Annotated in this window: 36 protein-coding genes, 2 tRNA genes and 1 pseudogene; 20 read left to right on the top strand and 19 right to left on the bottom strand. The window is 68.1% G+C overall.

The window, feature by feature from the left end; translation table 11 throughout:
- Positions 1 to 368 precede the first annotated feature (368 nt).
- Genes cas2 through cas7u form a run of 6 tightly spaced genes read right to left on the bottom strand, consistent with a single transcriptional unit; the run spans position 369 to position 9,129 of the window.
- The gene (gene cas2, locus Q0309_RS08955; protein WP_299439715.1) at positions 369 to 671 is read right to left on the bottom strand and encodes a CRISPR-associated endonuclease Cas2; all 303 of its coding nucleotides are present in this window, start codon (positions 669 to 671) and stop codon (positions 369 to 371) included.
- Between the two features lie 13 nt (positions 672 to 684).
- A complete protein-coding gene (cas1, locus tag Q0309_RS08950) occupies positions 685 to 2,430 on the bottom strand; it encodes a CRISPR-associated endonuclease Cas1 (RefSeq protein ID WP_299439713.1) in 1,746 nt (581 codons plus the stop codon).
- A 15-nt stretch (positions 2,431 to 2,445) separates the two neighbouring features.
- Positions 2,446 to 3,438, bottom strand: a complete 993-nt coding sequence (locus tag Q0309_RS08945) for a hypothetical protein (protein WP_299439710.1) — start codon at positions 3,436 to 3,438, stop codon at positions 2,446 to 2,448.
- Entirely contained in the window at positions 3,435 to 6,314 is a 2,880-nt protein-coding gene (gene cas3u, locus Q0309_RS08940) for a type I-U CRISPR-associated helicase/endonuclease Cas3 (RefSeq protein WP_299439708.1), read from the bottom strand. Before cas3u ends, Q0309_RS08945 begins: the two co-directional genes overlap by 4 nt.
- Complete coding sequence (csb2, locus tag Q0309_RS08935; protein WP_299439706.1) at positions 6,311 to 7,888, bottom strand: type I-U CRISPR-associated protein Csb2; 1,578 nt, start codon at positions 7,886 to 7,888, stop codon at positions 6,311 to 6,313. Before csb2 ends, cas3u begins: the two co-directional genes overlap by 4 nt.
- Before the next feature lie 2 nt (positions 7,889 to 7,890).
- Entirely contained in the window at positions 7,891 to 9,129 is a 1,239-nt protein-coding gene (cas7u, locus tag Q0309_RS08930) for a type I-U CRISPR-associated RAMP protein Csb1/Cas7u (RefSeq protein ID WP_299439704.1), read from the bottom strand.
- A gap of 311 nt (positions 9,130 to 9,440) precedes the next feature.
- Between cas7u and Q0309_RS08925 the strand changes: the two genes are divergently transcribed.
- The gene (locus Q0309_RS08925) at positions 9,441 to 9,620 is read left to right on the top strand and encodes a hypothetical protein (protein WP_299439716.1); all 180 of its coding nucleotides are present in this window, start codon (positions 9,441 to 9,443) and stop codon (positions 9,618 to 9,620) included.
- Here the strand turns inward: Q0309_RS08925 and Q0309_RS08920 are convergent.
- The 4 genes and pseudogenes from Q0309_RS08920 to thrC form a co-directional block, all read right to left on the bottom strand.
- Positions 9,589 to 10,427 (bottom strand): annotated as a pseudogene (locus Q0309_RS08920) (IS5 family transposase). The gene Q0309_RS08925 and the pseudogene Q0309_RS08920 sit on opposite strands and share 32 nt — an antisense overlap.
- 129 nt (positions 10,428 to 10,556) lie before the next feature.
- On the bottom strand, positions 10,557 to 11,483 hold the full coding sequence (locus Q0309_RS08915) for a hypothetical protein (RefSeq protein ID WP_299439702.1): 927 nt from the start codon (positions 11,481 to 11,483) through the stop codon (positions 10,557 to 10,559).
- Positions 11,484 to 11,861: 378 nt separating this feature from the next.
- Positions 11,862 to 12,122, bottom strand: coding sequence for a DUF2442 domain-containing protein (locus Q0309_RS08910; RefSeq protein WP_299439700.1), 261 nt, complete (start codon positions 12,120 to 12,122; stop codon positions 11,862 to 11,864).
- Positions 12,123 to 12,340: 218 nt separating this feature from the next.
- Positions 12,341 to 13,738 carry a threonine synthase gene (gene thrC, locus Q0309_RS08905; protein WP_299439698.1) on the bottom strand — a complete coding sequence of 466 codons (1,398 nt, stop codon included), beginning with the start codon at positions 13,736 to 13,738 and terminating at the stop codon, positions 12,341 to 12,343.
- A gap of 281 nt (positions 13,739 to 14,019) precedes the next feature.
- Here thrC and Q0309_RS08900 point away from each other — a divergent pair, with 281 nt between their 5' ends.
- From Q0309_RS08900 to Q0309_RS08890, 3 genes are all read left to right on the top strand, one after another.
- Positions 14,020 to 16,008 carry a cache domain-containing protein gene (locus tag Q0309_RS08900; RefSeq protein WP_299439696.1) on the top strand — a complete coding sequence of 663 codons (1,989 nt, stop codon included), beginning with the start codon at positions 14,020 to 14,022 and terminating at the stop codon, positions 16,006 to 16,008.
- A 169-nt stretch (positions 16,009 to 16,177) separates the two neighbouring features.
- On the top strand, positions 16,178 to 16,411 hold the full coding sequence (locus tag Q0309_RS08895; RefSeq protein WP_299439694.1) for a hypothetical protein: 234 nt from the start codon (positions 16,178 to 16,180) through the stop codon (positions 16,409 to 16,411).
- Positions 16,404 to 17,051, top strand: a complete 648-nt coding sequence (locus Q0309_RS08890; RefSeq protein WP_299439692.1) for a hypothetical protein — start codon at positions 16,404 to 16,406, stop codon at positions 17,049 to 17,051. The genes Q0309_RS08895 and Q0309_RS08890 overlap by 8 nt, the downstream gene beginning before the upstream one ends.
- Here the strand turns inward: Q0309_RS08890 and Q0309_RS08885 are convergent.
- On the bottom strand, positions 17,048 to 17,563 hold the full coding sequence (locus Q0309_RS08885) for a gamma-glutamylcyclotransferase family protein (protein WP_299439690.1): 516 nt from the start codon (positions 17,561 to 17,563) through the stop codon (positions 17,048 to 17,050). The genes Q0309_RS08890 and Q0309_RS08885 overlap by 4 nt on opposite strands.
- A 117-nt stretch (positions 17,564 to 17,680) precedes the next feature.
- On the opposite strand from Q0309_RS08885, the gene Q0309_RS08880 reads away from it, so the two are divergent.
- From Q0309_RS08880 to Q0309_RS08870, 3 genes are all read left to right on the top strand, one after another.
- On the top strand, positions 17,681 to 18,226 hold the full coding sequence (locus Q0309_RS08880; RefSeq protein WP_299439688.1) for a DUF192 domain-containing protein: 546 nt from the start codon (positions 17,681 to 17,683) through the stop codon (positions 18,224 to 18,226).
- 69 nt (positions 18,227 to 18,295) lie between these two features.
- A tRNA-Pro gene (locus Q0309_RS08875) sits at positions 18,296 to 18,372 on the top strand.
- Between the two features lie 53 nt (positions 18,373 to 18,425).
- Positions 18,426 to 18,725, top strand: a complete 300-nt coding sequence (locus Q0309_RS08870; protein ID WP_299439686.1) for an ETC complex I subunit — start codon at positions 18,426 to 18,428, stop codon at positions 18,723 to 18,725.
- Positions 18,726 to 18,741: 16 nt separating this feature from the next.
- Here the strand turns inward: Q0309_RS08870 and Q0309_RS08865 are convergent, their stop codons facing one another.
- Positions 18,742 to 19,824 (bottom strand): hypothetical protein, encoded by a 1,083-nt coding sequence (locus Q0309_RS08865; protein WP_299439684.1) that lies wholly within the window; start codon positions 19,822 to 19,824, stop codon positions 18,742 to 18,744.
- 255 nt (positions 19,825 to 20,079) lie between these two features.
- Between Q0309_RS08865 and Q0309_RS08860 the strand changes: the two genes are divergently transcribed.
- Positions 20,080 to 20,156, top strand: a tRNA-Met gene (locus tag Q0309_RS08860).
- Positions 20,157 to 20,311: 155 nt separating this feature from the next.
- Here the strand turns inward: Q0309_RS08860 and Q0309_RS08855 are convergent.
- The 5 genes from Q0309_RS08855 to Q0309_RS08835 all read right to left on the bottom strand — a co-directional run bounded on the left by Q0309_RS08855 (position 20,312) and on the right by Q0309_RS08835 (position 28,539).
- Positions 20,312 to 21,490 carry an NnrS family protein gene (locus Q0309_RS08855; protein WP_299439681.1) on the bottom strand — a complete coding sequence of 393 codons (1,179 nt, stop codon included), beginning with the start codon at positions 21,488 to 21,490 and terminating at the stop codon, positions 20,312 to 20,314.
- A 103-nt stretch (positions 21,491 to 21,593) separates the two neighbouring features.
- The gene (locus Q0309_RS08850) at positions 21,594 to 22,022 is read right to left on the bottom strand and encodes an OsmC family protein (protein WP_299439679.1); all 429 of its coding nucleotides are present in this window, start codon (positions 22,020 to 22,022) and stop codon (positions 21,594 to 21,596) included.
- 422 nt (positions 22,023 to 22,444) lie between these two features.
- Positions 22,445 to 25,186 (bottom strand): ATP-binding protein, encoded by a 2,742-nt coding sequence (locus Q0309_RS08845; RefSeq protein WP_299439677.1) that lies wholly within the window; start codon positions 25,184 to 25,186, stop codon positions 22,445 to 22,447.
- 241 nt (positions 25,187 to 25,427) lie between these two features.
- Entirely contained in the window at positions 25,428 to 26,414 is a 987-nt protein-coding gene (locus Q0309_RS08840; RefSeq protein WP_299439661.1) for a TerB family tellurite resistance protein, read from the bottom strand.
- 715 nt (positions 26,415 to 27,129) lie between these two features.
- Entirely contained in the window at positions 27,130 to 28,539 is a 1,410-nt protein-coding gene (locus Q0309_RS08835; RefSeq protein WP_299439659.1) for a PLP-dependent aminotransferase family protein, read from the bottom strand.
- A gap of 86 nt (positions 28,540 to 28,625) precedes the next feature.
- Here Q0309_RS08835 and Q0309_RS08830 point away from each other — a divergent pair, with 86 nt between their 5' ends.
- From Q0309_RS08830 to Q0309_RS08815, 5 genes are all read left to right on the top strand, one after another.
- Positions 28,626 to 29,603, top strand: a complete 978-nt coding sequence (locus tag Q0309_RS08830; RefSeq protein WP_299439657.1) for a DMT family transporter — start codon at positions 28,626 to 28,628, stop codon at positions 29,601 to 29,603.
- A complete protein-coding gene (locus tag Q0309_RS18615) occupies positions 29,597 to 29,854 on the top strand; it encodes a DUF1127 domain-containing protein (protein WP_366940581.1) in 258 nt (85 codons plus the stop codon). The genes Q0309_RS08830 and Q0309_RS18615 overlap by 7 nt, the downstream gene beginning before the upstream one ends.
- Before the next feature lie 310 nt (positions 29,855 to 30,164).
- Positions 30,165 to 30,701: a cytochrome b/b6 domain-containing protein gene (locus Q0309_RS08825; protein WP_299439655.1), complete on the top strand. Its 537-nt coding sequence runs from the start codon at positions 30,165 to 30,167 to the stop codon at positions 30,699 to 30,701.
- A 19-nt stretch (positions 30,702 to 30,720) separates the two neighbouring features.
- A complete protein-coding gene (locus Q0309_RS08820; RefSeq protein ID WP_299439653.1) occupies positions 30,721 to 31,299 on the top strand; it encodes a DUF2269 family protein in 579 nt (192 codons plus the stop codon).
- 249 nt (positions 31,300 to 31,548) lie between these two features.
- The gene (locus Q0309_RS08815; RefSeq protein ID WP_299439651.1) at positions 31,549 to 32,274 is read left to right on the top strand and encodes an SDR family oxidoreductase; all 726 of its coding nucleotides are present in this window, start codon (positions 31,549 to 31,551) and stop codon (positions 32,272 to 32,274) included.
- Positions 32,275 to 32,316: 42 nt separating this feature from the next.
- Here the strand turns inward: Q0309_RS08815 and Q0309_RS08810 are convergent, their stop codons facing one another.
- Positions 32,317 to 32,757, bottom strand: coding sequence for a MarR family winged helix-turn-helix transcriptional regulator (locus Q0309_RS08810; RefSeq protein WP_299439649.1), 441 nt, complete (start codon positions 32,755 to 32,757; stop codon positions 32,317 to 32,319).
- 180 nt (positions 32,758 to 32,937) lie between these two features.
- Between Q0309_RS08810 and Q0309_RS08805 the strand changes: the two genes are divergently transcribed.
- The 6 genes from Q0309_RS08805 to Q0309_RS08780 all read left to right on the top strand — a co-directional run bounded on the left by Q0309_RS08805 (position 32,938) and on the right by Q0309_RS08780 (position 39,544).
- The gene (locus tag Q0309_RS08805) at positions 32,938 to 34,101 is read left to right on the top strand and encodes an efflux RND transporter periplasmic adaptor subunit (RefSeq protein WP_299439647.1); all 1,164 of its coding nucleotides are present in this window, start codon (positions 32,938 to 32,940) and stop codon (positions 34,099 to 34,101) included.
- Between the two features lie 12 nt (positions 34,102 to 34,113).
- Positions 34,114 to 37,191, top strand: coding sequence for an efflux RND transporter permease subunit (locus Q0309_RS08800; protein WP_299439645.1), 3,078 nt, complete (start codon positions 34,114 to 34,116; stop codon positions 37,189 to 37,191).
- Between the two features lie 87 nt (positions 37,192 to 37,278).
- Positions 37,279 to 37,725 (top strand): hypothetical protein, encoded by a 447-nt coding sequence (locus Q0309_RS08795; RefSeq protein WP_299439643.1) that lies wholly within the window; start codon positions 37,279 to 37,281, stop codon positions 37,723 to 37,725.
- A gap of 27 nt (positions 37,726 to 37,752) precedes the next feature.
- Complete coding sequence (locus Q0309_RS08790) at positions 37,753 to 38,160, top strand: hypothetical protein (protein WP_299439641.1); 408 nt, start codon at positions 37,753 to 37,755, stop codon at positions 38,158 to 38,160.
- Positions 38,161 to 38,401: 241 nt separating this feature from the next.
- Complete coding sequence (locus tag Q0309_RS08785; protein WP_299439639.1) at positions 38,402 to 38,719, top strand: hypothetical protein; 318 nt, start codon at positions 38,402 to 38,404, stop codon at positions 38,717 to 38,719.
- Positions 38,720 to 38,845: 126 nt separating this feature from the next.
- Positions 38,846 to 39,544, top strand: coding sequence for a LysE family translocator (locus Q0309_RS08780; protein WP_299439637.1), 699 nt, complete (start codon positions 38,846 to 38,848; stop codon positions 39,542 to 39,544).
- A gap of 16 nt (positions 39,545 to 39,560) precedes the next feature.
- On the opposite strand, the gene Q0309_RS08775 is transcribed toward Q0309_RS08780, so the two are convergent.
- Positions 39,561 to 40,448 carry a DMT family transporter gene (locus tag Q0309_RS08775; protein WP_299439635.1) on the bottom strand — a complete coding sequence of 296 codons (888 nt, stop codon included), beginning with the start codon at positions 40,446 to 40,448 and terminating at the stop codon, positions 39,561 to 39,563.
- Between the two features lie 189 nt (positions 40,449 to 40,637).
- Between Q0309_RS08775 and Q0309_RS08770 the strand changes: the two genes are divergently transcribed.
- Complete coding sequence (locus Q0309_RS08770) at positions 40,638 to 41,477, top strand: AraC family transcriptional regulator (protein WP_299439633.1); 840 nt, start codon at positions 40,638 to 40,640, stop codon at positions 41,475 to 41,477.
- Positions 41,478 to 41,762: the final 285 nt, after the last annotated feature.

Here is a 41,762-nt window from a genome sequence, read left to right as displayed (position 1 = left end):
CCTCAAGTCTAAACGTGTGGGGGGCAGCTGTCTCATGATCGTTGGCACAGAGGGGCGCGCGGTCAGTGGTGCGTTGCCCGTCGCGCTCTTGCGAGGCGCGCCGGTCGAACGCACCCTACGGGACCGAGCCTGCACGCGACGTGCGTGGCCTTGGCGGACCGACCCGCGCGACCGCGCGCTCGGTTATACCGGGCGACGATAAGAAAGACTCGTCCGGCCAGGGTCACTTCGGCGCACCGATGGTGCTGAGTCTTTGTTTTTTTTGTCGCCGCAGCGCCCCTTCGGGGCGCGCGGCTCCGCGGCTTCGCCGCGCCGGCGCAGTCGCGCCGGCCGCCCGACGAAAAGGTCATCCTTTTCGTCGGGCGGTATTACACGATGATCGGCTTGCGCTCCACCACGGCCACGGTCTTGCCCAGGCTTTCCAGGCGCGGCTTGACCGTGTCGGCCGGTCCCAGGTCGAGGATCAGCACGTGGTCGGCGCCGTCGTGGATGGCCTCGGCCAGGGCGCCGCGCAACTGCACCAGCCGCTTGCGCGACAGCCGGCACTGAAAGACCGACAGTTGCAGCCATTCGCCGTAGCCATTCATCACCTTCCACACCCGGCGCCAGCGCTTCTGGTCGGCGATGTCGTAGGTGATGATGTACAGGTGTTCGTCTGTTGGTGCTGCCACGGGCACGACCTTTCTATCTTGGCGTGACCCAGGGGAAGGTCTCGATCTCCCCTTGCAGGTGGCGGCACAGCAGGCGGGCCTGCACCTCGATCAGGCGGCGATAGCTGATCTGGTAGCCGAACACGGGGTGGGTCATCTCCTGTTCCAGGCGGCGCTCGAACGCGGCGATCAGGGCCTTGCGCGCGGCCGGGGCCATGGCGCAGCCGCCGGCGGCGTGAACGAAGTCGCCGGGCGCGACCTCGCCGTTGTTGATGACCGTCAGCACGGCCGAATCGGCGATCAACGGGCGGTCGGGCTCCATCATGTCCAGGGCCAGCGCCGGGCGGCCATGGCGGATGGTGTGGTAGAAACCCCGGTACGGGTCCAGCCCCACCGCCGACAGGGCCACGTGCCAGGTGCGCACCAGCAGGGCATAGGCGAACGACAGCAGGGCATTGACCGGGTCGGCCGGCGGGCGGCGGTTGCGGGCGCGGAAATCGAAGCCGGCCGGGCCGCCGTCGGTGCCTATGTCCCTCAGCATCAGCGGAAAGGCGCCGAAATAGGCGGCGGCGGCCGCGCCCTCGATCCCCAGCAGGGTGGCGACGTCGGGGGCCTTCTCGGCCTCGGCGGTCATGCGTTTCAGGGCGCGCAAGGGCTCGGTGACCGCTTCCGGCGGGTGGGTGTCGCGGCGATTGCGGCGCAGAAGGGTGCGGGCGTTACGGGCCTTCGCCGCCACCAGCCCGCGCGCGAATCGCAACGACCAGCCGGCATCGAAAGCGCAACGGTACTGCGCCTCACGCGCCGCCACCGTGCGGTGGCCCAGCCCCACCGTGTGGCCCAGGAACCAGCCACCATGGCTGTGCCAGGAGACGGGGATCTCGCGGCGCATCAGCTCGTGCAGGACCGGCGCGGTGACGGAGACATTGCCGAACAGCACGAGCTGCGAGATCTCGGTCAGGCGGGCCTTGACCGGCGGGGCGTCGTCGATGGTGACCTGGAGTTGCTCGCCAGTCTTGCCCACCTTGCCGTGACCGGCCTGGACGACGAGCGGCAGGGCGTCGGGCCGGGCGGCGGCCAGGGGGCGCGGCGCCGGCATGGCGCCGTGGGCGTGGGTGATCTCGTCCGGCAGGCAGATGCCCACCAGGGAGCAGCGCGGGCACTTGGGGCTGTCGATCAGGGGCGGCGGCGGCCGGGACTGCGCGGCGGCGAGGCGCAGGCCGTGCACGGCGTGCAACGCGGCCTGACGCAGGGCGTCGTCCAACGGGATGCGCACGCGCTCGCGGCTGGCGCGGAAGTAGAGAAACCCCTCGTCGCAGCGGTAGCCGTGCTCCTCCAGCAGCAGGCCTTGCAGACAGACCTGGACGCGTTCGGGGTCATAGGCACCGGCGGCGGTGTGCGGGCGCTTGCCGCGCTTGGTGTCGACGGGGGAAACGCGGTCGCCGGCGCCGTCCACCAGATCGATGACGGCGGTGATGCCCAGGCGGGTCGAGGTCAGGGCGACGGAGCGGGCGTGGATGTCCTCGGTATCGTCCTCGCTGGGCGGGGATTCGGGCAGATGCCCGCCGCCGGCGTCGACGCGCTTGTGGACCTGTCGGCCCTCCTCGGTGTCGGCGCTGTCGGCCCAGGCGCCGTCCACCCACATCAGCCACGCCAGACGCGGGCAATAGACGAACTCGTTGACCATGCGCACGGGCACCAAAGCGGCGCCCTCCGGCGCCGGCGGGGCCGGCAGGGGTAATTCGGGCTCGGCGTCCGGATCGGGGGCGGGGTGGTTGGTCATGGCGTGTCGGGGCCGCTACAGCGCCTCGGCGCGGGTGAAGTTGAAGTACTTGCCCACGGCGATGCGACGGGCGCGGCGGAGACCGGTCACGCCCAGCCGTCGGAGGGTGTCCCTCCCCGGTGTCTCGGTGGCGAGCGCCGGATGCCCGAGCAGTGCCTGGACCGTCGCCAGAGAGGCCGGGCGCGCCCAGATCGGCCATGTGATGGCCCGGCCGCCGCGCCCCGGCGCCATCTCCGTCCCTAGGGTCAGGAAGTGGACCTGACCACGCCGTTCAACGGCCGCGCCCGTTAGCACGGCAAGCCCGATGGCCGCGAGCCGGTTGGCGCCGTGTTCTGTGCGCCCGGCGTCGGGCCCAGGATCTCGATACCTTAAGGCGTAACGCCGATCCTCAGCTGGATCCCAGCGGAAGCTATGGGTCTCGTCATCGCGTCGCCACGGAGCGAACAGTGCCGCAGCGATCCGATGCGGATGATTGAGATCGGGGGGGCGCTTCATTTTGGCCAGTTTCTTGGGCAACACTCCCTTCGGAACATCAGCCAAACGAGAAAGGAAGTGCTGATGGCCTTGGCCGAACATGGCGACCAGGGGCGCGGCGGCGACCTTGCCGTCGTCCTTGACGGCGCCGTCGCTGAACAGGGTACCGAGCAGGGTCGCTCGCCCCTGCGTCTGCGTGTTGGTGGCCTCGTCGAGGATCGCCCGTGCGCTCTGCTGGCCGAACGTGACGTCGGAGTGATCGCCGAAATCATAATCCGCCGCCAGCATCCCACACCCCTCCGCCGCCGCGCGGGCGATGTCGTCCTGTGTCGTCGGTTCGACCAGGGTCAGCGTGGGCCGGAGAGGCAACACGTCGGGGTCCCAGTGCGCGCGTGGGCGCCAGTCCGGGCGGGCCGTCTCCAGCGCCCGCAGCAGGCCGAGCAGGGCCAGAAAGGCCAGCAGGTTGTCCGGCTCCAGACCCTCCAAGCGGTGGGCGGCGGCGGCGCCGGGGATGTCGGGTTGCGGATCGGTCATCGCGTCTCCTCCGTCACGGCCACCGGGTCGGGCGCCTCCGACGCCCGGTGATCGGCCAGCCGGACGATGGCCTCCAGGCGCGCCAGCTCCCACGGGCCGAACCGGGCCTTCAGGTGCTCGAACAGCTGGGGCCAGTCGCGGCCCTCGTCCTGGAAATCAAGGCAGTGCGGGCCGGAGATCCCATCGGCCGCGCGGGCATCCTCGCGCGGGTCGGCGTGCGGGAACAGCGGCCGGCCGTGGCCATGGTGGGTGCCGATCAGCCACAGGATCAGTTCGCGGTGGTCCTTGAGCGCGTGCAGGCGCGGGTCATCCAGCGCGCGGCGCACCGACTGGGATTCGTGGCGCCACAGGTCGGGCAGGCCGGCGGCGCGGCGGGCGCGGCGCGACTGGGCCGGGGTCATGGGCCGGGGCGACTTGGCCAGGGGATCCTTTTCGTCGGCCAGGGCCGCCAGCCGGTCGCCACCGCGCAGCCAGACCTGAAAGCGGTCGTCGCGTTTGCCTTCGTCGTGCAGACGCGCGGCCAGGGCAACGGCCTCGACCAGCTCCGGTGCCAGCCCGGCGGCCTTGGCGAAGGCACGGGCCATGCGCTCGACCTGATTCGCGTGATCCGCCAGGGTAAGGCCCTGCCCGGTCAGCGAGCCGGTGGCGTCGTCCTCGGTCACGGCGGCGGGATCAGGCGCGGTCTTGCGGCGGCGCGCCCGCAGAATCAGGCCGGCGTACCCCTCCACCCGGATCACGTCGGCATCGCCCAGGGGCGGTGGTGGCCCGTCCGGATCGGGGAGCAGGACCCCGAGAGCCGCGCCCGCGAGCGCGTCGCGCACATCCCGGTCGTCAATGTCGTCCGCCGGCGCGACAAAAGGTGCGACGGCCCTCCACTCGGACTCCGTCAGCAACGTCGGATGCAACCGTCGCACTGACCGCCGGTGAGCCGGCTGGCGGTCGCCCAGATCCTTGACCGGGGCCGTGCTCTCCGGCGCCCAGCCGAAGGCGTCGCAGCCGCCATGGGTCGACGGCACCACGATCACGTCGCCGGGGCGGATCTGGTTGGGCCAGACCAGTCCGGTTCGCTCGGAATCCGCGCCGGCCCAGCGCAAGGCGGGGCGGTCTCGATGGCGCCCCCGGTCCTCGGGAGGAGGGCCCGGCGTGCCCTCAATGTCGGCGGTGTCCGCCGCGCCGGCCCGTTCGGCCATGTCCTCCCGCAGCCAGCGCCGCGCCGCCCAGACGGGCACGGCCAGGGTCTCTTGGGCGTGGGGCGGCGCGAGTGACAGGATCTCGGTCGCCAAGGTCTCGGCGTTCGGGTCGATGTCCGCGCGCCAGACGATCTGCACGTCCGCCGGGCCGCTGTTCGGGCCGTGCAGGAACAGCGAGACCGCCGGATCGACCGCCGGAATGGGCGCGGTCCACGACAGCAGCATCACGTCCGCCGGGCGCAGGATGGGGGCGTTGGGGGCGGTGGCGCACAGGGGGGCCGTATCCACACCCCTCAGGCGCTCCGCCATGGCCGACAGACCGAAATCGACCACGGGGGCCGCCTTGCCGGTCTTTGGGGCCTGTCCGTCGGTGAGCCAGTCCCAGGTCGCCTTGGCGCGGTCGCCATAGACCGGGTCATCGACCTTCCGCGCGGTTTCCTCCTCGGTCGCCACGATGATTGCCGGCGCCGGGATCGCCCGTCCCATCCGGTTCAAGCGCCCGAACCGCTGTCGCAGGGCGTCGAGGGGAGCAATTTGCGAGACCATGGCGTCAAAGTCGAGGTCGGCCCCGGCCTCGATGGTCTGGGTGGCGACGACGATCAGGGGCGGGGCATCCGGATCGTCTTTGGCCCCGGACAACAAGCGGGCCTGATGCGCCCTCAGCAGGGCATCGCGGTCCAGGTCGCGGGCGCGGCCGGTCAGAAGAATGACCGTCGCCGTTTCGGCCAGCGCCGACCGCAGATCTTCGAACACGGCGCGGGCCAGGGCCACCCGGTTGACCACCACGGCCAGGGTTCGGGGGCTGTCACCGTCCAGTAGGGTCGTCGCGGCCTCGGCCAGGGCCTTGGCGTGGGTCGTGCCGTGGGCCTCCGCCGAGACGAGGCGGAGGGTCACGGGCTTCCTCGCCGTCAGCCGCTTGGACAGGATCGCGTCCGCTCGGTCGTCGTCCTCCAGACCAAACCGGGTCCCATCCGTCCCGTCCCGAGGCGTGGCGGTCAGGGTGACCACCCGCCAGGGCGCCGGCTCGGCTTTGGTCCATGGCGGGCGTCGGTAACGCCCGACCCAGCCCAGCGTCTGGGCGAAGGGCGCGGCCAGATGGGCCTCGTCCAGCAGCAGCAGGCAGTCCGACCCCAGCAGTCCGGCGTGGACCGGCTTCATGCTGTCGGAAACCCCGTACCCCCGGAACAGCAGTCGCGAGCCCACCTGATCGACGGTAGAGCACAGAATGGTCGGCTGGGCCGGCGTGCGCGCCCAGTCGGCCTCGCGCGGCAACCCGCCGCGCAGGGCCTGGACCACCAGGGGCGGGCCGGCGTCGCCGGTCAGCGACCGCAGGGCGGCGGCCATGCGCCCGAGCGCGCCGTCCGTGGCGCTCTTCAGGGCCTCGGCGATCTTGTCCGCCCGCTCATACGCCGCGTCGACGATGATCCGTCGGTCCACGACGAAGGCGATGCGCACGGGCGCGGTGCGCGCGGCGCCCCTGTCGGCCTGAAGCGCCAGATGGAACAGCGCGATGTCCAAAGCGGCCGTCTTGCCGCTGCCGGTGGGCAGGTCGAGGGCGGACGGCCAGTCGCCGGTCTTGGCCACCTGTCGCGCCAACCGCTCCTGCCACGGGAACGGCGGCACGCCATGGATTGTCGTGAAGACCTCGGCGAAGTCGTCGGCCGTCAGGGCGGGCGCGTCACTCATGCGTCGTCCTCCCCCGGCAGGGGTCGGCACAGGCCGAGGCCAACGAACCGCCCCGCGCCCAGGATGACCGGGCCGGTCACGCTTTCGGGAAAGCGCAGCACGGCATGGGTCAGGCGGCGGTTGGCCACGGAGTCCGGTCGGCGCCAGCCGGTCCAGGGTGGCGCGTGGCCGCTGGCTCGGGCGGAGGGCGCGCCCCGGTGGGCCGAATGCTTGTGGACGACCACAGTCACCGGGCGGGGCAGGCCGATGCGCTCGCAGGCGTCGGCGATGATCTCGACGTCGTCGCCGTCCTTCTTGGGGTGGCGGTCGAGCGCGAGCGGCGTCACCGTGGCCCAGGTGTTGGCCGGCCCGGTGTAGAGACGGGCACGCAGGGATTGCTTCGTGCCTTCCGTGTCCCATGCCAGCGGCCAGACCAGCCCGCCGGGCAGGCGGAGGCGCAGGCGGTCTCGGTCGCGCTTGTCCTTGTCTGCGTCATTGTCCAGCGCCCGAACAAGGGCGCGTTCCAGGTTCGTGAACTGATCAAGGACAGCGACATCGGCGGGGGTCACTGTCTTCGCATCCGGGTCGCGGGCGCGCGCCACCGCCTCCGTCACTGTGCGCGGCGGGATGAGCGCCAGCCCCATCAGGCGGCCCTGAGAGTGGTCCCACCCGGCGTCGAGCAACGGGACGGCGGCCAGATGCGGGGTGGTCAGGGGTGTGCCGTCCGGGGCGTGGCCCGAGACCCAGTCGGGGATGGGGTTGCTGCCGTACCCGCTCAAAACGGTTCGCAGCAGCGCCTTGCCGGCGATGGCCCCGGCCACCGCGTCGGGGCGCGGCTCGCCCGCGTGGGCGAACACGATCCAGTCGGCGCCGAAGATACTGGCCGGCGCGGCGGGCGCCGGGTCGGCCGGTGGGCGCACATCGGCGCCGGGCGCGGGGCGGACCTGACGGTCGTGGCTCTCCACCAGTTCCACCAACCGGCCCGGATAGACTCGGCGGCGGGGCGGATGAAGCCCGTCGGGCGCCGTGTCCGTGTCCATCCGCAGCGCCCGGCAGCGCACCACCGAGGCCGAATGCCCCAGATAGCTGGTGTCGCGGGCGAGCGCGTCGAGCGCCGCCAGCGTCGCGGCGTCCGGGTCCTCGCTCCAGACGAACCGCACCGTCGGATCCGGCGGCAGGCTGGCGGGAAAGCGGCGTGGTTGTTTGGACCCGACCGCCCTGAACTCTGGGACAACCCCAAGGCTGTCCGCGCGATCCTTCTTGTGCGCGGACGACAGCCCTTTGCCTGCCTTAAGCGCGGCAAGCCAAGCGGGGTCCGCGAGATCGTGCGGTGACTTGGTCTCGAAGTCATTCGGCGGAACGAACACCGGCACCACCGCGCGTTCGGTCGCGTTGCAATAGCGCAGGCTTGGCGGCTCCCGCATCTCCAGCCATTCCAGGGCCTTGCGCTCTTCGGGGCGTTCCCCACGGGCCGCCCACGATGCCGTCAGGGCGGAGAACAGCCGGTCCGGCTGTGGCGGCCAGTCGGCCCCGTCGCCCCGGTCGTTGGCGGCCCGGACAACGCCAGTCAGGTACTCGATCTCCAGGACCAGCATGGTCACTCCCCATCGTCGGGATGGGCCTCGCCGGCCAGGGCGCGCGTCATGCTCTCGCGCACGATATGCACCAGCTTGTCCTGGGGCGTCAGCATCACCGGGGCGTCGGCGAAGGTGAACCCGGCGCGGCGGGCGCCAACCAAGGCCTCGCCGTACAGGGCCAGTGCCTCATCGCGGGTCAGGGTAATGGCTTCGACGGTGCCGTCGGCATGGACCCGTTCCAGGTCGGCCTTGCCGTCGCAGACCAGATCGCACCGCGAGCGCAGCGCGTACCCCTGTGCGTCCTGCTCCAGCAGGGCAACGAGACCCAGAGCGGCGATCAGGGCCCGGCCGGCGGTGTCCCGCTCGCTGGGTCCGCCGAAGCGCAGGCGACGCAGCCCGGCCAGGGTGATGACGACGGTCTGTTCGGCGTAGTCGCAGGTGATGCCTAACGCATCCACGGACGGTGCGATGTTGCCGTGGTTGATTTCCGAAGGACGCATCTTCTTGGCGCCCTTTCCGGCCTGTTTCTCCGTGACATCCCAGCCGGCCGGACCCTTGTAGACCTCGACGGCCCGAAGGATGCCCAGTGGGTCAATGCGGCTGCCGGTGCGGCGCGCGGCCGTCTGAACGTCCGGCACCTCGTCGCGCCGATGACGCCGCGCGTTTTCCACCGGCACGTTCACACCGACGATTTCCGAGACGACGGCGCGGGCGAACTTCGCACCCAGGCCGCCGCCCTCGCCGGTGGAATTCCACACCCCGAACAGCAGGGATGTGGGCGAAGCCTCCAGGATCGGCGTGGCATCGCGGGCCGTGGCCTTGGCAAGCCGCTGGCCCAGATCGCTATTGGGGAACGGTTTCCCGTCCAGCAGGCTGTCGCGCAGGATGGCATCGAACACCCGGTGCGGCGCGTCCAGAGAGGTGATCTCGCCCAGCGCCTCCAGTCCCGCCCCGGCGAAATCGACGGCGAGGCGCGGTAGATCCAGCCGCCCGTCCCGCGCGGCTTCCAGCAAGGCCTCTTCCATGCGGTTGGCCTGGGACTGCACGCTGTCCAGCAGCACGCACCAGACGTCGTCCTCCTTCCCCGCGATCCGCCGCCGTTCAAACACATGGCGCGGCGGATCGTTCTTGTCTTCGCCCGGATAGGTCGGCGGAAACAGCATGTCGCCCACGCCGCCCACGGGCTGCAAACGCCGTCGGCGCCGGAACGCGGCATCCTGGGTGACGGCCTCGACAAGGTCGGCGTGGGTCAGCGGCATGACGGAGTCTCCTTGGATGTCACAGCGTGACGGGTCGTGGATGGCTGGTCAGGGATAGTCTTTGAAGGCTGGCTTGTTTGGGCATGGGGAAGAGTGGTCGGAAGGCGACGGCGTGTCGGTCCGCACCGAGAACACGTCATACTCGTACCCGACGCCCCACAACGCAAGAGAAGGAGAGGTGCGGAATTGCGGCGATGGATTGTTGGTGGCGCCGCTAACCAAGGCAATGACGTGCGCTCAGGGGAGTCTTGACATAGCGGCATGCCAGAAACGGTCGCGGCACGCGTCGGCACTGGATGGATAACGGGCCGATGACGCCACTGAGTTGGCATGAAGCGGAGCTCTCTGTCCTTATCGGTGTGGTCGGTGTGAACGGCGACGGCATCGGGCGAAGCGTTATTGCCTTTGCCGACGATCCGCCAATAGCCTCCCATTTTTCTAAGAGTCTGTCCGGAGACTTCATGAGGCTTTACAGAGCCGTCGCATCATGAGCCGGATTGATGCGAGCCGGAGGAACGCGAGGCCCTTGGCGTTACGGCACTCCCAATTCTTCGCCAGCCGGCGGCATCGTCCAAGCTAGGCGAATGTGCGCTCGACAACCCAGCGTTTCGGAAGGACGACGAACCCCTTGGCTTGGTCCGAGCGTTTGACGATCTCCACGTTGACAGCGGCGACAGCTTTCTTGAGACCGGTTTGGAACTGTTCACCCTGGTAGCCGCCATCGGCAAAGAGTTTCACCAGAAACGGGTACAACCCGAACAAGGTGGCCATGACAAGAATTCCGCCATCACGATCCTGTATGTCGGCCCCATGAACAATGGCATGCATCAGAAGGCCTGTCGTGTCGACCAGCGCATGCCGTTTCTTGCCTTTGATCTTCTTGCCCGCATCGTACCCATGCGGGTCGATCCAGCGCCCCTTTTTTCGGCGCTTTTTACGCTCTGGCTGTCGATCACGCCCGCCGTTGGCGAGGCCTCTCGGTTGGCCTGCTCGCGGCATTGGACGTAAAGAGCGTGATGCATGCGGTCCAGTGTGCCATCATACGTCCAAAGGTCAAAGTAGTCGTAAACCGTTGAACGGGGAGGAAAGTCCTTCGGAATCGCCCGCCACTGGCAGCCCGTCGACAGAACGTACATCAAGCCGTCGACGACGGCGCGCATATCGACGCGGCGCTTGCCGCCGCCCGGCTTGCCCGGCGGGATCAGAGGCGCGATAACCGCCCATTCCTCGTCGGTCAGATCGCTTGGATATCGAAGGTGGTCGCGATTGTACAGCGCCCGGTTCTCGTCCGTCCACATGGCGTTCTTCCTGACAGGCCACACCTGCCATGGAATCACGCCAAAGCGGTGTTATCAACCACCCTCTGTAACAGGTTGATCTGACTCATAAACCTACCGGACAGACACTCAGATTGATCGCGATCTGCCCTAGTCATCAAAACCAGCGTCGTTTTCCGGGGGAAGATCTTCAGCAGGATTGCTTAAATTTCTATGTATCCCTTCTATGCGGGGAAAGTATACATTCATGCTGAGGAAAAAATCAAGAGCGCAGTTCGAGAAAAGTAGGAAAAAGAATAATGGAAAGTAGTCATGCCAAAAATCTATACCTGAACATTCATCGCTCGGCGTAAGAAGAAATACTGCAGCGATCATTAAAACGGCGTGTATGGTGTTGTTTAATATCCACTTTCTCGGCGCGCTATCTGCGGTGACATCTTCTATGTACCTTTTTTCAGTAATAAATTTAGCCCAGAATTTAGTATGCCGGACTTTTGAAAACTTGATGCTTAAAAACAGCCATAGGGAGTCAAACAACAGGAGGATAGCGTATGAAAACACAAATATATCGACGTATTTGATGTTCGACCCAATTATGATAAGAATCGATCCATTTACAATGACAAAGAAAACATCAAAAGCTAAATCTCTTCTTCTGTATCTTGAAACGACTAACTTGTACTGTTCCCAGAAAAACTCCCGCCTGTTTTCCATTTTTTGGTAGGCCTCCTCAAAAAAATTCATTGTTTCAATATATTTTGCATCAAGATATCTATTGTTCCCCAGAAAGAACCTAACAATTGTCAAGGCAAAAACGAAGAATAAAAGAAGGGCTTCCATCAAAACATGCGATGGGCATTGCATGTCTGCCCAGGCTGTGAAAGTGGCAGAGTCTAAAGGAACAGATATCCAGCCAAACACTGTTTTTGCATAGCATGGTGCCAATCCAGATAATTCATACAGGGCCTTCAGAAGTCCTCCCCCCAGTATAACGATCCATGCCCACTTTATGGAGTCGTGATGGTCTTCTTGTAGCCTCTGAATGTATCTCAGGGCAACATGCTTCCTGACTCTCATCCTAGACTTTCCCGGACAATCAAGTGCCCGTACAGCCTGAAGGTGCCGTTTCGGGATGTCAACAATAAATCTCAAGTTGAACGTATTATGGGTTTTCTTAGATCGCCCGACCTTCGACGGGCTCAGCGTGCCCTCGACGTGCGAGTCAGGGTCCCTCCTCGAACGGAGAGAGGGGGCGCGGCGAACCAAGGACGTTGTTTCGGGGCCGGAGTCTGAGTCGGCCCAACCGTGGGCCGGAGAGTGGCTGGTGCCGTCCGGGCCATCGCCTTTCAGTCAGATTTCAGAACTGCTGACCAATGTTTGGAAACCTGTCTGCTGCTACCGCCTGATCCCCTCGCGCACGATGGCCTGGATGGCGCGCGTCGCCGACCCAGGTGATCAAGCCTTCATTCGAAGCGGTTCCGTCAGTGGAACGGACCGTTCGTAAAGCGTTTCAGGGTCGATATCGATGTTTCCCGGCCAGGCGACGCTGCCGTTCTGAACGAACGCGGCCCGGAACACCGCACTGTCTTTCAGTCGATTCCAGGGTTTCTGATCCATATGCGGGGCCATGTCAAAGCGGCGCCGTTCGCCACCCTCGAACTCCAGCCACAGCGTGAAGTCGGTGTGGGCCTCCACACGGACGACATCCAGCAACATGGTGGCCTCCCTCTACTTCAGGGGGTCAATCCGGAACGGTTCAACGCCACTCGTCGCCAACTCCCAGTTCGCCAGCAATTCGTCGCGGTGCAGGTCGACCCAGACTTGAACCATTCGAAAAACATCGAAACGATGATGCCATAGAACATGCTGATGGTGGGCATCGCAAGGGTATCCCATGACCACGAAACGACACCGCGCGCGACCGGCCGGCTAGGCTACCGCCGCACCCCCTCGCGCACGATGGCCTGGATGGCGCGGGTATCGTTGGGCGCCTCGACCATGCGTTCCTCGCGCTGGAACAGGTCGGCCAGGCGCGGTGGCAGCGGCGGGCGGATGCCGGTGGCCTTCTCGACCGCGTCGGGGAACTTGGCCGGGTGCGCGGTGGCCAGCGAGACCGTCACGCCGCCCTCGTCGCGCCGCCCGGCCACCTGGCCGGCGACGATGCCGATGGCCGAGTGCGGATCCACCAACATGCCGGTTTCCTCCTGGATGACGCGCATGGCGTCCAGGGTTTCCTCGTCGGTCAGCCGGTGGCCCCGGAACAGGCCGAGAAGTTCCTGGTGCAGGTCGTCCGCCACGCTGTAGGCCCCGCCCTGGCGGAAGCTGTCCATGGCCGCGCGCACCTCGTCGGCGTCGCGACCGTGGATCTCGAACAACAGCCGCTCAAAGTTGCTGGAGACCTGGATGTCCATGCTGGGGCTGAGCGTGGGCACGACGGTGTCCTGGTTCATGGTTCCCGTCTCCAGGAACCGGGTCAGGATGTCATTGCGGTTCGAGCCCACCACAAGCCGGTCGATTGGCAGCCCCATCTGCCGGGCGACGTAGCCGGCGAAGATGTTGCCGAAGTTGCCGGTGGGCACGCTGAAGCCCAGGCTGCGGTCGGGGGCGCCCAGGGCCACGCCGGCCCAGGCGTAGTACACCACCTGGCCGACGATGCGCGCCCAGTTGATGGAGTTGACGGCCGACAGGCCCACCTCGTCACGGAACGGGGCATCGGCGAACAGCGACTTCACCAGCGCCTGGCAATCGTCGAAGGTGCCGTTGACGGCGATGTTGTGCACGTTGGACGACTGCACCGTGGTCATCTGGCGGCGTTGCACGTCCGAGACGCGGCCCTTGGGGTGCAGGATGAAGATGTCGATGGCCTCGCGGTCGCGGCACGCCTCGATGGCCGCCGAGCCCGTGTCCCCCGACGTGGCGCCGACGATGGTGACGCGCCGCCCGGCCCGGGTGAGCAGCAGCTCGAACAGCGGCCCCAGGACCTGCATGGCGTGGTCCTTGAACGCCAGGGTGGGGCCGTGGAACAGCTCCATCATCCAGTCGTGCGGACCGATCTGGCGCAACGGCGCGACCGCCGGATGGTCGAAACGCGCATAGGCCGCGTCCAACAGGTCGGCCAGTTCCTCCTCGGTCAGGGCGGCGCCGACGTACGGCAGCATGACGCGCAGGGCCACCTCGGCATAGGGCAGGCCGCGCAGGGCGCGCCAGTCGTCGTCGCCCAGGGCGATCCAGTCCTCGGGCACGTACAGGCCGCCATCGGCGGCCAGGCCGGTCAAAACCACCTCGTCGAAGCCGAGAACGGGGGCCTTGCCCCGGGTGCTGACGTAACGCACGGCGAGCGCACTCCTCTTTGTCTTTGGCCGAAAACCCCTGACGACCCTACGCCGGGGCGCCAGCGTGGGCAACAGGGGGCGCTGTCCCGATGGCGTCGTGCAACGGCGTGCAGGGTGCGTGCGTTTCCGCTCTTGGCCGGCGCTCGGACCTGCCCGCGACCGGCCTCCGGTGCGCGCTCAAAAAAGGGAAAAGCCATTTTGGCCGGCTGTTAAAATTGCGTTACGGCCCAAGGGCAGTCACCATACCCGATCCGTGTGAACGTCAGTCGGGGGAACGCATCATGTCGCGGCCCAAACTCACCATCACACTGCGCGTCGCTCTGGTCGTCCTGGTCAATACTCTTCTGATCGGGGTCACTGTTGCGGTGGCCATGATCGTCGTGCTGAACCGCGATGCCGAACGCAATGCCGTGGCGGCAATCGACCAGAACATGCGCGTGGCCTGGGACGAAATCCGGGAGTACGGGGCGGACGTCCGATTGGAGGACGAGGCGCTCGTCGCCGGGTCGACGGTCCTGAACGGCAACAATGAGATCGTCGACGAGATCGTCGCGCAGGTCGGTGGCACGGCCACCATCTTCATGGGCGATACCCGCGTGGCGACCAACGTGGTGCGGGACGACGGCTCGCGGGCCGTCGGCACGACGCTGGCGCGCAACGCGGCCTATGAGTCCGTGTTCTTCGACAAGGAGCCGTTTCGCGGCATCGTCGATATCCTCGGCCAATCTTACATCACCGGCTATGACCCCATCCTGGGGCGGAACGGGGATGTGATCGGTATTCTGTACGTCGGGACGAAGGTGGATCAGTTCTTCGCCTCGCTCGAGACCCTCAGGACGTGGATCCTGGTGATCCTCGCCGGGTGCGGCGTGCTCGGGCTGGCGATTGGCCTGTTGGTGGCGCGCGTGTCCATCGTCCGGCCGCTGAAGGACATCGTCGCCGCCATGGAGACGCTGTCGGGCGGTGACCTGTCGGTCTCCATTCCGCACCGGGGGGCGAGCAGCGAAATCGGGACCATGGCCGGCGCCGTCCAGGGGTTCAAGGAGAACGCCCAGGAAGTCAGGCGCCTGCAGACCGAACAGGCCGCGCAGCAACGCCGCAGTGCCCGCCAGGTGCAAGGCGAGATGCTGGCCTTGACCAGCGCCCTGGACGAGCAGGTGCGTCAGGTGATGTCCGCCGTCGCCGATCAGGCCCAATCGATGTGCGAGACCGCGCGCGGCATGGCACAGGCGGTCGGCGCCACTGCCGGCGGCGCCGATTCGGCCGCCGAGGCCTCACGCAATTCCGCCAGCAGCGTCGATGCCGTGGCCGCGGCCGCCGAGCAGATGGCGGCGTCCATCAGCGAGATCAGCCGCCAGGTGACCAACGCCTCGGCCACGGCCCAGCGCGCGGCCGAGCACGCGGCCGGGACCAACGACCGCATCGGTCATCTCGCCGACTCCGCCACCAAGATCGGTGAGGTGGTCGACCTCATCAACGACATCGCCAAGCAGACGAACCTTCTGGCGCTCAACGCGACGATCGAGGCGGCCCGCGCCGGCGAGGCCGGCAAGGGGTTCGCCGTGGTGGCCGGCGAGGTGAAGGCGCTGGCGAATCAGACCTCGCGCGCGACGGACAGCATCGCCGATCAGGTCGCCGACATGCAGGCCGCCACGAACGAAGCCGTTGAAGCGGTGAAGGCCATCAGCGGGGTGATCTCCGAGTTCAACGAGATCACCTCGACCATCTCGTCGGCCACGGAAGAGCAGACGGCGACCACCCGCGAGATCAGCAACAACGCCCAACGGGCCGCCCAGGGTACCCAAGGCGTATCGGACGGGATTCGCGAGGTCTCCGGCAGCGCGGAAACCACCGCCCGCCATGCCGGAGAGGTCGAAACCTCGGCCCAATCCGTGCTCGACAGCCTGCACACCATGGAACAGGCGCTCGGCCGCATCATGTCCGCCACCACCGAAGGCGATCGGCGCGGCACGGCGCTGCGGACCGTGAACGTGGCCGTGACGGTGGACCTGAGCGGCGAGGGGCAAACCGGCGGCGAGTCTGTCAGTTGCCTGCTGCAAGCCCTGTCGCCGCTGGGGGCCGGCGTTCTGGACCGCACACTGCCGTGCGAGCCGGGACGGCCTTTGCGGATCGGCGTGCCTGAACTCGGATCGTTGCCGGCGACCGTCGTCGTCCACACCGATGCCGTGTCGCATCTTCGCCTCGATCTGGACGACAACCAGATCGAGGCGCTCCGGGCTTGGCTCGACCGGCGTGCCAGAGCTGTGTGATTCTCGATTGGATCCCGGCACGAGGGGGTGAAGAGGGTGACTTGATCATCCCGGCGTGGCAATGGGGGCTGGCGATCGATGACTGACATCGGCTCTTCGTGGTATGATTTCCAAGTACTGGGGCTGACCGGCCGTCACGCAAGGCGTCTCAAACAAGTCTGGATGTGGCATGAGTGAACAGGGCATTAGTGACGATCTCGCGGCACTTCTCCGGGGGATGCTTGAACTGGATGCAGACGCCAACCAGCAAATTGGCGTGATAAGACAGGCTGTTTTGTCATTGTGTGAGAAGCTGGCAGATAAGGGAGATATTACGCTCGAAGAGTATAGAGATATTACAGGAGGGCTTTTTACCAACGACCTGACTGAACAAGCTGGCCCAGGCGAAGCTCGCGATGACTGAAAAAATCATCGATCTGCAAACCCATCTTCAACGTCTTGCCTCCGGACGCGGCGGTTCCCATGATGGTGGGGATGGAGGCGACGGCGGCATGACCGAGTTGACGCGGCGGGTTGGTGTTCTGGAAGCGGACATGCGCGAGGTCAAGGCGAGCCTCGGCAGGCTGGAACCCCTTCTTGTCCGCATTGACGAGCAGCAGGCCGGCATGAAGGAGATGTTCGCGCATCTCGCCACGAAGGCGGAGGTGCAGCATGTCGACGACCAATTGGCCGGAATGAAGGACGTCATTGCGCATTTGGCGACGAAGGCCGAAGTCCAGCGTGTGGAAGATCAGGTGACGGGCATCAGGGACGTCCTTCCAAATTTGGCGACGAAGGCCGAAGTCCAGCGTGTGGAAGATCAGGTCACGGGCATCAAGGACGCCCTTCCGCATTTGGCGACGAAGGCCGAGTTGGACGCCCTGCGCGGCGCAGTTGCAAGCGGTCTGGCGGACAAGCCAAGCCGGGCGGAGTTCGACGCCTTCCGGGCCGACGTCACGGCCGCTCTCGCCGACAAACCGGGCAAGACATATCTTTGGGGCGTCGTGGGCGTGCTGACAGCCGCCATCCTCGGTGCCGTGGCACTGGGGACAATGATCGGTTAACCGACGGTCCGGGCAAGATCGGCCGTCATGTTGGACCGCGCCAAAACCCCGTCCTGCATGGCCCCTGCCGCCGCCGTTGAACCGTCCGATGTGGGACGGCACCGCTGCAAGGCCGCCAGCAGGGCGGACAGGTCATGGCCCCAGTCATGGTAACCGGCGGCGAGGTGCTGGACATAGGGGCCGCGCGGCGGGCCGCGCCGGGCATCGACCTTGACGTAGGTCAACACCCGATGGGTCGCCCCCGCGTCGTCCGGGATGTCCACCCAGTGGCGCCGGTAGCGGCCCTCGTCGACGCCTTCGATCCGGTCCAGCACCTTCTCGCAGGCGGCGGTCACACCATACAGCGCCGCCGGCAGGTGGTCGCCCGGGGCAGGTTCCATGGTGGCCACCGTCTCGAACCGCAGGCGCCAGTCGCGCAGGGTCACCGCCCGGATGGGCACCGCCGCCGGACATCGGTGCGCCATCCGGGCGGTGCTGAGATTGGACCCATACGCGAGATAGAGCCGAAACATGATCCCGATCCACTCTCGCTGCGGCGCGCAAACAGCGCCCTGGTTGAGACACGATCCTAGAACACACGGTATATAGGAACCCCGTCCCGCCCTGTTGAAGACCGGAGTCCGTGATCCATGTCCCCATTTTCGTTGGCGTTGCGTCTCACCCGGCGGCGCCGTTTCACCCATCTGGCCCTGCTGAGCGCCCTGGCCGTCCTGTGTCTGGCAGCGGGGGCGGGGACCGGTGCGCGTGCGGCCGGACCGGTGGCCTTCGAGACCGACCGCCTGGAGATCGTGACCCACGACGGGCGCCGCTACGGGTTCACGGTGGAACTCGCCCGGACCCCGGCGCAGCGGGCGCGCGGGCTGATGTACCGGCGCGAGATGGCCGCCGACCACGGCATGTTGTTCGATTTCGGCGGCGTCGGGCCGCGCGCCATGTGGATGAAGAACACGTTCCTGTCGCTGGATATTCTGTTTCTCGAACCGGACGGCCGGATCTGGCGGATTGCCGAGGACACCACCCCCATGTCGGAGGAGACCATCGTCGCCGATGGCCCGATCCGCGCCGCCCTGGAGCTCAAGGGGGGCACCTGCCGCTTGTTGGGCATCGAGATCGGCGATCGGGTCCGCCATCCCCTGTTCGGCACAGGGCCGGGTGGCGCGGCGGACGATCCCTGACTCTTGCCCTGGCGCATGGGAGGGGTTAGATCACACGGTCGAGAGATGACACAGTCGAGGTCGATGTGACGGGGCGTAGCTCAGCCTGGTAGAGCGCTAGCTTTGGGAGCTAGATGCCGGAGGTTCGAATCCTCTCGCCCCGACCAGCGCCGCGGCGTCGTGCCGAGGGCCCAGTGTGCCGAACGGAAAGAGGCCAAACATGACAACAACCGTGCGCATCTATCAACCCGCGAAATCCGCCATGCAGTCCGGGCGCGGCAACAGCCGGCAATGGGTGCTGGAGGCCGATCCGGCCCGCCCGCAACGCAACGATTCGCTGATGGGCTGGGTGGGGCAGGGGGACACAACGAACCAGCTTCGCCTGTATTTCCCGAGCAAGGAAGAGGCGGTGGCCCACGCCAAGCGCAATGGCTGGACCGTGCGGGTGCAGGCCCCGGCGACACGGACCCGGCGGCCGAAAAGCTACGCCGAGAACTTCGCCTACGACAAGGTGAGCTGACCGCCACGCCGCCGGATCACGACCAGGGCATACGCCCGCCCATGTACTTGATCTTCTTTTCGGTGCGGTGATCGGTCTGTTTCAGGGGGGCGCGTTTCACCGGGTCCTGCAACTGGGTCATCATGATCCACTTGTCGACCGGCATATAGCGCGGCGCCAGGAACCGGTAGGTCTCGTCCACCAGATCCTCGATCTCCCGGCCCGCGCGGACCGGTCGGCGCAGCCACTTCAGCAAGAGATCCTCCCACACCACCAAGCGGACCCTGAGGTCGTTACGGTGTTCCCGCAGGTACGCCTTGACGGTGTCCAGGTTCTTCAGGGCGGCCATGATCTCGCCGGTCTGGGCGTCGACGGTCTCGAAGCGGGCGGTGAAGTCCTCGATGGCCGCGTTGAACAGGCGCAGCATCGAATTGACGGTATCCAACTGGCCGTGTTCGTTGGCGTAGATCTTGCGCAGCGGCTGAGCCTTTTCAAACACGCGTTGCATGGCGTGGAATTCGTCGCGCAGCGCCTCGATGTAGGCCAGTTCGCTGGACAGGCCGGAGATCAACTCCGTCACCTCTTCCTTGCTCGAAAGGCCGAGATTGCGGGCCGCCTCCCCGAACGCGTCGTTGACCCGCTTGCGGAAGGTCGAATCGCCGGCCACCTGCATCAGTTCGTCTGGGTTGGTGATGATGTGTTCATCGCCAGACAGCCAGCCGAGGATCTGCACCGCCAGCCGGTTGTAGGCGATCTGGCGGTGTTTTTCCTTGGGTTCCCACGAGGCCTCGCCTGTCAGGACCTCCCTGGGCACCGGGTCGCCCAGGCGCAACGCCTTGACGTATTTCAGGCCCTTGCCGATGAGCGCCAGCAAGCGGCCGTCCTTGCTGTCCGAGGCGATGTCGAATTCCTTCTGGATGCCGGAAAAGGACAGGCTGACCTCCTCGTGCCCCAGGCGCACGATGGCGAGTGGCTGCTTGGTGTCCGGGTCCAGCCGGAAATAGACATCCTCCATTTTCTTGAAAAAGTAGTGTTCGAACGCGACGGTGTCGGGGACGTGGTCGTCCGCCGGCGGGTCGGTCACGGCGCTGGAGGCAGGCGAGTCCGGTGTGTCGGTCATGGCGCGGCCAGTTGCGGTGTTGGGCGGAAAGTCGGCGCATCATGCCACACTCCGTGGCCGCGCGGAAAGCCGTTCCCACGGTTTGCACGAGCCCATCGCGTCGGCCTCGCGGGTCGTGCGGATGGGGGGGATGGCAAGGCCGTTCAACACTGTGGCGAGGGCGGCTCAGGCGCTTGACACACCCACGGCGCGCCCCGTATATAACCGCTCCTCTGTGGCGCGGGTCTGGCGCACGGACCTCGCGCTCGCGTCTGGGGCGGAGTAGCTCAGTTGGTTAGAGCAGCGGAATCATAATCCGCGTGTCGGGGGTTCAAGTCCCTCCTCCGCTACCAATGAAATCAAGGGCTTGCTGGTCAATAGGTCAGCAAGCCTTTCTTTGTTTTCCATCACGGGTTTCCGTCTTTCTTGCTCTCCTGTTCCGCGAAGGAGACCGCCTGAGCCCAAGAAGCGCCAGGCTCGGCCGACCCTTTCCGCGGTGGCGGCGCCGTCACCCGCCCGATGGTGTCCGGTTCGGTGCCACCTGGATCGGGCCGTACCGCAGCAGGTACAGCACAAACCCGCCGATCCAGGCGCCGCCGGAGAGAAGCAGCAGGGGCAGGTACAGGCCCTCGGACAGGCCAGCCCATACCCGCGAGACGGCGGCGATCAGGAGCAGCCCGTACACCAGCGTGGTGAGCGCGCCCGCGTGCAGCGGCCGCCCGCCATGGCCCAGCGTCGCACGGGTCATGACGGCCACGATCATCATGGTGATGGCCCCGGCTGTCAGGCCGTGCAGGGCGGCAACATCGGGCACCAGGTCGGGGCGCCACGCTGACGCCGCCGCCAACAGCAGGGCGAGCGGGACGAACAGATACCCGACGTGCAGAATCCACACCAGCGGCTCGGCGGCCGTGGCCAGGCCGCGCCAGCGCGCCAGCCGCACCAGGTTGCCGACACCGGCCAACGCCAGCAGTGCGGCGACAAGCCAACCGCGCGGTTCCACCGTCCAGGTCAACAGGGCCAGGACGGTCACGAGCAGCACGGCCTGATCGACCCGCCCGAACGGCTCTGGCAGCTTTGCCGCCTTGCGCTGGGTCAGCCAGTTGCGGGTGAAGCTGGGCACGATTCGCCCGCCGATCAGGGTGATCAACGACACCAGCACGGCGATCCCCAGGCGCGGCCCCAGGCCGGTGTCGGGCAGGACAAAGGCCCATTCCAGCCAGTCCACTGCGTTGGCCACGGCCAACAGACTCAGGGCGACGCCCACGGGGAGGTTGCGCCAGTTGCTGCCGGCGATCACCTCGCGCACCACCACGACGCTCATGGTCACCGGGAACGCCACGTCCACCGCCGCCGCCAGACCCCACGGCACCGGCAGCACGGCCAGAACACGGCCCGCCGCCCACAGCAGTACGAGCAGAAGCAACGGCACGCCCGACAGCGGCAGGCGGCCGGTCCAGTTGGGCACGGCCGTCAGCACGAACCCCGCGACGGCGGCGCCGGCGAAGCCGAACAGCATCTCGTGCGCGTGCCACGACAGCGGGTCCATCGGCCCCGGCAGCAGCAGGCCGCCGCGCAGGAACAACAGCCACAGGGCCATGGCCACGATGGCGTACACCCCGGCCAGCAGGAAAAAGGGGCGGAAGCCCCGTTCCAGGAACCCTCCGCCCTTGATGCGCGGTGTCATGGCATTTTGATCCCAGGCAGTCAGGGGAAGCATGGTGTGGCCTGGACAGCGCGCCCCCGCCGCCGGCGCGCAACGGGGACGCGCGGTGCGCGACCGGGTTTCCTTACGGGCCGCCCGCGACTTCCAGGGTGATCTCAACGCCGGTCAACGCGCGCGAGACCGGGCAGAACGCCTTGGCCGCCTCGGCCTGTTGGCGGAACCCCTGCGGATCAACGCCCGGCACCGCGCCGGAGACCTCCAGGTGAACCTTGGTGATGGTCGGCTTGCCGTCCACTTCGGTCAGGGTGACGCGGGCCTGGGCGTCAATGTGCTCGGGGGTGACCCCGGCCTCTCCCAATAGGGCGGAGAGGGCCATCGCGTAGCACGAGGCGTGGGCGGCGGCGATCAGTTCCTCGGGCGTGGTGCCGCTGCCATCCTCGAACCGGCTGGGGAAGGAATACGCGCCCGAGATCAGGCCCGATCCACCTTCCAGTGTGCCGGTGCCGTCCTTCAAGGCGCCCGTCCAGCGGGCCTTAGCATTCCGTGTTGGCATGATGGAACTCCGTTTTCTGGTGTGCTCGTCGGCTTGCGTCGAGAGCCGAGCCATGCGCCAGCTCAACGAAACCCGTTCTGTGCATTTCCATGGAGACCTTCTAAGTCCAAGAGACTGGAGAGCAAAGGCCTGCTTTTCTGGCCTGTCGGAAACGCGCGGGCCCGGCTTCGGGTTCCGTCCCGTCTCCAGCCGCGTACCCGTCGGTGGCTGTCGCCGCGATCACAACCAGGCGAACCCGGCCCTGTCCTTATCCCGCCGGTGTATTTGGGTGTGTTTGGGTGTGCTCTTTCCGCGCAGGGTGTGCGCGGGCGTTCGAGCCCCCGACGCAACGTCCGCCGCGCTTGGTCGTTCTCATGAACGGGACCGGACACGTTCACATGGGTTGTGGGGCGGCGCCGGGGCGTTGGGTCCGGAGGCCGGGATCACGCCGGCCGCGCGTCGTCCTCGTCGGCGAGAACGCGGTCGCGCGGCAGGTGGATCCGGAAGGTGCTGCCGGTGCCGACCTGGCTGGTGACGGACACGCGGCCGCCGTGGGCTTCCGCCAGGGCCTTCACCATGGCCAAGCCAAGGCCGACGCCGTCATGGCGCTTGACCTGCGCGCTCTGGCCGCGCTGGAACGGCTGGAAGATGGCCTCCAGTTCGTCGGCCGGAATGCCGATGCCCGTGTCATGCACTGTCACCACGACGCCGCCCTCGGGCTGCCGCTCGACGGCGACGCCGACGATTCCGCCGTCCGGAGTGAACTTGAGGGCGTTGGTGAGCAGGTTGAGCACCACCCGCCGCAGGGCCGCGCGATCCCCTCTCACGAGGATCGGACCATCGGCCAGCGCCTGGGTCCAGGTGATGCAGTCGCCGCGCGGCTGCGACTGCATCCAGGCGCTGCATTCGGCGGTCAGGGCGACAATCTCGACCGGTTCGTGTTCCAGCTTCAGGCGTCCGGACTCGATATGTGACAGGTCGAGCAGATCGTTGATGATCGCCAACAAATGGTTGCCGGCATCGCCGATGATGCGGGCGTAGTCGATCACCCGATCGGAGGTCGGCCCGATCCGGCCCGACCGGATCAGCTCGGAAAAGCCGATGATGGCATTGAGCGGCGTTTTGAGTTCGTGGCTGACATTGGCCAGGAACTCGCTTTTCTGCCGCGAGGCTGTCTCCGCCTCGTCGCGCGCCGCCGTCAGGGCGGCCGTGGTACGGTGGAAGGCGGTCACGTCGCGGAACACGAGCATATCCCATTCGTACGTCGCGCCGGTGTCGTGCACGGCCAGGACGGTCCGCGCCGTGATCTCGACCGTGCGCCGGCCCATGGAGCGGGACCAGCATTCGCTGGTGAAGGGCGCGGCCAAGGCGCGGTCGTGCAGGTCATTCGGCAATCCCAACCGTTGCGCCAGGGAGCCAAGGTCTCGATCCTCGATCACCCCGTGCTCGACATCGAACAGGTCGAGAAACGTCTGGTTGGCGCCGATGGCCCGCAGGTCTCGCCCCGGCTCGCGCAGGGTCAGCACCGTGCCCTGCTCCGGGCTTTCGAGGGGGCCGCCCGGCTGCGCCTGGATATCGGCGAACTGCAGGGCCAGCGCCCGCACGGCGTGCCGCAGCGACGCGGACACGCCGCCCGCCTCCAGGTGGCGGCGCAAGGTGTCGCCGGTGCGGAGGAGAAAGGCCCGGCTCCACGGCTCCCACGGCCGGGAGCGGTCGCGCACGATTTCCTTCCAGGCGGCGAACGAGGTGCGCGGGCTGATGTGCCCGGTGTCCGCCTCCTGGATCGCCGGTTTGGCGGGGTCGCCGGCCCAGAAGACGTCGCGCGCCTCCGACGGACGGAACACGGCGATGGCCGCCAGCGGGTCGCGCGACAAGACCAGGACCGCACAGCCGGCGGCGGCCTGGGCCACGCCGCCGGGGCTGTCGCCGCCCAGGTCGCCAAGGGCCTCGGTGGTGAACACGGGATCGGCCTGGGCGGCGGCCCGCTCCAGCACGCGGTGGATGACCGCCGGGGGCGGACACCGGCCGGTCAGGGCCATGACGCCGTCGGCGAACACCAGGGCGCCCTGGGCCTCCAGGTCATCGGCGAGGCGATGACCGCCGAACAGCAGCGTCGACACCGGATCCGCGCCCGACGCGAGCCGCCGTTCAAGACGGCCGATCGCGAGGTCCAGGGCCTTGGCGCGTCGGATCGCCTCGCGGCGTTGCTCGGCCTCGATGTGCCGCGCCAGTTCAAGGGTGCGCCGGGTGACAAGGTCGCGGACCGCCGGCGGGGCCAGGCGGGGGATGCGATGGTGGCAGGCGATCATGCCCCACAGCACGCCGTCGACGATAATGGAGGCGGTCAGCGTGGCGGCCACCTCCATGTTGCGCAGGTATTCGATGTGATACGGCGAGACGCTGCGCAGGACGGACTGGCTGAGGTCGGGCGGCTCCGCGCCCTCGGGTCCGATGCCGGGCGCGGCCAGAATGGGGACCGGCGCCGCGTCGACGTCGGCGATCACCCGCAACAGGTTGATGGTGTACAGATGCCGGGCCTGGGGCGGAATGTCGGTGGCCGGATAGCGCAGCCCCAGATAGGGGATCATGTCCGGTTGACGCGCCTCGGCGATGACCTCCCCGCTCCAGTCGGGGTGGAACATGTAGACCATCACCCGGTCGTAGCCCGTCTCCTCGGCCAGCAACCGCACGGTCCGGTCCGCCAGGGCGTGCAACATGCCGCTGGCGCCGGCGTCGGTCTGGACCGGCATGGCCACGGCCACCGACGAGGCCGGGGTCTCGGTGTCGGATAGCGGCTCGATCTCGATGAAGACCCGGCCACCGTGGCGGTGGGCGGTGGCCGCGCACGGCCCGCGCGGGCCGTCGTGATCGCCAAGGGGAAGGGGCGTGGCCGGGGGCGTCTGCTCGCCCGTCGCCTCGACCAGGGGGGCGAGCCGGTCGGCCAGCGCGGCGTCGAGCGCCTCCGGCAGGGTGCGGCCGAGGATGGCGTCGGGCTCCCGGTTCAGAACCGCGCCGATGTTCGCGCTGACGTGGGTGATGCGCCCCGTGGCCTCGTCGAGGGCCAGCAGGCATCCGTGCGGCTGGATATGGCCCAGCAGATGGATCTGCTCTGTCTCGCAGGCGGACAGGTCCAGCGTCGGTCCCCCCTCGTGCCTTGGCTGGTCAGCCCCGGGATTGTCCGTCATGGCCTTGGTCACCTGCCGCGCCTTACATCATTCGGACCCACCATCATGCCAAGCCCCCCTCCGTGTCCTGGCCCCTCGAACGAGACCGCACACCCGTCAAGTGCGTATGGTGTCTTACCACGCCAAGACCAAAACACCGAGTCTTTCGGGATTATTACAAATTCTCGCGACCGAGAACCGAGGCGCCGCAACCAAAACTGGGGCTGGTCCCATTTCGACGCCTCGGCGCCGGGCTGGTCCCCTACCGCAGTCCGCGCCGCTCGCGAATGCGGTCGTAGGCGTGGTTGATGGTGGCCATGGTCTCGGTCGCCTGGGCCACGAATTCCCGCGGCATCCCCTTGGCCATCAGGGCGTCCGGATGGTGCTCGCGCGACAACCGGCGCCAGGCGGCACGCACCGCGTCGTCGCTGGCGTCCGGCGCCACGCCGAGCACCTGATAGGGATCGGGCTCCGATTCGCTGGGGGCGCGTTCGAACTGGGCGCGCAGGCGGTTGACGGCGTCCGCCGGCAGGCCGAACAGGCGGGCGACGTCGTGCAGGATGCGGAGTTCCTCCGGATGCACCACGCCGTCGGCGCGGGCGATGTGGTACAGCGCGCCGAGCAGTTCCTCCAGCACTTGCGGGCTGTCGGCGAACAGGTCGGCGATCTGGCTGGCATACGGCGCGTAGCCGTCGGCCGAGCGCTTGGCCTCGTCGAAGATGGCGCCGACCGCCGCCATGTCCTCCGGCGGGATGTGGAAGATGCGCTTGAAGGCCGCCACCTCGTCGCGGGTGACGCGGCCGTCGGCCTTGGCCATCTTGGCGCCCAGGACGATGACGCCCACCGCGAACGCCTGTTGCCGGGGATCGGTGCCGAAGGTCTTGGTGGCGACCCCCTCCTCGAACCGCCGCCGGGCCGTTTCGGCGGTCTCGGTCGCGCCGTCGGTGGGGTCGTCAGGCGCGCCGAACAGCGGCCCCAGAACCCGCGCAAGGGCGGCGCGCACGCGCGCCCAGACCGGGGCGAGGCCGCCGGCCCGGTCCACCTGATGACCGGCCGCCACCCCGATGAGCGCGCCCAGCGGGCCGCCGAGCATCATGCCGACGCCGCCGCCCGCCAGCTTGCCCCAGATGCCGCGGTCGCTGCCGTCCCCACGCATGGGACCACCGCGCATGGGGCCGCGCCCCCAGGGGCCGCCCCGCCCATGATTGGGGTGGCAGGAGTCGCCTCCGTGGTGCTTCCAGCGCGGCATCGGTGTCTCCAGGGGGGCGGGGCGGTGGGGCCAGGACAGGGCGCGCCGGGCGGACCGGTCACCCGGCCTCACCCTAATCCGAAACCGGATCGGCCGTGAAGCGCGCTTGGGGGCCTTCTCAGGGCGGGCGATCCCGGTCCCACGGCCTTGCCGGCGCTGCACAACCGAATGGTTCTCGTGCATTGATCCAGACACATGAGGCTCGCCGCATCTTTTGTCTGGACCAATGCACTCGCGGTTCGGCCGGGTGACCAACGCTCTGTGTTCTCTGTGCCTCCGTGGTGGCTCTGTCCGGGCGGTGGGGGAGGGTTTTCACCACGGAGACACAAACGGCACAGAGCGCCCCGCGTCGAGCCGCGCGCCCCCGCACCGCCGAGGGGGCGATCATGGGCGCCCACGCGCCAACCGAAAACGCACACCATCTCAACCGAAGGGAGTTGCCGGCGTCTGTGGTCTATGGTGTCATGGATCGGCCTGTTCGGGTCCGCTTCGCGCCCAAGTCGGTCGTTCAGAAGGACCGGCCTCGCTCCCGAAACCGGACGTTCTCTGAATGACTCAAGCGGTGAACCGGTGCTGCAGTCAACGCTGATCGGCGTAGCCTGCTCGCTGATTGTCTTGGCAAAAGGTGGGTCTACCCCAGGCGCTGACCGACCTCCAGCATCCCTGGCGTCGGATCCGCCTTGGCGCCGGCCTGGACGGCATGCGCGCTCAATGGTCACATCACCAGGGGTCCGGTGCGCCCCGGCGGGCCGTCCAGGATCCGGCGGATGGTGTCCAGGCCCCGGCTCAACCGGTCCTCGTCCGGCTCGTGGCTCAGGCACAGACGCACGGCCTCGGGCGCGGCGGCGGGATCAACCGCGAAGGCCGCCGCCTCGGTGACGCGGACGCCCTGCGTCGCCGCCTCCGCCCGCAGGGCATCCGCCGTCCAGCCGGTCGGCAAGGGCAGCCACAGATGCAGCCCGCAGGGATGAGCGCGGATCTCCAGCCCGTCGAAGGCGTGTGCGGCCAGCGCCTGACGGCGCCGCGCGACGGCGCGTTGCGCCTCGGTCAGGCGGGTGGCCGTGCCGTCGGCGATCCAGCGCCCGGCGATCTCGGCCATCAGCGGCGGGGCCATCCAGCACGACAGCGTGACCGCCCCGCGCAGCGCGGCCGCCAGCGGGGCCGGGGCGCGCGCGACGCCGACCCGGAGGCCCGGCGCCAGCACCTTGGACGTGCTGGAGAGATACACCACCCGATCCGGCGCGAGGCGGGCCAGCGGCGGCGGCGCGTCCAGCACCAGCGGGCCGAACACATCATCCTCGATCAGCAGCAGATCATGGCGGCCGGCGACCTCGACCAGCGCGCGCCGACGCGACTCCGGCATGATGGCGGCGGTCGGCGTCTGCAGGGTCGGCGTCAGGTAGGCCAGGCGCGGCGCATGATCGGCGCAAAGCGCCTCCAGCGCCTCCGGACGCAGTCCGTCCGCGTCCAGGGGCAGGCCACGCACGGTCAGGCCCAGGCGCGCCGCCATCGCCTTCAGCGGAGCATAGGTCAGGGCCTCGGTCAGGATCAGATCGCCCGGCCGGGTCAGGGCCAGCAGGCTGGCGAACAACGCGTGCTGGGCGCCGACCGTCACCACCGCCTCGTCGGCACTCGCCGGCACGCCGAGCCGTGCCAGCCAGGCCAGGGCGACGGCGGCGGCGCGGTCCGGCTCGGCCGCGTCGTGGTAGTCAAGCAGGCCTTGCAGATCCCCGTTACGCCCCCCGTCGTGGCCCAGCCACTCCAGCGTGCGCCCCAAATGCTCCCCCGCCGCACCCCGATTGGGCAGATTGCGTGACAGGTCAATCGGGCCGCTCGCCGCGCGGCGCAGGTCGGCGGCGGACGCCGCTTCGGCCGGGCCGCCGGGCGCTCGCACGAAGGTGCCGCGCCCAACTTCGCCCCGAACCAACGCCCGCGCCACCGCCTCGGCATAAGCGCGGCTGGTCGTGTTGGGCGACAGGCCGAGGGCATGGGCCAGCTCGCGATGGGGCGGCAGGCGCGCCCCCGGGGCCAGCGCGCCGGCGGCGATGTCCTCGGCCAGGGCCTCCACGATGGCCAGATAGGCTGGCCCACGCCGCCCGGTGAGGTCGGGGACCCAAATTGCCATGAGTGCAATGTTTCCCTTGCATCAGTACATTTCTCGGGTCACTCGTCAATGCATCCATCATGCTACCACTGACGAGAGGCCCTGTCATGAGCCGAACCACAACACCCTCACCCCCCTCCGGCGCCGCGCCGGACCCGGCAACCGGCGTCACGCTGGCGCTGGTCTGCCTGGTCATTCTTGGGGTCATGCCGGTGATCGCCGACAGCCGCCCGGCCGACGGCAGCGCCCTGGGGTTCTCGCTCTTCCTGTCGGTCTGGCAGGTGGTGGTCACATTGCCCCTGTTTGTCGGCCAGTTGCGCGGGCCGGACCGGGGCATTTTCGCCGCCGGCCTAAAGGCCCGCGACCGCCGCCGCCTGATCGGGGTCGGCCTGCTGACCGGGAGCATGTTCGGGGCCTCGACCTATCTGTATGTCCTGGGCGTGGAGAAGGCCGGGCCGGTCAGCACCGCCATCGCCATCCAGGCCTATCCGCTGTTCGCCATGCTGTGGGAGGCGCTGTTCCTGAAGCGCGCCAAAACGCCCCTGGAACTGGCGCTGACGGCGGGGCTGATGGTCGGGCTCTACTACCTGGGGACGGGCGGCACCTGGCGGATCAGCGGGTTTTCGCCCTGGTTCCTGGTCGCGCTGGGCGTGCCGCTCCTGTGGAGCGTGGCCCACGTCATCATCAAGGAGGAACTGGGACGAACCCCGATCACCCCGGTCCAGGTCACCTTCTTTCGGGTCACGGTCTCGACCGCCGTTCTGCTGGCCGTGGCGCTGGCGGTCGATCCCGGCGCGCTGTTTGAGGGGTTGGGTCGCTGGGACGTCCAGGCCTGGGCGCTGCTGATGGGGGCGGTTTACACCGTCGAACTCATCGTCTGGTTCCACGCCGTGCGCTCGATCGACGTTTCCCTGGCCAGCTCGATCACCACACCGTGGCCGGCGGTGACGATGATCCTGGCCGTGGTCGTTCTGGGTCAGACCGTCGCGGTGCACGAGATGGTGGCGTTCGTGATCGTGGCCGCCAGTCTGTACGGCCTGATCGGCGCCGCGCTGCGGGCGGCCCGGAGGCGGACACCATGCTGAACATCCTGGGACGCGCCCTGCTGGAGGCGACACGGATGGCATCGTCCGCGCCACCACCGCAGGAGAGGGGGAATCGTCGTTTCGCACCCCTTTATGCGTTGCGCGGTCGGATGCGGCGCGCGCGTTCTCGGCGACAAACGGCCGGATTGAGCGACTGGCTCCTGCGCGACATCGGGCTGAGCCGCATCTCGCGGCACAACGGACGGCCAACGGTTCGGCCGGACCCGAGGTCTGGAGATCCGGGCCGATGACGCAAGCAGTGCGCAAGGTCTTTCCGGAAATCCCACCATTGCCTCGGCCCGGTGGTCGACCCGACCTGGCGCTGTTCGACACGGCCCGGCTGCATTGCCAAGGCGCCTTGGCGTTCCCTATGGGCTCGGAACAAGACCTCTGACCCAAGGGATCGGTCAGCAAAAAAGACAACTGACCTCTATTGCATAGCGCGCTATTTTTATGTATATAGCGCGCTATTCGCATGCGGTGGAGGCCGGGCGACCACGCGAACGGCCGTCCGACCGGTCCCGACCCGTCTTCCTTCGTCCAATCGAAAGGAAAATGACCATGTTGAGTACCAAAGAGGCCTACGGATCCGTCGCTGTCGCCCTGCACTGGTCGATCGCCGCCCTTATCGTCGTTGCGCTGGCCTCAGGGTTCGCCGCCGATGTCGCCGGCCCCGGCGGTCACGGCGCCCTGCAAGTCCATGTCCTCGCGGGCGGACTAGCTGGTGTCATGACGATTGTCCGACTCGTCTGGTGGTGGGCGTTCGACAGCAAGCCCGCGAGGCAAGACGGTGGCTTGAAACGGATCGCGGCCACCATCGTGCATGGCCTGCTGGTCCTGCTGCCCTTGGTCATGCTGGCCAGCGGGATCGGCATGATGATCCAATCCGGCGCTCTGGCCCAACTGTTCGGCGGGGCGGCCGGCGCGTTGCCGGACTTCGAGCAGATCCGACCGCGCCGGCCGCACGGCTTGGGAGCCATGCTGATCCTGGTCCTGGTGGGCGTACACGTGGCTGCGGCCCTCTATCACCACCTCGTCTTGCGGGACGGCCGGCTGGACCGGATGCGGCCGTCGCGGCGTCGCGCCGAAACCCCATAGCGGACGCGGGAGAGAGATCATGGACCTTTTCACACTGCTGAAGTTCGGGCATCTCGTCGGCGTCATTCTGTTCGGCGCCGGCCTGCTGGCGACGTTCGTGGTGCAACGCCAGGCTCTCGCGGCCATGGACGCGAGCCGGCTGACCGAAGCCCTGCGGTATGCCCTTCAGTTCAATACGGTCCTCACTTTGCCCGGCGCGGGTCTGATCGCCGCAACGGGGACGGGGTTGATCATGGTGGCGGGCTACCAGGTTCCGGACCATCCGTGGATCGTCGGCATGGCCGGGCTTTTTCTGATCCAGGGCGTCGAAGCCACGACTTTGGGTCGTGTTCGCACACGACGGGCGTGGTCACGGGCGCAGACCGTCATGGTTCGCGACGACCCTCTGCCGAAGGATGGTGGAACGCAGATCCTCAGCCCGGGATTTCGCGGCGCGCACCTCCTGAGTCTGCCCGTGTTCGGCCTGATCGTTTTTTGTGGAGCCGTCCGACCGGAAAGCTGGCTGGTTGTGCTTGCCGCAGGATCAATGGCGCTCGGCGTGGCGGCGGCGCTTACAGTCTCCGTCCCGGACTTCGAGGACGGAGCGGGGACGGCGTAACATGTGCGGCCGCATGTGAGCCGGCTCGGCCGCTTCACCCCGCGTTGGCGCGGCGGAGACTCGGCTTCAGCGGTCATTCTGCGCCGAATCTTAGACCCGCACAGGGGGGGGTGGCGCCAGACTGTTGGTCATCAGCGGGTTGGTTTCCGGCTTGACAAAGCCTTCACCGTCATCCTGGACAGCCGAGGCGGTCGGACGGCGTCGAGGGCTGCGTTGAGAACGAACTTTGGAGAAAGGACAACTTTGGCAATGGACCAAGAAAAGAGACTTGCCCTGGTCAGCGGGGCCAACCGGGGAATCGGCCTGGCCATCGTCACCGCATTGGCCCGCAAGGGGGTTCACGTGCTGCTCGGCAGCCGCGACGTGGCGCGGGGCGAGGCTGCGGGCACCCCTCTTGTCGCCGAGGGTTTGAGCGTGACGCCGGTTCCCCTGGACATTACGGACCAGGACAGCGTCGCGGCCCTGGCGGAGAGGATCGAGCGCGATTTCGGGGTCCTGGACATCCTCGTCAATAACGCCGGGATCTCGCTGGATTTCGTTCCCGACCTCTCGCCGGTCGAGCGGATGCGAGGTGCCCTGGACGTCAACGTGCTGGGACTGATCCGCATGACCGAGGCGATGGCGCCGCTGCTGGCCAAGTCCGGGCGGGGCCGGATCGTCAACCTGTCCTCGGAGCTGGCCTCGTTTGCCCGGCGTCACGACCCCACGTGGCCGTATTTCGAGTTTCGGCTGCCGACCTACGCCGCCTCGAAGGCGGCCGTCAACGCGCTCACCGTTGCCTATGCCCGGGACCTGAAGGGCCAGGGCATCAAGGTCAATGCCATCTGCCCCGGCTACACGGCAACCGAGGCGACCAACTTCGCCGGCACGCGTCAGCCCGAACAGGGGGCGGCCGTCGTGGTCGATTTCGCTCTGTTGGGCGACGACGGCCCCACCGGGACGTTCGCCAATGAAGACGGCGAAATCCACTGGTAGCCGGGTCCGGCTTTTGCCGCCCGAAGACAACGGGTGGCGAGCCTACCCGTCCTCGCTGTCCTTCATGGTGCGCACGACGCGGCGCATCAGGTCCAGGAAAACGGTCCTCTCCTCGTCTGATAAATCGGACAGGGCGTGGTCGTTCTGGGCCTCGGCGGCGGCGGTGGCAGCCGCGCGCAAATCCCGCGCGGTCGGCGTCAGCCACGTCTGGTGCGCCCTGCCGTCGTCAGGGTGCGGGCACCGGGTGATCAGGCCATCACGCTCCATGCGGCGCAGGGTGTTGGCCATGGTGGCCTGCTCGACGTCCAGGCGCTCGACCAGTTGCTTCTGGGTCAGGCCGTCCTCGCCCCACAGTTCCAGCAGCGTCATGAACTGCGCCGGGGCCAGCCCGAGCGGCTGAATGCGCCGGTGAAGGCCGTGGGCGAACAGCCGCGCCATGTGGTTGGCGAGATAGCCGGCGGAGGTGGTCTTGCTGAAGGTCATGGGCGGCCTGGTTCAATCTCATGCTGTTGCAGAATCCGGCGCGAATCCGGTTTGCGGACCTATTGCATAGCACGCTATTCTGTGCTAAGCAATGGCTTTGGCGAACCCATCCACTCCATGATGTGGCTTCGTACGCATAGCTCGCTATATTTGTGTCCTTTCATTGGGGTCCACCAACTCATGCCAACCCATCCCCCGAACGCGGTCCGCCGCCTGTGTTTCGCCCTGGGTCTTGCCGCCGTATGCGGGCTCGGGCTGGCCGGCTGCAAGGAGGCTGCCTCGCTGCCGACCCCGCCGCCCCGTCCCATCGCCTGGGCCGAGGTCACCACGGCCGAGGTCACGCAACGCCGCGTCCTGCCGGGGCTGGTGCGCCCGGCGCGCCATGCCGCGCTGGCGTTCGAGGTCGGCGGCCGTGTCGAGGCCGTCCTGGTCGACGTCGGGGACCGCGTCGACTCCGGCGCGGTTCTGGCCCGACTTGAGACCAGGACCCTGAGCCTGTCGCGTGACGCCGCAGCCAGCGCGGTGGCGGAGGCCGATGCTGCCGTCCGGGAGGCCGCGCGGCAATTCTCCCGCCAGGCCCGGTTGCACGGCGACGGATGGGCCTCCGGTGCCGCATACGATACGGCCAAGGCGGCCGTGGAGTCGGCGCGAAGCCGCCTGGACAGCGCCCGTGCCCGGCTTGCGCTGGCCGAGGAGGCGCTGGATGACGCCGTCTTGCGCGCGCCCTATGCCGGCAGTGTGGCCGCGCGCGCGGTGGAACCGGCCCAACAGGTGGCGGCCGGTCAGACCGTGTTCGACATCCAGGGCCGGGGCGGCCCTCTGGAGGTCGCCGTTCCGGTCCCTGAAACGCTGGTGGCGCATCTGTCACAGGGGCAGCGCCTGGAAGTGACCCTGCCGGCGCTGGCGGCGACGGCGCTGTCGGCCGTTGTGGCGGAGATCGGCACCGATGCCGGCCGCGACGGCACCTTTCCGTTGACCCTGCGGCTGGACGATCCACCCGGCGCCCTGCGCACCGGCATGACCGCCGCCGTCACCGTTCCGGTGCCTGACGCCCCGACGTCAGAGCCGGACGCCCCGGCGCTGACCATCCCCGTCACGGCGTTCCTGCCCGGCGAGGATGGCACGGCCGTCGCATTTGTTTTCAAACCGGCCGACTCCTCGGCGGACGCAAACGGCGTGCTGGAACGGCGCACCATCACCCTGGGTCCGGTCACCGCCACGCAGGCCGTGGTCCGCGCCGGCCTGGCCCCGGGCGAGATCGTGGCGGCGCGCGGCCTCGCCTTCCTGCGCGCGGGCCAGCCTGTCACCCGGCTGGGTGTCGGCGCCGCCCGCTACGACAATTGAGGCGGTGCCGGCATGACCCTGACCGAAGCCGCTTTCCACCGCCGCCCCGTGGTCGGCATGATCCTGATCGCCCTCATGGTCTTCGGCGCGGCGAGCTATGTCAGCCTGCCGGCGCGCGAGGACCCCAAGATCACCATCCGCACCTCGGTCATCATCACCGAGCATCCGGGCCTGTCCACCGAGCGCATGGAACGGCTGATCACCCGTCCTCTGGAAGAGGCCGTGCGCCGCATTCCGGAGATCGACGAGATCCGGTCGCTGACCCTACCCGGGCGCTCCATCATCCACGCCGAGGTGGACCCCGCCATCTTCGAGTTGGACCAGATCTGGGACGACCTGCGCAGCCGGGTGTCCGCCGCCCGCCCCGCGCTGCCGGAGGGCACCCACGCGCCGCGCGTCAACACCGACTTCGGGGACGTGGCCATCGTCACCGCCGCCCTGATGGCCGAGGACCACGACTGGGGCGCGCGCTTCGGCATGGCCGAGGAGGTGCGCGACCGCCTCTATGCCGTGCCCGGCGTCAAGCGCATCGACCTGTTGGGCGTGCAGACGGAACGCATCTTCGTCGAGACCGACCCGGCCCGGCTAGCGGCTCTGGGGATCGACCCCGACCATGTTGCCGGCGTGCTGCGCGCCCGCAACGGCCTCGGCCCGGCCGGCGTGCTGGACGTGGGGGCACGCGGCTTCCTGGTCGAGACCACCGGCGCGTTCGAGACCGTCGCGGCCGTGGGTGAGGTCCTGGTTCCGCTGCCGGACGGGCGCGGGGTCATGCCGCTGCGCGACATCGCGACCGTGCGCCGCGCCCCGGTCGATCCGCCGGACCGGCCGGCCTATTTCAACGGCCGCCCGGCTGTGGTGCTGGCCATCTCCATGAAGAACGGAGAAAGCGTGCTGGATACCGGCCATGCCCTGCGCGAGACCCTGGCCGGAATGGAGACCACGCTGCCCGCCGGCTTCGAGTTGGCGATCATGACCTTCCAGGCCGATCAGGTGGCCAATGCGGTTTACGGCGTTACCGCCAGCGTGGCGCAGACCCTGGGCATCGTGCTGGCGGTCGTGGTGCTGTTCCTGGGTCTGCGCACCGGTCTGATCGTGGGGGCCATCGTGCCGGCGGTCATGCTGGTCACGCTGGCGGTCATGAGTGCGCTGGACATGACGTTGCAACGCATGAGCCTGGCGACCCTGGTCATCGCGCTGGGCCTGCTGGTGGACAACGGCATTGTCGTCGCCGAGGACTTCAAGCGCCGGCTGGAGGAGGGCGCCAGCCGGGACGAGGCCCTCAGCCGGGGCGGGCAGGAGCTGGCGCTGCCGTTGCTGGTCTCCACCCTGATCACCATCCTGGTGTTCCTGCCGCTGATGCTGGCCGAGCACACGGCCGGGGAGTATACGCGCTCCATCTCTCAGGTGATCCTGATCTCGCTGCTGACCTCCTGGGTGCTGGCCATGACCGTCACCCCGGCGCTGTGCCACCGGTTCATCAGGATCGCGCCGCCTGGCAAGGACGCTCGGGCAAGCGTGCCCGATCGGGCCTTCGCCGTGCTGTCGCGCGCCTACGCACGCCTGTTGCGGCTGGTGTTGCGCGCCCGCGTGGCGTTCCTGCTGGTCATGCTGGGGCTGCTGGTGGTCGCCGTCATGAGCATGGGGCAGGTGCCGAAGAAGTTCTTCCCCGACAGCGACCGGACCCAGATCCTGGTGACCATCGACCTGCCGGCCGGCGTGACCAGCCGCGCGACCGACGCCACCCTGCGCCGCGTCTTCACCGCCCTGAACGAGCCCGGCCGGGTGCCCAACATCGACAGCCATGCCGCCTATGTGGGCTCGGGCGGACCGCGCTTCGTGCTGTCGCTGACCCCCATCGATCCGACGCCCAACGCCGCCTTCATGGTGGTCAACGTGGCCGACGCGGCGCACATGGACCAGGTGGCCCGCGACCTGCGCGCGGTGTTCCGGGAGGTCGCGCCCGAGGCCCAGGCGCGCGTGACGCGCATGTTCCTCGGCCCCAGCGATTCCAGCAAGCTGGAGGTCCAGGTCACCGGACCCGACGCAACCGTGTTGTTCGAGACGGGGGAGCGGATCAAGACCGCTTTTCGCGACGTCCCCGGCGTGCGTGATGTCGCCACCGACTGGCAGAACCGTATCACAAAGGTGGTGGTCGACGTCGATCAGGCGCGGGCACGGCGCGCCGGGGTGACCGCCGCCGATGTCTCCCGCGCCGTGGCCCATGCCGTCGAGGGCCGCATCGCCACGCCGTTCCGGGAGGGCGACGACCCCTTCCCCATCGTCCTGCGCGCCGACGCGCCGACCCGCGCCGACCTGGAACGCCTGGAGACGGTGCCGGTGTTCGCGTCCGCGAGCGGGGCGAACGTGCCACTGGCCCAGGTCGCCACGGTGCGGATGGAGGGCGCCTGGGGCCGCATCGCCCGCCAGGACCTGCAACGCGCGCTGACGGTCGAGGCGCGCAACATCGCCATGACCGCCGAGGACATGGTGCCCCTGATGACCCCGGCCTTGGATACTCTGCGGGCCGAACTGCCGCCGGGCCATGCCATCACGTTTTCCGGCGTGGTGGCGGATTCGGCCGAATCCAGCGCCGCCCTGGCCGCCAACACGCCGCTGTGTCTGGCCATCATCGTCGTCCTGCTGGTGGCGCAGTTCAATTCCTACCGGCGCCCGCTTCTGATCCTGGCCACCATCCCGTTGATCCTGATCGGCGCCGTCGCCGGGCTGTTGGTCACCGGCGCCAACTTCGGCTTCATGCCGATCCTGGGCCTGTTCGCCCTGTCCGGCATCATCACCATCAACGCCATCGTGCTGATCGATCGGATCGATCTGGACCGGGCGGCGGGAATGGAGCCGTTCGAGGCCCTGGTGACGGCCTCGATGCGCCGGCTGCGCCCCATCCTGATGACCACGATCACGACCATCCTGGGGCTGGCGCCGCTGATCCTGGGCCGCGACGCGCTGTTCTACGGCATGGCCAGCGTCATCGCCTTCGGCCTGCTGGTCGGCACCCTGTTGACGCTGGGCGTGGTGCCGGTGCTGTACAGCCTGCTGTTCGGCATCCGGGCGCCCAGGCGAGGGAAAAGCTGATCGCCCCCGCACAGAAAGCTATTGCATAGCTCGCTATTTTTCTGGTATATAGCACGCTATACACAACACCGCGAAGGAGGCGAACCCATGCCCAAAGCCATCCATCCCATCGCCGGCGCGCTGGCGCTGCTGATGATCCTCACGTTCTGGGTCTCGACCGTCACAACGGAGCTGTTCGGTCCGACCGGCGCTGTGGTCGCGGTCAAGACCGCCATCCCCTGGGCGTTCCTGCTGCTGATCCCCGCCCTGGCGGCGGCCGGCGGCAGCGGGATCCGCCTAGCCAAGGGAGGGCGGGGCGGCCTGGCCGGCGTCAAGCGTCAGCGCATGCCCCTGATCGCCGCCAACGGCCTGATCGTGCTGGTGCCGTCCGCCCTGTTCCTGGCCGCCAAGGCCCGGGTCGGGGACTTCGACGGCGCGTTCTACGCCGTTCAGGCGGTGGAACTGATCGCCGGCGCCGTCAACATCGCCCTGCTCGGCCTGAACATGCGCGACGGTCTGCGCATGACCGGCCGGCTGCCCAAACCCGCATCCTGATCCAAACCCAGACAAGGAGACCCCACCATGACCCGCCTTTCGAAGATGGCGCCGGCCGTTGCCCTCGCAGGCCTCCTGCTGGCCGGATGCGGCGTGCCACATGTCCAGACCGTCCGTAACGCCAAGGACAGCCTGATCGGCCAGGACGCCGCCGTGCTGGCGTCGTGCATCGGCGAACCGATGGCGGTGCGAACCCACCCGGAAAGGCCGGCCCGGATTGAAGTGTACTCGTCCGCCCAGGTGCGGGCCGGGGACGGCACCCTGCTGGCAACACCGCGCCCGGATCCGGCCGCGCAAGAGAAGGCCTGCGTGTTTAACGTCACGGTCAATGACGACGGCCGCATCACCGCCGTGGACAGTGACAACCGCGCCGGCTGGGGCGGCGGCAGCATCAAGGCCTGCTCGGCCGTGGTGCGCCGGTGTGTCGAGGGATGACACGCGTCTTCGTCGATATCGGCGGACTGACCACCAGGGACGCGGCGGGAGGGACAGGCATGAGACCGATAGGCATGAGACCGACACCCAACGCCGGCACCATCACCACCGAAACCGCGCGGACCTGTGCGGGGCTGCCCTGTCTGATCATCACCATGCGGGGCGACAGCACCCCGGACCTGTTTCCGACCCTGCTGAAGGAAGCGGATGGCAGGGGGGCCTTGGCTGGTCCTCGGCTCTGGTGTTCGACACAACCGATTGGCGCCCCGTGGTCACCATCGACGGCATCCGGGCCAGCGCGGACATTCTGACGCATCATGGCGCCCGACCGCGCCGGATCTTCGTGGTCACGGACGATCCGTTCTTTCCGATGGTGTTTCGCCTGATCGAACGCGTCCTGGATGACCATGTCGCGCCGCTGGACATGCGCCTGTTTACCCGCCGCGCCGAGGCCATGGACGCCCTGGAGCGTCTGCCATTGGACGGTGGCCAACACGGCAAAGACCAGAGCCCTGACGGGACCTCTGCCCTCCGCGGGCGGCCCCTCCCGCCAGCGTGACAACCCGCCGTTTGCCCGCCATCATGGAAGGGGAATTTTGTGCTGCCGCCGTTGATCGCCCGACACGGGCGACGATCCGGGGGCGCCGGACCCCGTTTCCGGCTTCATGAGCAGGGATGAGCCCCGATGGACACCACCGCCCTTGTCGTCTACACGATCACCGCCCTGTCGGTGGCCATCCTGCCCGGCCCCAGCATGGCGCTGGCGTTCGCCCACGGCGCGCGCTTCGGCATTCTCGGCACGCTGCCGACGGCGCTGGGCAATGTCGCGGCCACCGTCCTTCAGGCCGGCGCCGCCTATATCGCGTTACGCACGGTCACGGCCATCGACCCGCGCGTGTTCGTGGTCACCCAGGGCGTGGGCGCGGTGGTGCTGATGGTGATCGGCATCAGTCTGGTCCGTACCGCCCTGCGCACCCGGTTGACGGCGGACGGCGTGCCCTCGGTGGCGGCGGAGCGGCGGCGGCGGTTCCTGACCGGCGTTCTGATCACGGTGTTCAATCCCAAGGCGGTGCTGTTCTTCATCGCCCTGTTTCCCCAGTTCGTGGAGCCGGGTGCGGTCGGGACCGCCGATCTGGCCGCGCTGTTCCTGCCGCTGGTGGGCGTGGCGCTGGTCAGCTTCATGGCCTATGCGGCGTTCGGCACCGCCTCGGCGCGCCTGTTCGGCCGCGCGCGTCTGATGCGCGGCCTGCTGGCGGCGGTCGGGGCGCTGGTGACGGCGACCGGACTGGTTGGCCTTCTCGATGCCCTGCGGGATTGGGTCGGCGCCGAGGCGGCGACGCCACATGGCCGGCACCGACCCGGTGTGGGCGCGCCGTCGGCGTGATCCGATCTGCGGCGGCTCACCCCGTGGCCGGCGAGCGAGAACGGCCCCATCGCTGCACGATCACCACGCCCGCAAGCGCGATCAGCCCGCCGGCGATGGTCAGCGGCGACGGCACCTCGCCCGGCCAGACCACGGCGATCAGGGTGGCGACCGGCGGCACCAGGTACATGGCAGAGCCGACCAGGGACGCGGGCGCGCGCGACAGGGCGTAGGCCCAACTCAAGTAGGCGATCATGCCTGGAAAGACGCCCATGTAGACCACCGCCAGGGTGGCCTCGATGGGGGCGGCGCGCACCGCGCCCACCAGGCCGGGCGCCCACAGAAGGGCCATGACGGCGGTGCCGGCCCAGACGCCGCAGGCCGTCATCTGAAGCGCCGAATACCGGCGCAGGAATGGTTTCTGAAAGACGAAGTAGACGGCTGTCGCGACCATGGCGAAAAACACGAGGGCCACCCCCGGATCGACCACGCCGTCCGGCCCGCTGTCGCCGACCGCGATCAGGGCCACGCCGACGACCCCCAGGCCCGAACCCAGCCAGCCCCAAAGCCGCAGGCGCTCGCCCAGAAAGGCGGTCGCCAGCAGGGCCATGACCATCGGGCTCAGGGAGACGATCAGGGCCGCCGGTCCGGCCTCCACGGTCTGCTGGCCGAACGTCAGCGCGCCCTGATAGACCCCGATGCCCAGCAACCCCAGCCCGAGCATACCTGGCAGATCGCGGGCACGCGGCAGCGCCATGCGCGTCGCGGCGGCAAACACACCCAGCGCCGCCGAGGCCACCAGGAATCGCAACAACACCATGTGGCCGGGGTCATAGCCCTGCAAGGCGGCGCGGATGCCCGGAAACGCCGACGCCCACAACACGATGGTGAGGCCGGCGGCCAGGACTGTCCGAAGGGTGAACATGCGGTATCTCCGTGCGGGGCGGCGCGGGCGCGCCCGTTCGATCCGATCGCGTGAACCCTACCGCCGAAGCCAGGGCGTGTTTTGCACGGTCTTGCGGAAAACGCGCGCCCCCCTCTCCCGGTCAGGCGTGGACGATGATACATGGGCGTGGGCTCGCCCGGCGCGGAAGCCCGGCTGTGGAGGACCGTCATGACTCAGACCGTCGAAAACATCCTCGGCCGCTCGGACGGCGCGCGGGCCACCGCCCGGTTGGGGCTGGGGAGCGGGTGCGGCGTCGTCATCTGGGAAAACCACCATGGCCGCGTGCGCTATGAACGGCCGGGCAATCATACCTTCAGCCTGTACCTGAACGACGGCACCGGCACGCGACGGCTGGATGCCGGCGGCGTCGCCGGCTGGCCCGGAGCGGTCTGTGTCATGCCGGCCGGTCACCGCTCCGACTGGGAGATCACGACGCCCTTCCGCTTCGTCCATCTCTACCTGTCCGACACCCGCTTGCGCGGCTCGTTCTCGGCCATTCACGACTGCGACGCGCGACGGCTCATGCTTGCGGACGAGACCTTCACCGACATGCCGCGCGTCGCCGAGCCACTCGCTGCGCTGGCCCGGGCCGCCGTCGCTGACGACACGCTTCAAGCGGACGCGGCCGTCACCACCTTGATCGGTCGGTTGCCGGGCCGCCCCGTGCGGATCTCCGGCGGGCTCGCTCCGCATATCCTGCGCCGGGTCGAGGAGTACATCGAGGCCCATCTCTCCGAGCCGATCTCCCTCGACGATCTCTCCGGCTTGGCCGATATGTCCGGTTTCCATTTTCATCGGATGTTCCGCCGCGTGCGGGGCTGCCCGCCGCACGACTGGGTCACCCGGCGTCGGGTTGAACGCGCGCGGATGCATCTGCGGGCCGGGATGCCAATCGCCGAGGTCGCGGCGGCCTGCGGGTTCTCCAGCCAGAGCCACCTGACCCGCGTGGTCCGCGCCCGCAGGGGCGTGACGCCGGGACAGGTTCGCCGGGCCTGTCGTCCGGACTGATGGCAAAGGGGCCTTCGAGGCGGTGAGTCCGGACGGTCGGAACGACAGAACATCAGGTCGAGCCGCAGGCTAAGACCTGGATGCTTTGCCGTGACAGGAAGCCCTGCGGCCCGAAGGTTCAGGCCGCTAATCCTGCGGCTCGTTCCAAACCCGACCGTCCCCTTTCGCCCCCCCCTTGCGTCCGAGTCCGGAACGCGCCCACTTCGGCCGTTCGGAAGGCCGGGTGTTGTTCCCGAAACCGGACGGTCGCGTGGTCTCGCAAGGTGTGTGGGGGCGCCGAACACT

It is taken from the genome of uncultured Rhodospira sp., from assembly GCF_937138205.1.
Lineage (GTDB): Bacteria > Pseudomonadota > Alphaproteobacteria > Rhodospirillales > Rhodospirillaceae > Rhodospira.
This window is presented reverse-complemented; position numbering and strand designations above follow the sequence as displayed.

Coding starts and splice junctions, on each gene's coding strand:
- Q0309_RS08840 (WP_299439661.1), bottom strand. CDS start 26,414: ATGCCGCGCTGGAAGCACCACGGAGGCGACTCCTGCCACCCCAATCAT.
- Q0309_RS08855 (WP_299439681.1), bottom strand. CDS start 21,490: ATGACACCGCGCATCAAGGGCGGAGGGTTCCTGGAACGGGGCTTCCGC.
- Q0309_RS08925 (WP_299439716.1), top strand. CDS start 9,441: ATGACGCCACTGAGTTGGCATGAAGCGGAGCTCTCTGTCCTTATCGGT.
- Q0309_RS08835 (WP_299439659.1), bottom strand. CDS start 28,539: ATGGCAATTTGGGTCCCCGACCTCACCGGGCGGCGTGGGCCAGCCTAT.
- Q0309_RS08910 (WP_299439700.1), bottom strand. CDS start 12,122: ATGTTGCTGGATGTCGTCCGTGTGGAGGCCCACACCGACTTCACGCTG.
- Q0309_RS08825 (WP_299439655.1), top strand. CDS start 30,165: ATGTTGAGTACCAAAGAGGCCTACGGATCCGTCGCTGTCGCCCTGCAC.
- Q0309_RS08890 (WP_299439692.1), top strand. CDS start 16,404: ATGACTGAAAAAATCATCGATCTGCAAACCCATCTTCAACGTCTTGCC.
- Q0309_RS08780 (WP_299439637.1), top strand. CDS start 38,846: ATGGACACCACCGCCCTTGTCGTCTACACGATCACCGCCCTGTCGGTG.
- Q0309_RS08810 (WP_299439649.1), bottom strand. CDS start 32,757: ATGACCTTCAGCAAGACCACCTCCGCCGGCTATCTCGCCAACCACATG.
- csb2 (WP_299439706.1), bottom strand. CDS start 7,888: ATGCTGGTCCTGGAGATCGAGTACCTGACTGGCGTTGTCCGGGCCGCC.
- Q0309_RS08790 (WP_299439641.1), top strand. CDS start 37,753: ATGACCCGCCTTTCGAAGATGGCGCCGGCCGTTGCCCTCGCAGGCCTC.
- Q0309_RS08820 (WP_299439653.1), top strand. CDS start 30,721: ATGGACCTTTTCACACTGCTGAAGTTCGGGCATCTCGTCGGCGTCATT.
- Q0309_RS08880 (WP_299439688.1), top strand. CDS start 17,681: ATGTCCCCATTTTCGTTGGCGTTGCGTCTCACCCGGCGGCGCCGTTTC.
- Q0309_RS08845 (WP_299439677.1), bottom strand. CDS start 25,186: ATGACGGACAATCCCGGGGCTGACCAGCCAAGGCACGAGGGGGGACCG.
- Q0309_RS08865 (WP_299439684.1), bottom strand. CDS start 19,824: ATGACCGACACACCGGACTCGCCTGCCTCCAGCGCCGTGACCGACCCG.
- Q0309_RS08850 (WP_299439679.1), bottom strand. CDS start 22,022: ATGCCAACACGGAATGCTAAGGCCCGCTGGACGGGCGCCTTGAAGGAC.
- Q0309_RS08800 (WP_299439645.1), top strand. CDS start 34,114: ATGACCCTGACCGAAGCCGCTTTCCACCGCCGCCCCGTGGTCGGCATG.
- cas7u (WP_299439704.1), bottom strand. CDS start 9,129: ATGCCGCTGACCCACGCCGACCTTGTCGAGGCCGTCACCCAGGATGCC.
- Q0309_RS08895 (WP_299439694.1), top strand. CDS start 16,178: ATGAGTGAACAGGGCATTAGTGACGATCTCGCGGCACTTCTCCGGGGG.
- Q0309_RS08795 (WP_299439643.1), top strand. CDS start 37,279: ATGCCCAAAGCCATCCATCCCATCGCCGGCGCGCTGGCGCTGCTGATG.
- cas1 (WP_299439713.1), bottom strand. CDS start 2,430: ATGACCAACCACCCCGCCCCCGATCCGGACGCCGAGCCCGAATTACCC.
- Q0309_RS08915 (WP_299439702.1), bottom strand. CDS start 11,483: ATGAGAGTCAGGAAGCATGTTGCCCTGAGATACATTCAGAGGCTACAA.
- Q0309_RS08900 (WP_299439696.1), top strand. CDS start 14,020: ATGTCGCGGCCCAAACTCACCATCACACTGCGCGTCGCTCTGGTCGTC.
- Q0309_RS08885 (WP_299439690.1), bottom strand. CDS start 17,563: ATGTTTCGGCTCTATCTCGCGTATGGGTCCAATCTCAGCACCGCCCGG.
- Q0309_RS08870 (WP_299439686.1), top strand. CDS start 18,426: ATGACAACAACCGTGCGCATCTATCAACCCGCGAAATCCGCCATGCAG.
- Q0309_RS08775 (WP_299439635.1), bottom strand. CDS start 40,448: ATGTTCACCCTTCGGACAGTCCTGGCCGCCGGCCTCACCATCGTGTTG.
- Q0309_RS08830 (WP_299439657.1), top strand. CDS start 28,626: ATGAGCCGAACCACAACACCCTCACCCCCCTCCGGCGCCGCGCCGGAC.
- cas3u (WP_299439708.1), bottom strand. CDS start 6,314: ATGAGTGACGCGCCCGCCCTGACGGCCGACGACTTCGCCGAGGTCTTC.
- Q0309_RS08770 (WP_299439633.1), top strand. CDS start 40,638: ATGACTCAGACCGTCGAAAACATCCTCGGCCGCTCGGACGGCGCGCGG.
- Q0309_RS08815 (WP_299439651.1), top strand. CDS start 31,549: ATGGACCAAGAAAAGAGACTTGCCCTGGTCAGCGGGGCCAACCGGGGA.
- Q0309_RS08805 (WP_299439647.1), top strand. CDS start 32,938: ATGCCAACCCATCCCCCGAACGCGGTCCGCCGCCTGTGTTTCGCCCTG.
- Q0309_RS18615 (WP_366940581.1), top strand. CDS start 29,597: ATGCTGAACATCCTGGGACGCGCCCTGCTGGAGGCGACACGGATGGCA.
- Q0309_RS08945 (WP_299439710.1), bottom strand. CDS start 3,438: ATGACCGATCCGCAACCCGACATCCCCGGCGCCGCCGCCGCCCACCGC.